General features: G+C 74.6%; 48 protein-coding genes and 1 pseudogene (1 of these 49 cut by a window edge). 32 read left to right on the top strand and 17 right to left on the bottom strand.

The window, feature by feature from the left end; all coding sequences use genetic code 11:
• Positions 1-796, top strand: partial view of a cation:proton antiporter gene (locus ADL08_RS19550; protein ID WP_053644680.1) — the 3' portion only. 479 nt of this gene lie to the left of the window's left edge; the window shows 796 of its 1275 coding nt (coding positions 480-1275); the start codon falls outside the window, past its left edge; its stop codon occupies positions 794-796.
• 93 nt (positions 797-889) lie between these two features.
• Here the strand turns inward: ADL08_RS19550 and ADL08_RS19545 are convergent, their stop codons facing one another.
• Entirely contained in the window at positions 890-2332 is a 1443-nt protein-coding gene (locus ADL08_RS19545) for a flotillin family protein (protein ID WP_053644678.1), read from the bottom strand.
• An 80-nt stretch (positions 2333-2412) separates the two neighbouring features.
• A complete protein-coding gene (locus ADL08_RS19540; RefSeq protein WP_053644704.1) occupies positions 2413-2904 on the bottom strand; it encodes a hypothetical protein in 492 nt (163 codons plus the stop codon).
• 362 nt (positions 2905-3266) lie between these two features.
• Here ADL08_RS19540 and ADL08_RS19535 point away from each other — a divergent pair, with 362 nt between their 5' ends.
• On the top strand, positions 3267-3671 hold the full coding sequence (locus tag ADL08_RS19535; protein WP_053644676.1) for a BlaI/MecI/CopY family transcriptional regulator: 405 nt from the start codon (positions 3267-3269) through the stop codon (positions 3669-3671).
• Positions 3672-3676: 5 nt separating this feature from the next.
• Positions 3677-4615: a M56 family metallopeptidase gene (locus tag ADL08_RS19530; protein ID WP_053644674.1), complete on the top strand. Its 939-nt coding sequence runs from the start codon at positions 3677-3679 to the stop codon at positions 4613-4615.
• Positions 4616-4631: 16 nt separating this feature from the next.
• Here ADL08_RS19530 and ADL08_RS19525 read toward each other — a convergent pair whose 3' ends face one another.
• Together ADL08_RS19525 and ADL08_RS19520 are read right to left on the bottom strand one after the other, a co-directional pair.
• A complete protein-coding gene (locus tag ADL08_RS19525; RefSeq protein ID WP_053644672.1) occupies positions 4632-5087 on the bottom strand; it encodes a tellurite resistance TerB family protein in 456 nt (151 codons plus the stop codon).
• A gap of 87 nt (positions 5088-5174) precedes the next feature.
• Entirely contained in the window at positions 5175-6422 is a 1248-nt protein-coding gene (locus ADL08_RS19520; protein ID WP_053644670.1) for an SLC13 family permease, read from the bottom strand.
• Between the two features lie 310 nt (positions 6423-6732).
• On the opposite strand from ADL08_RS19520, the gene ADL08_RS19515 reads away from it, so the two are divergent.
• The 7 genes from ADL08_RS19515 (at position 6733) to ADL08_RS19485 (ending at position 14987) form a co-directional block, all read left to right on the top strand.
• Positions 6733-9048, top strand: a complete 2316-nt coding sequence (locus tag ADL08_RS19515; protein WP_053644668.1) for a collagenase — start codon at positions 6733-6735, stop codon at positions 9046-9048.
• A 129-nt stretch (positions 9049-9177) separates the two neighbouring features.
• Entirely contained in the window at positions 9178-10365 is a 1188-nt protein-coding gene (locus tag ADL08_RS19510; RefSeq protein WP_053644666.1) for an NAD(P)/FAD-dependent oxidoreductase, read from the top strand.
• Entirely contained in the window at positions 10362-10682 is a 321-nt protein-coding gene (locus ADL08_RS19505) for a (2Fe-2S)-binding protein (protein ID WP_053644663.1), read from the top strand. Before ADL08_RS19510 ends, ADL08_RS19505 begins: the two co-directional genes overlap by 4 nt.
• Positions 10663-12162 carry an NAD(P)/FAD-dependent oxidoreductase gene (locus tag ADL08_RS19500; protein ID WP_053644661.1) on the top strand — a complete coding sequence of 500 codons (1500 nt, stop codon included), beginning with the start codon at positions 10663-10665 and terminating at the stop codon, positions 12160-12162. Before ADL08_RS19505 ends, ADL08_RS19500 begins: the two co-directional genes overlap by 20 nt.
• Before the next feature lie 88 nt (positions 12163-12250).
• Positions 12251-13165, top strand: coding sequence for a dihydrodipicolinate synthase family protein (locus ADL08_RS19495; RefSeq protein ID WP_053644659.1), 915 nt, complete (start codon positions 12251-12253; stop codon positions 13163-13165).
• A gap of 53 nt (positions 13166-13218) precedes the next feature.
• Positions 13219-14223 carry a proline racemase family protein gene (locus ADL08_RS19490; protein ID WP_053644658.1) on the top strand — a complete coding sequence of 335 codons (1005 nt, stop codon included), beginning with the start codon at positions 13219-13221 and terminating at the stop codon, positions 14221-14223.
• Positions 14224-14303: 80 nt separating this feature from the next.
• Entirely contained in the window at positions 14304-14987 is a 684-nt protein-coding gene (locus ADL08_RS19485) for a GntR family transcriptional regulator (protein WP_053644656.1), read from the top strand.
• A 120-nt stretch (positions 14988-15107) separates the two neighbouring features.
• Here ADL08_RS19485 and ADL08_RS19480 read toward each other — a convergent pair whose 3' ends face one another.
• A complete protein-coding gene (locus tag ADL08_RS19480) occupies positions 15108-15386 on the bottom strand; it encodes a GlsB/YeaQ/YmgE family stress response membrane protein (RefSeq protein WP_053644654.1) in 279 nt (92 codons plus the stop codon).
• Positions 15387-15755: 369 nt separating this feature from the next.
• Between ADL08_RS19480 and ADL08_RS19475 the strand changes: the two genes are divergently transcribed.
• A complete protein-coding gene (locus ADL08_RS19475; RefSeq protein ID WP_053644652.1) occupies positions 15756-17495 on the top strand; it encodes a putative Ig domain-containing protein in 1740 nt (579 codons plus the stop codon).
• A gap of 60 nt (positions 17496-17555) precedes the next feature.
• Here the strand turns inward: ADL08_RS19475 and ADL08_RS19470 are convergent, their stop codons facing one another.
• From ADL08_RS19470 to fabI, 3 genes are all read right to left on the bottom strand, one after another.
• Entirely contained in the window at positions 17556-20321 is a 2766-nt protein-coding gene (locus tag ADL08_RS19470; protein ID WP_053644651.1) for a helix-turn-helix transcriptional regulator, read from the bottom strand.
• A 74-nt stretch (positions 20322-20395) separates the two neighbouring features.
• On the bottom strand, positions 20396-21385 hold the full coding sequence (locus ADL08_RS39015) for an AMP-binding enzyme (RefSeq protein WP_324610453.1): 990 nt from the start codon (positions 21383-21385) through the stop codon (positions 20396-20398).
• Between the two features lie 19 nt (positions 21386-21404).
• Entirely contained in the window at positions 21405-22319 is a 915-nt protein-coding gene (fabI, locus tag ADL08_RS19460; RefSeq protein ID WP_078968415.1) for an enoyl-ACP reductase FabI, read from the bottom strand.
• Positions 22320-22824: 505 nt separating this feature from the next.
• Between fabI and ADL08_RS19455 the strand changes: the two genes are divergently transcribed.
• The 12 genes from ADL08_RS19455 to ADL08_RS19400 all read left to right on the top strand — a co-directional run bounded on the left by ADL08_RS19455 (position 22825) and on the right by ADL08_RS19400 (position 38234).
• The gene (locus ADL08_RS19455; protein WP_199837040.1) at positions 22825-24054 is read left to right on the top strand and encodes a PLP-dependent aminotransferase family protein; all 1230 of its coding nucleotides are present in this window, start codon (positions 22825-22827) and stop codon (positions 24052-24054) included.
• A gap of 145 nt (positions 24055-24199) precedes the next feature.
• A complete protein-coding gene (locus ADL08_RS19450) occupies positions 24200-24631 on the top strand; it encodes a cell division protein SepF (RefSeq protein ID WP_053644649.1) in 432 nt (143 codons plus the stop codon).
• Between the two features lie 55 nt (positions 24632-24686).
• The gene (locus ADL08_RS19445; protein WP_420709647.1) at positions 24687-26174 is read left to right on the top strand and encodes an ATP-binding protein; all 1488 of its coding nucleotides are present in this window, start codon (positions 24687-24689) and stop codon (positions 26172-26174) included.
• Between the two features lie 11 nt (positions 26175-26185).
• Positions 26186-26566, top strand: coding sequence for a nucleotide pyrophosphohydrolase (locus tag ADL08_RS19440; protein WP_053644647.1), 381 nt, complete (start codon positions 26186-26188; stop codon positions 26564-26566).
• A 191-nt stretch (positions 26567-26757) separates the two neighbouring features.
• A complete protein-coding gene (locus ADL08_RS19435; RefSeq protein ID WP_053644698.1) occupies positions 26758-27249 on the top strand; it encodes a DUF6099 family protein in 492 nt (163 codons plus the stop codon).
• Between the two features lie 192 nt (positions 27250-27441).
• Positions 27442-28365 carry an LLM class F420-dependent oxidoreductase gene (locus tag ADL08_RS19430; protein WP_053644644.1) on the top strand — a complete coding sequence of 308 codons (924 nt, stop codon included), beginning with the start codon at positions 27442-27444 and terminating at the stop codon, positions 28363-28365.
• A gap of 17 nt (positions 28366-28382) precedes the next feature.
• Positions 28383-29414 (top strand): homocysteine S-methyltransferase, encoded by a 1032-nt coding sequence (gene mmuM / locus ADL08_RS19425; protein ID WP_078968414.1) that lies wholly within the window; start codon positions 28383-28385, stop codon positions 29412-29414.
• A 78-nt stretch (positions 29415-29492) separates the two neighbouring features.
• Positions 29493-30977: a 3' terminal RNA ribose 2'-O-methyltransferase Hen1 gene (locus ADL08_RS19420; protein ID WP_053644642.1), complete on the top strand. Its 1485-nt coding sequence runs from the start codon at positions 29493-29495 to the stop codon at positions 30975-30977.
• Positions 30974-33535, top strand: a complete 2562-nt coding sequence (locus ADL08_RS19415; RefSeq protein ID WP_053644640.1) for a polynucleotide kinase-phosphatase — start codon at positions 30974-30976, stop codon at positions 33533-33535. The genes ADL08_RS19420 and ADL08_RS19415 overlap by 4 nt, the downstream gene beginning before the upstream one ends.
• 626 nt (positions 33536-34161) lie before the next feature.
• A complete protein-coding gene (locus tag ADL08_RS19410; RefSeq protein ID WP_053644638.1) occupies positions 34162-35394 on the top strand; it encodes an arginine deiminase in 1233 nt (410 codons plus the stop codon).
• A 241-nt stretch (positions 35395-35635) separates the two neighbouring features.
• Positions 35636-36700, top strand: a complete 1065-nt coding sequence (gene argF, locus ADL08_RS19405; RefSeq protein ID WP_053644636.1) for an ornithine carbamoyltransferase — start codon at positions 35636-35638, stop codon at positions 36698-36700.
• Between the two features lie 121 nt (positions 36701-36821).
• On the top strand, positions 36822-38234 hold the full coding sequence (locus ADL08_RS19400; RefSeq protein WP_053644634.1) for an amino acid permease: 1413 nt from the start codon (positions 36822-36824) through the stop codon (positions 38232-38234).
• Here ADL08_RS19400 and ADL08_RS19395 read toward each other — a convergent pair.
• The gene (locus tag ADL08_RS19395; protein WP_078968413.1) at positions 38215-38715 is read right to left on the bottom strand and encodes an ATP-binding protein; all 501 of its coding nucleotides are present in this window, start codon (positions 38713-38715) and stop codon (positions 38215-38217) included. The genes ADL08_RS19400 and ADL08_RS19395 overlap by 20 nt on opposite strands.
• A 251-nt stretch (positions 38716-38966) precedes the next feature.
• Between ADL08_RS19395 and ADL08_RS19390 the strand changes: the two genes are divergently transcribed.
• Positions 38967-39794: an enoyl-CoA hydratase family protein gene (locus ADL08_RS19390; RefSeq protein ID WP_053644632.1), complete on the top strand. Its 828-nt coding sequence runs from the start codon at positions 38967-38969 to the stop codon at positions 39792-39794.
• Entirely contained in the window at positions 39779-42088 is a 2310-nt protein-coding gene (locus ADL08_RS19385) for a bifunctional salicylyl-CoA 5-hydroxylase/oxidoreductase (RefSeq protein WP_053644630.1), read from the top strand. Before ADL08_RS19390 ends, ADL08_RS19385 begins: the two co-directional genes overlap by 16 nt.
• A gap of 52 nt (positions 42089-42140) precedes the next feature.
• Here ADL08_RS19385 and ADL08_RS19380 read toward each other — a convergent pair whose 3' ends face one another.
• Positions 42141-42968, bottom strand: coding sequence for a PaaX family transcriptional regulator C-terminal domain-containing protein (locus tag ADL08_RS19380; RefSeq protein ID WP_053644628.1), 828 nt, complete (start codon positions 42966-42968; stop codon positions 42141-42143).
• A gap of 83 nt (positions 42969-43051) precedes the next feature.
• Positions 43052-44674 carry an AMP-binding protein gene (locus tag ADL08_RS19375; protein WP_053644626.1) on the bottom strand — a complete coding sequence of 541 codons (1623 nt, stop codon included), beginning with the start codon at positions 44672-44674 and terminating at the stop codon, positions 43052-43054.
• A 480-nt stretch (positions 44675-45154) separates the two neighbouring features.
• Here ADL08_RS19375 and ADL08_RS19365 point away from each other — a divergent pair, with 480 nt between their 5' ends.
• The 3 genes from ADL08_RS19365 (at position 45155) to ADL08_RS19355 (ending at position 48401) form a co-directional block, all read left to right on the top strand.
• Entirely contained in the window at positions 45155-46336 is a 1182-nt protein-coding gene (locus ADL08_RS19365) for an acyl-CoA dehydrogenase family protein (RefSeq protein WP_053644622.1), read from the top strand.
• On the top strand, positions 46333-46746 hold the full coding sequence (locus ADL08_RS19360; RefSeq protein ID WP_053644619.1) for a RidA family protein: 414 nt from the start codon (positions 46333-46335) through the stop codon (positions 46744-46746). Before ADL08_RS19365 ends, ADL08_RS19360 begins: the two co-directional genes overlap by 4 nt.
• A gap of 98 nt (positions 46747-46844) precedes the next feature.
• Complete coding sequence (locus ADL08_RS19355; RefSeq protein WP_078967963.1) at positions 46845-48401, top strand: MFS transporter; 1557 nt, start codon at positions 46845-46847, stop codon at positions 48399-48401.
• 27 nt (positions 48402-48428) lie between these two features.
• Here ADL08_RS19355 and ADL08_RS37235 read toward each other — a convergent pair whose 3' ends face one another.
• The 5 genes and pseudogenes from ADL08_RS37235 to ADL08_RS19335 form a co-directional block, all read right to left on the bottom strand.
• Complete coding sequence (locus ADL08_RS37235; RefSeq protein ID WP_159042979.1) at positions 48429-48764, bottom strand: hypothetical protein; 336 nt, start codon at positions 48762-48764, stop codon at positions 48429-48431.
• 1 nt (position 48765) lies between these two features.
• A pseudogene (locus tag ADL08_RS35715) lies at positions 48766-49480 on the bottom strand (helix-turn-helix domain-containing protein); the annotation flags it as partial.
• Between the two features lie 24 nt (positions 49481-49504).
• Positions 49505-50275 (bottom strand): hypothetical protein, encoded by a 771-nt coding sequence (locus tag ADL08_RS19345; protein ID WP_159042978.1) that lies wholly within the window; start codon positions 50273-50275, stop codon positions 49505-49507.
• A gap of 49 nt (positions 50276-50324) precedes the next feature.
• Positions 50325-50564 carry a hypothetical protein gene (locus ADL08_RS19340; RefSeq protein ID WP_234352192.1) on the bottom strand — a complete coding sequence of 80 codons (240 nt, stop codon included), beginning with the start codon at positions 50562-50564 and terminating at the stop codon, positions 50325-50327.
• On the bottom strand, positions 50561-50803 hold the full coding sequence (locus ADL08_RS19335; protein ID WP_053644611.1) for a hypothetical protein: 243 nt from the start codon (positions 50801-50803) through the stop codon (positions 50561-50563). The genes ADL08_RS19340 and ADL08_RS19335 overlap by 4 nt, the downstream gene beginning before the upstream one ends.
• Positions 50804-51006: 203 nt before the next feature.
• Here ADL08_RS19335 and ADL08_RS19330 point away from each other — a divergent pair, with 203 nt between their 5' ends.
• Both ADL08_RS19330 and ADL08_RS19325 read left to right on the top strand, forming a co-directional pair.
• Complete coding sequence (locus ADL08_RS19330) at positions 51007-51849, top strand: helix-turn-helix domain-containing protein (protein ID WP_053644609.1); 843 nt, start codon at positions 51007-51009, stop codon at positions 51847-51849.
• Positions 51831-52043 carry a DUF397 domain-containing protein gene (locus ADL08_RS19325; RefSeq protein ID WP_053644608.1) on the top strand — a complete coding sequence of 71 codons (213 nt, stop codon included), beginning with the start codon at positions 51831-51833 and terminating at the stop codon, positions 52041-52043. The genes ADL08_RS19330 and ADL08_RS19325 overlap by 19 nt, the downstream gene beginning before the upstream one ends.
• A gap of 155 nt (positions 52044-52198) precedes the next feature.
• Here ADL08_RS19325 and ADL08_RS19320 read toward each other — a convergent pair whose 3' ends face one another.
• Entirely contained in the window at positions 52199-53557 is a 1359-nt protein-coding gene (locus ADL08_RS19320) for a hydrolytic protein (RefSeq protein WP_078967962.1), read from the bottom strand.
• A 205-nt stretch (positions 53558-53762) separates the two neighbouring features.
• On the opposite strand from ADL08_RS19320, the gene ADL08_RS19315 reads away from it, so the two are divergent.
• Both ADL08_RS19315 and ADL08_RS19310 read left to right on the top strand, forming a co-directional pair.
• On the top strand, positions 53763-54485 hold the full coding sequence (locus ADL08_RS19315) for a LuxR C-terminal-related transcriptional regulator (protein ID WP_078967961.1): 723 nt from the start codon (positions 53763-53765) through the stop codon (positions 54483-54485).
• Between the two features lie 181 nt (positions 54486-54666).
• A partial coding sequence (locus ADL08_RS19310; RefSeq protein ID WP_078970578.1) for a DUF11 domain-containing protein occupies positions 54667-57115 on the top strand: 2449 nt, incomplete at its 3' end.

Raw genomic sequence — 57115 nt, 5'->3', positions numbered from 1 at the left:
GATGGCCGTCTACCTGCCCATCATCACGGCCCTGCTCGCCGGCGTCGGCCTCGCCGCCGGCAGCGTGACGCTCGCCATCGCCCTGGGCGTGGCCGGGCTCGTGCTCTTCCTCGCCCTCCGGTACGGGCGCCTGATCTCCCGGTTCGTCTCCAGCGACGACCCGGAGAAGCTGCTCCTGGTCGTCCTCGGCCTGACCCTGCTCGTCGCCGGTGTCGCCCAGCAGCTCCAGGTCTCCGCCGCCGTCGGCGCGTTCCTCGTCGGCATCGCCCTCTCCGGCGAGGTCGCGGAGGGCGCCCACACCCTGCTGAGCCCGCTGCGCGACCTGTTCGCCGCGGTGTTCTTCGTCTTCTTCGGTCTGCACACCGACCCCGCCAGCATCCCGCCGGTGATCCTGCCGGCGCTCGCCCTGGCGATCGTCACCGCGCTCACCAAGATAGCCACCGGGTACTGGGCCGCGCGCCGGGCCGGGATCGGGGTCAAGGGCCGCTGGCGGGCGGGCGGCACGCTGGTCGCGCGCGGCGAGTTCTCCATCGTCATCGCCGGACTGGCCGTCAGCGCCGGCGTCCAGCCGCAGATGGGGCCCTTCGCCACCGCCTACGTCCTGGTCCTCGTCGTGATCGGGCCGCTCACCGCCCGCTTCACCGAGCCGATCGCCGCCCACGTCGCCCGTCGCCGGGGCACGCCGACGACTCCGGCCGCGGGAGACGGGGCGGTGCCCGTGGAGTCCGCCCCGAGCCTCCCGAAGGCCGACAGCGACGACGTGGAGGCGGGGAGCGGAGCGTCCGGCCGCGTCTGACACCACGTCCCGGGCATCACGCCCCGGAGACGGGAGAAGCCCGAGGGGGCGCGTCCACCGGACGCGCCCCCTCGGGTGTTTCCGTGCCGTTCCTCAGCCGGTGATCTCCACGGCCTCGCCCTGGTTCCCCTGGTTCCCCTGGTTCCCCTGGGGCTTGCGCGGTTCCTTCTGCTTCTGGGTGATGCCCTGGAGGAGCTGCGCCAGGTCGACCCCGGTGGTGGCGGAGAGCAGCTCCACGCCCTGGGCGACGTTGTCCGCGACCGTACGGGACAGCTGGCTCGCCCCGTCGGTCGAGATGACCGTCATCTTGTCGACGGCCGACAGCGGCTCGGACGCCTTGGCGACGACCTGCGGCAGGACCTCGACGAGCATCTGCAGGACGGCCGCGTCCCCGTACTGGGAGAAGGCGTCGGCCTTCTTGCGCATCGCCTCGGCCTCGGCGGAACCCCGCGCGGCGATGGCGGCGGCCTCGGCCTCGCCCTCGATGCGGACGGCGTCGGCGAGCGCGGCGCGGTGCGCCTTCTCGCCCTCACCGGTCAGCCGGGAGCGCTGCGCGTCGGCCTCGGCCTGCTTGACGAGGGCGATCCGGCGGGCCTCCGCCTCCTGCTCGGCCTGGTAGCGGGCGGCGTCGGCGGGCTTGCGGACCTCGGTGTCGAGCTGACGGTCGGTCAGCGCGGCCTGCCGCTCGGCTACCTTCTCCTGCTCGCTGAGGATGTCCTGCTGACGGGCGGCCTCGGCGAGCGGACCGGCGGCGTTCGCCTGGGCGGCGGCCTCGTCGGTCTGCGCCTTGATCTCGGCCTGCTTCAGGTAGAGGGTCCGCTGCGCGATGGCGATCTCCTCCTCCGCCTTCAGCCGGGCCTGCTCGGCGGCGCGGCGGGCGACGGCCTCGGCGATGTCCGCCTCCTGCTTGGCGCGGGCGGCCTCGGGACGGCCGAGGTCCTCCAGGTAGGAGCCCTCGGTGGTGATGTCCTGGATCTGGAAGGCGTCCAGGACCAGGCCCTGGCCGGACAGGCTGGCCTCGGCCTCCTCGGCGACCTGGCCGGCGAACGCGGCGCGGTCCCGGATGATGTCCTCGACCGACATGCGGCCCACGATGGAGCGCAGCGCGCCGGACAGCACCTCCTGCGTGAAGCCGACGATGCCGTTCTGCTGCATCAGGAACCGCTGCGCGGCCGCCCGGATCGAGTCCTCGGTGCCGCCGACCTTGACGATCGCGACGCCCTCCAGGTTCGCCTTCACGCCGCGCAGGGTCACCGCGCCGCGCACCGCGACCGGGATGTGCCGGCTGGAGAGGTCGAGGGTGAACTTCTGCTGCACGAACGGAACGACGAACACGCCGCCGCCGACCACGACCTTCTGGCCGCTGTTGTCGGTGAAGACGCGCCCGGTGGCGGGATCGGTGGCCTTCTTGCCGCGCCGGCCCGTGATGATGAACGCCTCGCTCGGCCCCGCGACCTTGTAGCGGGTGACGACGACGAGGCCGAGCAGAACGACGAGGACGACGATCCCGAGGACCGCTGTCAGTACAGGACTCATGGCGAAATCCCCTTGAGTGGAACGTGAGTGGAATCGAGTGGAACGAAGAAAAAAGGGGGGAGGGGCGGGAGGCGGTGGGGTCAGCGTTCGACGGGGCGGACGGCGACCGACGTCGACGAGAGGACGGACTCCACCCACACCTCGGCGCCCCGCGCCACCGGTGCGGCGGCCTTCGCCGCGTACTTCACCGGCTGTCCGCCCAGATACAGCAGGACCTCGCCGTAGCCGACGGCGGGGATCGCCGTGACGACCGTGCCCGACGTGCCGGTCAGGTCCTCGCCCCGTGGCGCGGGCGCGTCGTCCCGGAGCAGGGCCCGGCTGAACCGCCAGGTCAGCCAGCCCACCAGGGCGCCCGCCACGGCGCCGACGAGGGTCGCGGTGACGGCGCCCGCACCGGCGGCGCCCGTGGCGATCGCCCCGGTGAAGCCGAGGGCCGAGACGAAACCGGCGATCACCGGAAGGGACAGGAATCCGTCCACCCCGATGCCGACGCTTTCCAGGACGCCGTCGAAAACGAGGGAGAGGGCCAGGACGGCCAGTCCGGCGATTCCGAATCCGAGAAACCAAACCATGTGCTGCGCCCCCTCGGCCCCCGTGATCGGCTCGCGCTTTCGCACCCGCGCGTTTCTCGCGTGCGCGTCCTCGCGCCGAGCCGTGAAATCCTGCTCCCGCGTCGCGAAAGTACCCCATTGTCCCATGTCGCAGACCTGCGGAACATGGGTGCCGGTACCCATTGACGCCCACGCCGGTATTCCGGCGGTGAATTTCCCGAGCCCTGCGAGGCTACCCGAATTCCTTTCCGCCGGGGAGGGGCGGAAGCCCCGTGACGGCCTGTGACGTACGGCTTCTCCGACGCCCGCTCAGTACGATGGCCTGCCGACCGGGCGGGCGGTGACGGGGCCGCGGGGCGCGGCAGGAGCGGAAGGGCGGCGGCATGGTGGACCGGAGCGAGGAGGGGGCGGAGGCCCCGGCCCGCAGACGCGGACAGGGCGAGCTGGAGGCCCAGGTGCTCGCCGTCCTGCGCGAGGCGTCCGAACCGGTGCCCGTGGCGTGGGTGCGCGAACGCCTCGGCGGCGGCCTCGCCTACACCACCGTGATCACCATCCTGACCCGCCTGCGGGCGAAGGGCGCCGTCGAACGCGAGCGCGCCGGCCGGTCCTTCCGGTGGACGGCGGTCGCGGACGAGGCGGGGCTCGCCGCCCTGCGGATGCGGAAGGTCCTGGACGCCGAGGCGGACCGCCAGGCGGTCCTGGCCAGTTTCGTGACCGCGCTCTCGCCGAACGACGAGCGACTCCTCCGTGAACTCCTCTCCCCGGAGGCCGGGGAGGAGGAAGGCTGACCGTCATGGGAGTCTTCGTCTTCCTTCCCCTGGTCCTTCCGCTGACCGCGTGGCCGGTCGCCCGCCTCGCCGAACAGCGGCTCCACCCCCGCACCGCGACCCGGCTGCTCGCCGCCGTCGCCGGTGTCTCCGCCGTGTGCAGCACGCTCTGCCTCGGACTGCTGATGATCGTGGGCACCGCGCAACTGCCCGGCAATCCGCTCCCCGACAGCTGGTCGGACCCCGACGTGCGCGCGGCCGTCCCGTACGACGAGGTCGCGGGCCGGACGGCCATCCCCGCGCTCCTCGCCGTCCTCGTCTCCTGCGCCGTCGCCGCGTGGCGGCGGTCGCGGGTGCGCCGCCGGGCGGCGGGCGCGCTCGCGGGGCTGCCGCCGACGTCCGTCGCGGTGCTGCCGGACCGCACTCCGTACGCGTACGCGCTCCCCGGCGGGCGCGGGCGCGACCGCGTGGTGGTCAGCACCGGCATGCTCGCCGGGCTCGGGTCCGCCGAGCGGCGGGCCCTCTTCGCGCACGAGCGGGCCCATCTGAACGGACGTCACCACCGGCACCTGCTCACGGTCCACCTGGCGGCCCGGGCCAACCCGTTCCTGCGCCCGCTGCGCACCGCCGTCGCGTACACCGCCGAGCGCTGGGCCGACGAGGAGGCGGCGGCCGAGGTCGGCAGCCGCCGCGCCGTGGCCCGGGCGATCGGCAAGGCCGCGCTGCTCGCCCCGCGCGCGCCCGCCGCCACGCTCCCCGCCCTGGCGGCGGTGGGCCCGGTGCCCCGCCGGGTGGCGGCCCTGATGCGCCCGGCCCCGGTGGGCCGCGCCTGGCCGCCGGTGCACACGGCGGCCGGTCTGGCCGCCTGGGGCGCCGCCTTCGGCACGACGGTCTCGGCGCTGTCCTCGGCCAACTCGGCCGTCACGCTCTACCTCGTGCTGCACACGGCCACCACGTCGGTGTAGCCGGGCCCCGGCGGGACTAGAGGTCGAACTCGTGCGGCGGCAGGTCGAGGGTGAAGCACGCCTCGCGCACCACGGCCTGCTCCGTCTTGTCGAAGTCGCCGTCGGCGCCGCCGATGACGATGCCGATCTGGACGACGGCGCGGGCCTCGGCCGGCTTCTTCTTCGCCTTGGCGACCTCTTGGAGGACGCTGACCTTGCCGAAGTCGAAGTCGGCGGTGAGCTTGTCCAGGTTGGCGTCGAAGCGGCGCTGGAGGTCGAGCGCGTCGAAGTTCCGCAGCACCTCGTTGGTGGCGATGAGCTGGGCGACCCGGCGGCGCTCGGCGGGGTCGATCGTGCCGTCGGCGGCGGCGACGAGGGCGCACATGGCCATGCTCGCGTCCCGGAACGCGCCGCTCTTCAGGTCGTTCTTCCTCGCCACCAGCTGGGTCTGCATCGTCGATGCGGATTCCTTGACGCGGTCCCACAGGGCCATGAGCACTCCAGACGTCGATTGCCTACTTCTACGTATGTGTAGAACTCGGTGGCGCCGCCGGGAGTTCCCGGGGTCGGCGGACGGCCGTCACCCGCCCAGGACCAGGAGCGAGACCCACAGGGCCGCCGTCGACGCGACGAGGGCGGCGGGGACGGTGAGCAGGCCGAGGCGGGTGAACTCCCCGAGGTCGACCGGATGCCGGTGCTGGTGCGCGATGCGGCGCCAGAGGAGGGTGGCGAGGGAGCCCGCGTACGTGAGGTTGGGGCCGATGTTCACGCCGATCAGGACGGCGAGCACCGCGCCGGGCCCGGAGCCGGCCGCCAGTGGGACCAGGGCCAGGGTCGCGGGCAGGTTGTTGATGAGGTTGGCGAGGACGGCGGCGAGCGCGGCGGTGCCGAGCAGGGCCGGCAGGGAGGTGCCGTCGGGCAGGAGGTGGGCGAGGACGGTCCCGAGGCCGTTGTCGACGACGGCGCGGACGACGACGCCGAGGGCCAGGACGAAGGCGAGGAAGGGCAGCGAGGCCGAGCGGACGAGCGCGCGCGGAGTGGTGTGACGGCGCGCCAGGGCCCGTACGGCCAGGACGGCGGCGCCCGCCGCGGCCGCCCAGGCCGGATCCACGCCGGTGGCCGAGGCGACGGCGAATCCGGCGAGGGTCGCGGCCACGGTGACCAGGGCGAAGAGCGGGAGCGCGACGGGCTCCGGCGGCTCCGTGGAGTCGGCGGGGGCGGCGAGGTCGCGGGCGAAGAAGCGCCGGAAGACCGCGTACTCGACCGCGACGGCGGTCAGCCAGGGGAGCAGCATCAGGAGCGCGAACCGGGTGAAGCCGAGGCCGGTGGCCGTGAAGGCGAGCAGGTTGGTCAGGTTCGAGACGGGCAGCAGCAGCGAGGCCGTGTTCGACAGGTGGGCGCTCGCGTAGACGTGGGGTTCGGGGCGGGCCCCCATCCGGGCGGCCGTCGCGAAGACCACCGGGGTCAGCAGGACGACGGTCGCGTCCAGGCTCAGGACGGCGGTGATCAGCGAGGCGAGTCCGAAGACGGCGCCGAGCAGCCGCTGGGGCCGGCGGCGGGACCAGCGGGCCATCCAGGCGCCGCACGCGTGGAAGAGCCCTTCGTCGTCGCAGAGCTTGGCGAGGACGAGGACGGCCGCGAGGAAGCCGATCACCGGCCCGAGCCGCTCGGCCTCCTCCCGCACGGCGTCGGGCGTGACCGCCCCCACGGCGAGGACGGCACCGGCGGCGGGCAGCGCGAAGACCGCCTCGGGCAGGCGGAAGGGGCGGACGACGGCGCAGAAGAGCACCACGGCCAGGGCGAGCACGGACACGAACGAGACGAGCATGTGCCGATCATCCGGGTCGGCGGGAACGGGGCCGCCCCGGGGGTCCGGCGAGTCTCGCCGGACGCCGGACGCCGGACGCCGGACGCCGGACGCCGGGCCCCGGCCCGTACGCGTCTCGCCCGCCCCCCCCGCCCGGGCCCGCTCCCACCGTGTTTTCCGCGTCCCGACCCCGCCACCCCCTTGTCAGTGCAATTTCACATTACTATGGTACTGCTCGCACCAACCGCTGTAAGCGACGTCAACTCGACGCACAGCAAGGCGAGTTGACTGGGAACCACCCCCACATCCCCCTCCCGACACAGGAGTTCTGGTGTCCCAGCACAGATCCGTGCGCACCACCCTGCTCGCCGCCGTCCTGGCGGCCGGCCTGCTCGTCCCGGTCGGACAGGCCGCCGGTCAGGCGGCCACCGGCGGAGCCTCGCCGCTCGGAGCGCCCGCCGCCGAGGCCCGGCCCCACCCGTACGACGAGGTCGACCGCCTCGCCACCGCGCCCCCGGCCACCGCCGCCCCCGCACCCGCCCCGGGCGGCGCCGTCGCCGGCCGGATCCCCGGGCCCGCCCCCGTCACCGCGCCGCGCGAGGCCGCACGGCGGTCCGCCGCCGCGCCCTGCACCCTCGACGGGGTCACCGGCCTGGCCCCCGAGCGGTTCGCCGACTTCCTCGCCGACCCCGCCGTGACCGCCGACGGCTGTCTGCGCGGCCTCGTCTGGACCTGGGACGCCCGGCTCGCCCCGGTCATGTCCGACGCCCACGTCCAGGCCGTCGCCCGGCGCGCCTCCTCGCTCGCCGCGAGCCACGACGGACGCAACTCCTCCCACCTGGAGGAGCTGTTCACCTACCTCCACGCGGTGGCCTACCACGACTTCTCGCGCGACGAGATCGACACCACCGACGCTCCGACCGTCGACGCCGTGCGCCGCGCCGTCGGCGACTTCGGCACGGCCGTCCGCACCTTCGACGCCACCCCGGCCAACGCCGCCACCCTCCGCGAAGCCCTCTACGCGGCCAGCGCCCCGGGCCTGCGCCAGCACCAACTGCCCCTGATACGCAAGGTCCTGGCGACCATGGGCGCCGACCGCACCGCGACCCGGCTCGACCCGGCCTGGGCGAACGCCGCGCTCGCCGGGCTCTCCGTCAACTACCTCGGCGTCTACCCGGGCAACCAGGACGCCGCCTTCCACGCGGCGGCCGCCGCCGACCCCGCGTACCGCGCCGCCTTCAAGGCCTTCTCCGGCCACGGGCACCTGAAGGGGACCGCCAACGCCTGGGTCGCCCGCGACGCGCTGAGCGAGTACGGCCGCTTCGGCCAGATCAACGGCCTGCGCCAAGGAGTCGTCGCCGACCTCGGCGCCCTCCTCGGCCCGGTCGAGACCACCTTCGGCACCGCGAGCGCGCCGTGGGCCTCGCTCGTCTCCTGGCTCAACTTCTACGACGCCTGCGCCCCCTACGGGGTGTGCAAGGCGGACATCGAGCGCCGGATCTTCCCGTACACCTACACGTACGACAACGGCGCCCTCAAGGTCCGCACCGGTCTCCCGCGCGCGACCGTCGACACGCTCTACCACGCGAGCAAGCGGGTCAAGGCGCACTTCCACCGGGTCCTCGGCACCCAGGAGCCCCTGGCCGGCGACCCCAACACCACCCTGAACATCGTCCTGTACGCCTCGCGCGCCGACTACGAGCAGTACCACCCCATCCTGACCGGGATGGACACGAACAACGGCGGCATCTACATCGAGCGCGGCGCCACCTTCTACACCTACGAGCGGCGCGTCCCGCAGGACTCCACGCTCACCCTCGAAGAGCTCTTCCGGCACGAGTACACGCACTACCTGAACGGCCGGTTCGCGGTGCCGGGCTTCTTCGGCGAGGGCCCCTGGTACCAGAACGACCGCACCACCGCCATGGACGAGGGCACGGCCGAGTTCTTCGCCGGCGCCACCCGTGACGACGGCGTCGCCGTCCGCAAGTCGCTCGTGCGCGGCGTCATCTCCGACACGGCGGGCGGAGGACCGCGCATGACGGTGCGCCAGATCCTCAACGCCACGTACGACGGCGACGGATTCCGCTTCTACTCCTACGCCGGCACCTTCTTCGAGTACCTCTGGACCGAGAAGCCGTCCCTGCTGCGCGAGATGTACCGACACCTGCGCGCCGACGACGTGTCCGCGTACGACGCCTGGCGCGCGCGGCTCGGCTCCGACACGGCGCTCCAGCGCGGCTACGACTCCTTCCTGGACGCCCGGATCCCCGAGGTGGACCGCCTGTACGTGCCGGTCACCACGTTCACGCCGAACGACCGGCTGCGCGACTCCCGGGCCGCCGACGTCGCCGCCTCCTTCGCCGCCGCGACCTCCAACACCCCCGTCTGCGCCGAGACCGGCGCGCCGGGCGGGCGCCGCTTCGTCTGCACCGGCCGGATCACGGCCAACCTCGCGAACGCGGCCAGCACGGACCAGGTCTTCCGGGACATGTCCGAGACCGTCGACTACTTCCTCCTCGACCGGGCGGGCGCCGCCTCGAACAACCTGGCCGACATGAACTGCTCCTTCGGTCCCGTCGACATCTGGACCGGCGGACGCGCGGGAACCTCCGGCTACAGCTGCGAGGGACCCCTGCGCGGCTGAGCCGCGCGCACCGGGACCGGAGGGCGCGCGGTCGGGCGATCCCCGACGCCCTCCGGCCCCGGCCCGCCCCGTTCCCCCTCCGGGGAACCCGCCCTGTTCCTCCGCCAAGGAAGGTGACACCGTACCGCCGTGTCCAAGAGCCAGAGCCCGGACGCCGTGATCATCGGCGCGGGCGTCGTCGGAGCCGCCTGCGCCTACTTCGCCGGCCGCGCCGGACTCTCCGTCGCCGTCGTCGACCGGGGCCCCGTCGCGGGCGGCACCACCGGCGCGGGCGAGGGCAACCTCCTCGTCTCCGACAAGGAACCCGGACCCGAACTCGACCTCGCCCTGCTCTCCGTACGCCTCTGGCGAGACCTCTCCGCCCTGCTCCCGCCCGACATCGAGTACGAGGCCAAGGGCGGCCTCGTCGTGGCGCCCGACCCGACCGCCCTCAAGGCCCTGCGCGCCTTCGCGGAGGGGCAGCGGGCGGCCGGCGTCGAGGCCGCCGAGGTCCCCGGCGACGGGCTGCGCGCCCTCGAACCCCACCTCGCCGACGGCCTCGCGGGCGGCTTCCACTACCCGCAGGACTCCCAGGTCCAGCCCGCCCGCGCGGCGGCCCGCCTCCTCGCCGCCTCCGGCGCCGCCGTCCACCTCGGCGAGGAGGTCACCCACGTCCTGCGCACCCCCTCCGGGGCGGTGCGCGGAGTCCGCACGGCCCGCCGCGAACTCACCGCCCCCGCCGTCGTCAACGCGGCCGGGACCTGGGGCGGCGCGGTCGCCGCACTCGCCGGCACGGAGCTTCCGGTACGGCCCCGGCGCGGCTTCGTCCTCGTCACCGAACCCCTCCCCAGGGTCGTGCGGCACAAGGTGTACGCCGCCGACTACATCGCGGACGTGGCCAGCGGCTCGGCCGCGCTCCAGTCCTCGGCCGTCGTCGAGGGCACCCCCGCCGGGCCCGTGCTCATCGGCGCCACCCGCGAGCGCGTCGGCTTCGACCGCTCGCCGTCCACCGAGGCCCTGCGCCGGCTCGCCGCCCAGGCCGCCGCGCTCTTCCCCGTCCTCGCGGACGTGCGGGTGCTGCGCGCCTACCACGGCTTCCGCCCCTATCTGCCGGACCACCTCCCGGCGATCGGGCCCGACCCGCGCGTCCCCGGGCTGCTGCACGCCTGCGGCCACGAGGGCGCGGGCATCGGCCTCGCCCCGGCCACGGCGCTCCTGATCGCCGCCGCGCTCACGGGGGAGCCGGGGGAGACGGCGCAGGGCCCGGACCCGGCGTCCTTCCGGCCGGAACGCTTCGACCACCCTTCTGGCCCCGGACGACGGGAGAGCACCCCATGAGACGACGCCGTACCCCACGCGCCCTGGTCGGCGGCCGGGCCGAGGCCGCCTTCACCGTCACGTTCGACGGCCGCCCGGTCCCCGCGCTCGACGGCCAGTCCGTCGCCGCCGTCCTGTGGAGCGCGGGCGTCTTGACCTGGCGCACCACGAGGAACGCCGGGGCGCCGCGCGGGGTCTTCTGCGGCATGGGCAGCTGCTTCGACTGCCTCGTCACGGTCAACGGGCGCCCCAACCGGCGCGCCTGCCTCACTCCGGCCCGCCCCGGCGACGCCGTCACGACGCAGGAGGGGACGGGCCGTGCCGGACTCGCCGTCTGAACCGTTCGAGTCGGTCGAGCCGCCCGAGCCGCCGGAGCCGCCGGAGTCGTCCGAGCCGTTCGACCTCGCCGTCGTCGGTGCCGGGCCCGCCGGGCTCGCCGCCGCCGTGGAGGCGGCCCGGCGCGGGCTCCGGGTGGTGCTCGTCGACGCGGGGGAGCGGCCCGGCGGCCAGTACCACCGGCACCCCGCGCCCGGCCTCGGCGCACGGCGGCCGGGGGCGCTCCACCACGGCTGGCGGGAGTTCACCCGCCGCACGGCGGCCCTGGACGGCTTCGTCCGGGCGGGCCGGGTCGCCCACCTGTCCGGACACCACGTCTGGACGGTGGTGCCCGAGGGCCCCGGCTGGAGGCTGCACGCCGTGGCCGTCGGTGACGACGGCGACGCCGCCGCGACCGTCCGGGCCCGGGCGGTGCTCCTGGCCACCGGCTCCCACGAGCGCCAACTTCCCTTCCCCGGCTGGACGCTGCCGGGCGTGGTGGGCGCCGGGGGAGCCCAGGCGATGCTCAAGAGCGGGCTCGTCCTGCCCGGCCGCCGGGTCGTCGTGGCCGGCAGCGGCCCCCTGCTCCTGGCCGTCGCGGGCTCCCTCGCGGCGGCGGGCGCCCGTGTCCCCGCCGTCGTCGAGGCCGGTGCGTACCTCGGCTACTCCGGTTTCCTTCCGGCGCTTCTCCGCACCCCCGGCAAACTCGCCGAAGGGGCCCTGCACGGAGGCGCGTTGCTGCGGTACGGCACCAGACTCCTGGCCCGTCACGCGGTCGTCGAGGCCCACGGCTCCGCGTGCGTCGAGGCGGTGACCGTGGCGCGGCTCGGGTCCGACTGGCGCCCTCTGCCGGGCACCGGCCGCCGGATCCCGTGCGACGCGCTCGCCGTCGGCCACGGCCTCGTACCGCAGCTGGAACTCGCCACGGCCCTCGGCTGCGCGACGCGCACGGCCGCCGACGGGACGGCCGCCCTCGCCCTCGACGCCGAACAGTCGACCTCGGTCCCCGGCGTCTGGGCCGCCGGGGAGACGGGCGGCATCGGCGGCGCCCGACTCGCGGTAGTGGAAGGCGAGTTGGCGGCTATGTCGGTCGCCCGCACCCTCCTCGGCGGCCGGGCGCCGGAGCCCTGCGAGGCCGCGCTCCGGCGCCGCCGCGACCGGCTGCGCGCGTTCGCCGGGGCGATGGGCGCCGTGCACCGGCCCGGTCCCGGCTGGACCGGATGGCTGCGGCCGGACACCGAGGTCTGCCGCTGCGAGGAGGTGCCGGCCGCCCGCGTGACGGAGGCCGTCGACGTCCTGGGCGCGCGGGACGCCCGCACGGTCAAGCTGTTCACCCGCGCCGGCATGGGCTGGTGCCAGGGCCGCATGTGCGGCCCCGCCGTGGCGGCCCTCGCCGGGCACGCCCCCGGGGGAGGGGCGGTCCCGGACCGGCGCCCGCTCTCCTGCCCCGTACCGCTCCGGCACCTGGCGGAACTCCCGGAACGGGACCGTACCGAGAACTGATCTACCGTCAGAAGCAGCCGCCCGTCGGCATCTTGTGGCCTATGGGTTCGTCAGTAAAATGTCACACACCACACAAGGGAGTCCTTTCATGGTCCACGAGCAAGCCCCCGTGCACCGCGACCGCCCCTGGCGCGGGATCATGGTCGCCACCGCCCTCCCCCTGCGCGCCGACGGCTCCGTCGACCACGACGCCTACGCGCGGCACGTGACCCGGCTGATCGCCGAGGGCTGCGACGGAGTCGTCCCCAACGGCTCCCTCGGCGAGTACCAGACGCTCACCGACGACGAGCGCGCCCGCGTCGTGCGCACCGCCGTCGAGGCGGCCGGGGACGGGGCCCGCGTCATGCCGGGCGTCTCCGCGTACGGCGGCGCCGAGGCCCGCCGCTGGGCCGAACAGGCCGCCGAGGCCGGCGCCGGCTCCGTCCTGCTCCTGCCGCCCAACGCCTACCGGGCCGACGAGGCGGCCGTGCGCGACCACTTCGCCGCCGTCGCCGCCGTCGGCCTGCCCGTCGTCGCCTACAACAACCCCCTCGACACCAAGGTCGACCTCACCCCCGCCCTCCTCGCCCGGCTGCACGCCGACGGCAGCGTCGTCGCCGTCAAGGAGTTCAGCGGGGACGTCCGCCGCGCCTACGAGATCGCCGAACTCGCCCCCGGCCTCGACCTGCTCGTCGGCGCCGACGACGTCCTCCTCGAACTCGCCCTCGCCGGCGCGGTCGGCTGGATCGCCGGCTACCCCAACGCCCTCCCGCGCACCTGCGCCGCCCTCTACCGGGCCGCCGTCGCCGGGGACCTCGACACCGCCCTCCCGCTCTACCGGTCCCTCCACCCGCTCCTGCGCTGGGACTCGAAGACCGAGTTCGTCCAGGCGATCAAGCTCTCCATGGACCTCGCGGGACACCACGGCGGCATCACCCGGCCGCCCCGGCTCCCGCTCGCGCCCGAGCAGGAGGCCGCCGTGCGGGCCGCCACGGAGAAGGTCCTCGCGGAGGGCCACGCGTAACCCCGTACGACCGCCCGTCCGTCCGTCCTCACGACACCGACAGAAGGGGACCCATGCGCACCCGCCACGTCTACCACGCGGTGGACTCCCACACCGAAGGCATGCCCACCCGGGTGATCACCGGCGGCCTCGGGGTGATCCCCGGCGCCACGATGGCCGAGCGGCGGCTCCACTTCGCCGAGCACCTCGACCACGTCCGCACCCTCCTCATGTACGAACCGCGCGGCCACGCGGCGATGAGCGGCGCGATCCTCCAGCCGCCCACCCGCCCCGACGCCGACTACGGCGTCCTCTACATCGAGGTGTCCGGCCTCCTTCCGATGTGCGGCCACGGCACCATCGGGGTCGCCACCGTCCTCGTCGAGACGGGCATGGTGCCGGTCGTCGAACCGGTCACCACCGTCCGCCTCGACACCCCGGCGGGGCTCGTGAGCGTCGACGTACGGGTGGAGGACGGCGCGGCGAAGGCGGTCACCCTCACCAACGTGCCCTCGTACTGCGTCGGTCTCGACCTCAAGGCGGACGTGCCCGGGTACGGCACCGTCACCTACGACCTCGCCTACGGCGGCAACTTCTACGCCTTCGTCGACCTCGACGCCCTGGGGCTGCCCTTCGACCGCGCCCACAAGGACGAACTCCTCGCCGCCGGACTCGCCGTCATGGCCGCGGTGAACGCCGGACCCGACCGGCCCGTCCACCCGGAGAACCCCGCCATCGCCGGGGTCAAGCACGTCTACCTGGCCGCGCCCGGCTCCGACGCGACCCGCTCGCGCCACGCCATGGCCATCCACCCCGGCTGGTTCGACCGCTCCCCGTGCGGCACCGGCACCAGCGCCCGCATGGCCCAGCTGCACGCCCGGGGGCTGCTCGCCCCGGGCGCCGACTTCGTCAACGAGTCCTTCATCGGCACCGAGTTCACCGGCCGGATCACCCGCGAGACCACCGTGGGCGGACGGCCCGCCGTCGTCCCGACCGTCACCGGCCGGGCCTGGATCACCGGCACGGCGCAGTACTTCCTCGACCCCGACGACCCGTTCCCCGCCGGTTTCCGGCTCTGAGACCCGTCGGCGGCGGGCGGCCCGAGAGGCGAAACGTGACATTGTACGATGCCCCTCCGTGACTTCTCGGAGGACGCACGATGGGTGACCTGAAGCAGTACGGCCTCGTCAGGGCGCAGGAACGGCTCCGCGACCAGGTCGGACACGCCCTCCGCGCGGCCCTGATCGCCGGGGAGCTGCGCCCCGGCGAGGTCTACTCGGCCCCCGGCCTCGCGAGCGACCTCGGCGTCTCCGCCACCCCGGTCCGCGAGGCCATGCTCGACCTGGCCCGGGAGGGCCTGGTCGAGCCCGTCCGCAACAAGGGCTTCCGCATCACCGAGGTCGGCGAGCGCGACCTCGACCAGTACACCGAACTGCGCACCCTCATCGAGGTCCCCACCGTCGGCCGGGTCACGAAGACGGCCACGCGGGAACAGCTGGAGGAACTCCGCCCGGTCGCCGAGGAGATCGTCGCCCGCGCCCGCGAGCACGACCTCATCGGCTACCTGGAGGCGGACCGCCGCTTCCACCTCGCCCTGCTCGGCCTCTCCGGCAACGAGCGGCTCGTCGAGACCGTCGGCGACCTGCGCAAGCGCTCCCGCCTCTACGGCCTGACGGGCCTGGACGAGGCCGGACTGCTCGTCTCCTCCGCCGAGGAGCACGTCGAACTCCTCGACCTCATGATCGCCGGGGACGCGCGCGGCGCCGAGGCCTGCATGCGCCGCCACCTCGGCCACGTCCGCTCCCTGTGGGCCGAGGGCCGCGACGGGCCGGCGGGCGCCTGACGTCCTCCCGAAGGCCGTCGAGCCGCCGCGGGACCGCCTGACGGGCGGGGAAACGCCGACGGCTCCCGCCCTGCGCACAGGGGTGGGAGCCGTTCGGAACCGACGTGCGGTGCGCGCGGGTCACGCGTGACGGTGCGAGTGCCGGTTGCCGGTGACGAGGCGGTAGAGGGCCAGCAGGATGACGGAGCCGACGATCGCCGCGATCCAGGTGGAGATCTCGAAGAAGCCGTCGACGGAGTCCACGCCGAAGACGACCTTGCCGAGCCAACCGCCGAGCAGGCCGCCGGCGATGCCGATGAGCATGGTGATGATGATGCCGCCGGGGTCCTTGCCCGGCATCAGGGCCTTGGCGACGGCGCCGGCGATCAGGCCGATGAGGATCCACGCGATGATGCCCACGATGCTTCTCCAGTCCGTCACATAAGGAACTTGTCAGTTCTTCGTCTGGACCCATCGGGCTCATGTAAACGCCCCCCGCCGGAAAAACCTCGCGCCGGTGCTCCGGCCGTGCCCGGGCGGCGGCGACGAGGGAGCGCCCCGACGCCCGGCCACCCGCGGATCCGTCCGCCGCGCGAGCGCTGACCGGCCCTCCTCCGCGCCGCGGACACGGCGGAGGGGACTCCCGTGGACACAAGGGAGTTCCCCGCTGTCCACGACGGCCGACGACCCCCGAGGCTGTGCCCAGTCCCGAGCGGCGGGGCGCCGGACGGAATCCCCCCGGTGCCCGTCCGCGCGGCCCCCTCCCCTTCCGCGAAAGGGAACGCCCCCATGCGTCCAGTACGACACCGCCACCTCCTCACCGGACTCGCGACGGTCACCGCCGTCGTCGGGCTCGGCGTCCTCCCCGCCCACGCCGGTCCTCCGGCTCCGTCCCCCGCCGTCCCGGTGCCCGCCGACGTGCGCGCGGCGATGGGCCGCGACCTCGGTCTGTCCGCCGACGGCGTGCGCGACCGGATAGCCGCCGAACAGGCCGCGGAACGGGTCGCGACCGCCGTGCGCGCCACGGTGGGGGACCGCGTCCCGGGACTGTGGTTCGACGCCTCCGACGGGCGCCTGCACGCCGCCGTCACCACCGGTGCCGACGCCGACGCGGTCCGCCGGGCGGGAGCCGTCGCCCAGCGGGTCCGGCACTCCGCCGCCGCGCTCGACGCCGCCGCCCGACAGGTCGGCCGGTGGGCCGAGAACGTCCCCGGCCTGCTCTCCTGGGGACCCGACGTGCGCGGCAACCGGGTCGAGGTCGTCCTCGACCCCGCCGGAAGCACCGCCGCCACCGACGCGCTGAGGACCCGTCTCGCCGGCCTCGGCGACCTGGTGGCGATCACCGAGTCCGAGGACGCGCCCCGGCAGCAGGGCGGGAACGTGGTCGGCGGGGAGAAGTGGGTGCCGGGCGCGGAGAGCCCGTGCTCCATCGGCTTCTCCGTCACCCGCTCCGGCGGGGCGAAGGCCTTCCTGACGGCCGGTCACTGCACCAACGACGCCGACCAGGCCGCCTACGGCAAGGACGGCACCCGCGTCGGCACCTCCAACAAGAACGGCACCGGCAGCGTCAACGCCGCGGAAGGCGACTTCGGGATCGTCGACGTCGACCAGGCGGGCTGGCAGACGGCCCCGACGGTCTCCGGATGGGGCAAGGGCGACGTCACCCTCACCGGCAGCGCCGAAGCCGTCGTCGGCACCGCGATCTGCCGTTCCGGCCAGACCACCGGACTCCAGTGCGGCGAGGTCACCAAGGTGAACCAGAGCGTCGACTACGGCAACGTCGTCATCAACGGCCTGTCCTACTCCAGCGCCTGCTCGGCCGGCGGCGACTCCGGCGGCTCCTACGTCACCGCGACCGGAGGAAAGGCCGTGGGCCTGCACTCCGGAGGCGGCAGCGCCACCTGCTCCTCGGGCAGCGGCGAGAAGTTCACCATCTTCCAGCCCGTGAACGAGGCCCTCGCCAAGTTCGGCGCCTCCCTGGTCACCTCGACCCCGCAGCCCGGCGAGGTCACCGTCGCCGCCGTCGCCGCCAGAACCAGCCCCACCGGCACCCCCGTCGAACTGAGGAACGGCGCCGAGGGCGGCACCGCCCCCTACACCTGGTCCGCCACCGGCCTCCCGGCCGGCCTGTCCATCGCCCCGGCCACCGGGACGATATCCGGCACCCCGACCACGGCCGGCACCTCCTCCGTCACCGTCACGGCCACCGACACCACCGGCCGCAAGGGCTCCACCTCCTTCACCTGGACCGTCACCGCCCCCGGCACGGGCGGCCCGGTCCTGGCCGCCCCCGGCAACCAGAACCTCTCCGTCGGACGCCCCTTCAGCCTCGCCCTCCGGGCGAGCGGCGGCACCGCGCCGTACGCGTTCTCCGCGACCGGCCTGCCCGCCGGCCTCGGGATCGACGCGGCGAGCGGAGTCGTCTCCGGCACCCCCACCGCCTGGGGCTTCCGCAACGTCACCCTGACCGTCACCGACGCCACCGGGAAGAAGGCGTCCGCCACGGTCACCTTCACCGTCTGGTCCTGACCCCCTCCGGATCCCGCACCCCGGACCCCGGTTCCCGACCGGGGCCCGGGGCGCGGCCGTTCACACGCCCTCGCCGGGCCCCACGAGCGCGGCGAGTTCGGTGCGGTTGCGCACCCCGACCTTGCGGTAGACGCGGCTGAGCATCGCCTCCACGGTCTTGCGGGAGACGAACAGCCGGTGGGCGGCCTCGGGATTGCTCCTCCCCTCGGCGACCAGGCGGACGAGGAGCCGCTCGCGGTCGGTCAGCCGGTACGCCTCCCCGCCGTCCGGACCGGCGGTCCCGGCCGAGGCGCCCGCGAGGCGGGCGAGGTGGCCTTCCACGAGCGCCGACCACGGGTGCGCGCCCGCCGCGGCGCACACCGTACGGGCCCGCTCCCACACGGCCTTGGCCGCGGCGACCCGCCGGCGCCGGCGCTCGACCCGCCCCCACGCCAGCAACGTGCGCCCCTGCTCGACGGGCCGGCCGAGGACGGCGAACGCGGCGGCGGCCTCCTCGAAGGCGCCGGCCGCCCGGTCGAGGTCCCCGGCCCGCGCGAGGCACAGGGCGCGGGCCCGGGAGACGGTGGCGCGCGCGAAGGCGTGCGAGGCGTGGGCGGCGGTCACCTCGTCCAGCCGGTCCAGCATCCCGTGCGCCCGCTCCAGGAGCCCGGCGGCCGCGAACGCCTCCACGGCGTCGGCCTGCCACCGCAGGGCGCCGGGGTCGTCCGGCCGCGACGACCCCCCGCCGGCGGCCAGCTCCTCGAAGGCGGCGAGGGCCTGCCCGATCCGTCCGCAGTGCAGGTGCGCCGCCCCCGCGATCCACAGGTTCCGCGTGGTGTGGAGCCGGTCCCCCTCCGACCGCGAGGCCCGCAGGCCCCGCAGGGCGTAGTCCACGGCCTCCTCGAACGAACCGCCGTGACAGTGCACGAGGGCGGAGGTGTACCAGACGGGGCCGGGGGAGAGGTTCGCCTCCCGGGTGTACGACCGGGCCCGCGCCGCCCACGCCAGGGCGTCCGCGCAGGCACCGAGCCCGGCGTCGACCTCGGCCAGGCTGCGGCACAGGTCGGTGAGGTCCTCCGCGCCCCCGGCGGCCTGCGCCACGGGAAGCAGGGCCAGCAGCGAGGCGCGTGCCTGCGGCAGGTGCCCGTCGAAGACGGCGAGGCGGGCCCCGAGGTACTCGGGACTGTTGGCGACCCCGAGGGCGTGGGGCGGCACCGCGAGGGCCAGCGCCGACCGCAGGGTGGCACGTGCGTCGTCCGGCCGCCCCAGCACGCGCTCCATGCGCGCGGCCATCGTCAGCGCGGCCGCGTGCAGGGCGTCGTCGCCGGCACCGCGGGCCAGCGCGGCGGCGGTGCGGGCATGGGCGAGGGACCCGTCGAAGTCCTCCGCGGCGACATTGGCCCGGATGGCCGCCCGCAGCTCGACGGCGGCCAGCAGCCGCGGGTCGTCACGGGCGGCGCCACGGGCCGCGGCGAACAGCGTCTCCGTGGTGGTCAGGTCCTGCCCGCAGACGTCGACGACCGCGAGCAGCGCCTTCACCCGCTGCTCGGGAGCGCCGTGCTCGCGCACGAGGCACTCGGCCGCGTGGTGGGCGCCCCCGACGTCCCCCGCCGCCGCCGCGTCCAGGGCGGCCTCGGCGAGCCGCTCGGACCGCAGCCCCGGCAGCTGGGGCGGGGTCAGACGCGCGGCGAGCAGCATGAGTCCGGAGGCCAGGTCCCGGTCCCCCGCGGCCCGCGCGGTCACCGCGGTCCGCGCGGCGTCCTCGGCGGTCGGCCGGTCGGTCCCCTCCGCGGCCGTCGCCCGGTGCCACACGGCGCGCACCGGATCGGAGACCGCCGCGGCCAGGGCCCTGTGGTCCCGGCGGCGGTCGGCGGCGGTGCCGGTCCCGGCGGCGGCCCGCGCCAGGGCCCGGGCGGAGAACCGGACGGCGGTCGGGCCGGTGCCGTCCGGGCCGTCCAGGGCGGTCAGCAGACCGGCGCGCACCGCGTGGGCGACGTGGTCGTGGGCCTCCCGGTGGCCCGCCCGGTACAGCAGGTCGGTGTCGGGCCGGTGCGCCAGGGCCGCCGTGCGCAGCGTCCGGCGCACCTCCTCCGGCACCGTGCGCAACCACGCGTCGGCGAGCGCGTCGGCCCGCTCCAGACCGTCGAGGGGCAGGGGCCCGAGGGGCCCGCCCCGCGCGGGCGGCCACCGTGCCAGCCCTTCGCAGCAGGCCGCGAGGAGGGCGCGGTTGCCACCGCAGTGACGCAGGACGGCCGCGCTCCAGCGCGCCGGGAGACCGAGCGCCTCCAACCGGTCGGCGACCTCCCCGTGTCCCGCCGCGGGAACCGGGACGACCGGCGGATGGCCGCCCAGCAACTCCGCGGCCCGGTGCGGCGGCCCCACGGTCCGCTCCGCCGCGACCACCGCGAGGCGGTCGCGCCCCACCGCTCCGGCCGCGTGGCCCAGGACGTCGGCGCTGACCGGATCGAGCCACTGGACGTCGTCCACCACCACCAGCGGACGCGGCGTCTCCCGCAGCGTCCGCGCGGCGAGGACGCGCAGCCGCAGCCTGGTCGCGGCGTCGACCTCCCCGCCCGCGTACGGCAGGAACTCCTCGGAGAGCTGCACCAGACCCGAACAGGGCAGCAGTTCGTCCCCCGGCCGGTTGCGGACGTGCCGCACCCCGCCGCTCCACCGTTGACACACGGCCTCCAGGAGGGTGCTCTTCCCGGCGCCCCACGGACCGTGGACGACGACCCCGCCGTGGCGGGCGAGCAGTTCCGTCACCTCGCCGACGACGGCGTCGGGGGTGTCGCGGACGGGGCGGCGACGGCCGATCCCGCCGCCGTCGGCGACGTCTGTGGTCATGGACGCACGCTAGGCGCCCCCCGGCTCCCCGGCCAGAGCACCGGCCCCTCCCGGGAGGGAACGAGGGATCTCCCCTACGCCGGTGGGGAGGACGGGGCCGCGGAGCGGCCGGGCTCCCCGCCCGGCGGGACGATCGAGCGCTTGAGGACCTCGCCCGTCGGCCCCTCCGGCAGGCGGTCGGCGAGCCAGATCCGGCGCGGATGCTTGTGGGGGGCGACCCGCTCCCGCACGTGGGCCCGCAGCTCGGCGGGGGAGACGCGCCGGCCGGGGCGCAGGACCACGGCGGCCGCGACCTCCTGGCCGTGCACCGGGTGCGGGACCCCGAGGACCGCCGCCTCCGCCACGTCCGGGTGGAGGTGCGGGACCTCCTCCACCTCCCTCGGGTAGACGTTGAACCCGCCCCTGATCACCACGTCCTCCAGCCGGTCCACCCCCCCCGGAAGTCGCCGGCCGCACCCCGCGCGAGCGGAGCAGTGCGGCGGTCCGGTGGGCGTGGAGCAGCGGGACCAGGTTCCCGTCCGAACCGAGCCGGAACGCCGGCGCGGGCGCGGAACCCGTGTCCACGTCCGCCAGGAGCACCGCCCCGTCCCGTCGCCGAGCGGCACCGCCGTCGACCGGTCCTCGTGGTCGGTGATCCGGGTCAGCGCCTCCGCGCCGCAGACCAGGACGGTCCCGGCCCGGCCGGACTCGATCAGGGCGACGGCGTGGTCCAGGCCGTACACGAACCCGGCGCAGGCCGCGTGCGGGTCGAACGCGGCCGCTTGGTCCGCGCCGAGCCGGGCGGCCACCTCCACGGCCAGGCCGGGCGTGGTCCGGTCGGGGGTCGTGGTCGCGACGACGACGTGCCCCACGTCGGCCGCCGTGCGCCCCGACCCGGCGAGCGCCTGCCGCGCGGTGGCCAGGGCGAGGTCGGCCAGGTGCCCGTCCTCGGGCAGGAAGCGGCGCTCCCGGATGCCGGTCCGCTTCACGATCCACACGTCGGAGGACCCGATCGCCTCGAAGTGGCTGTTGGGCACGGTCCGTTCGGGCAGCGCGGAACCGGTGCCGACGATCGCCGCGGTCACGGGCGCTCCTCCCGGGCGCTCAGGGGCGCGGCGGTCGGCGGGACGGTACGGGGCTGACCTCCGGCGCCGGTACGGGCCGGGGCCCCGGGGGCTCGCCGACGGCCCGGGCGCCCATGCGGACGGCGTGCATCCCGCCGTCGGCGTGCACGGTCTCGCCGGTGACGGCCGCCGCCAGGTCCGACAGCAGGAACAGGACGGGGCCGACGAGCCGGGCCGGGTCGGCGCGGTTCCAGCCGAGCGGCGCCTCCTGCTCCCAGCGGTCCGCGATCCGGTCGAAGGTGCCGACCGCCCGCCCGGCCACCGTCTCCACCGGCCCGGCCGCCACCAGGTTGACGCGGATGCCGGAGTGCCCGAGGTAGAGAGCGAGGTAGCGGCAGACCGCGCCGAGCGCGGCCTTGCCGACCCCCGTCCAGTCGTACCCCGGCCACGCCCCCGACGCGTCGAAGTCGAGCCCGACCACACTGCCCCGGGCCGGGCCGCCGCCCCCGCCCTCCCGCAGCAGCGGGGCGAGCGCGGTGGTCAGCGAGTGCAGCGAGAACGCCGCCGTGCGCAGGGCGAGCGTCGCGTCCTCGACGGAGGTCGTGAGGAAGTTGCCGCCGAGGGCGGACCCGGGCGCGGCGGCGATCGCGTGCAGCACGCCGTCCACCGCGCCCCAGCGCCGCTCCAGCTCCTCCGTGAGGCCGCCCAGGTCCTCGGGGCGCGTCACGTCGAGTTCGAGGACGTCGGCCGGGTACGGAAGGCCCGAGGCCGCCGCCTCCGTGATCCGCCGGGTGCGCCCGAAGCCCGTCAACAGGACCTCCGCGCCCGCCTCCTGGAGCGCGCGGGCGGTGTGCCAGGCGATCGAGTCGTCGTTGAGGACCCCGGTCACCAGATAGCGGCGCCCCGACAGGCCGAGCAGGTCGGGGACGTGGTGGGAGTCGCGGGAGGCGCGCATCGGGACCGTCCTTCCACGGCCGGGACCAGGGCCGCGTCGTGTACGCCGGAACCGGACGAGGCGGAGGATCCGACGCGTCGCATCGCTCGTTCGGCTCCGGCCGGGAGGCCGCGGACGACGCGGACGACGCGGACACCGCGGTCGTGGAGCGGGGGAACGGTACCCACGACGCGGTCGCCCATCAACGGGGTCCCGGACCGGAATGGCCGGTTTCCCGAAGGCGGTCGCCCCGACGGAAGCAAGGGACCGGGGACGGACCGCGGCGCGTCGGACAGCGCCGGAGGAGATCGCCGCGTTCCCTCCCTCCGGGGCGACCAGCGGAAAGGAGAGGGGGAGGGAAATCCTCCGCGCACGGCCCGCGCGGCCTGATTCCCACGGCCCGCAGTGTGGCCGGAACGGTCCGGTCGACCCCCTCGGGAAACGGCCCCGAAGCGCGTCAACTCGGCCGTGGAGAAAGGGAAACGCACGATCTGGACACCGTCTTGAACCTCTATATGCTGACGCCATGCTCTCCGCCGCCGCCACGCCCGAGAACGCAGGATCCGCCACCCCCTCCGCGCCCGTGCCGGCCCCCGCCTCCCGGCTGGCCGGCGTCGGCGCGTCGCCGGTACGCGAGATCCTGGCGCTCACGGCGCGGCCCGAGGTGATCTCCTTCGCCGGCGGCCTGCCCGCCCCCGAGCTGTTCGACGTCGCCGGGATGCGGGCCGCGTACGACCGGGTCTTCGCGGAGAACCCGGGGCAAGCGCTCCAGTACTCCACGACCGAGGGCGACCCGGAGCTGCGCACCGCCGTCGCCGGCCGGCTCACCGAGCGCGGACTGCCCACGGACGCCGACGACCTGCTCGTCACCACCGGCTCGCAGCAGGCCCTCACCCTGCTCACCACCGCCCTCGTCGACCCCGGCGCCGTGGTCCTCGTCGAGGACCCCTGCTACCTCGCCGCCCTCCAGACCTTCGGCTTCGCCGGCGCCCGCGTCGTCCCCGTGCCCACCGACGACCAGGGCGTCGTCCCGGCCGCCCTGGAGGAGATCGCGGCCCGCGAGAAGCCGACCCTGCTCTACCTCGTCCCCACCTTCCAGAACCCCACCGGCCGCACCCTGCCGGCCGGGCGCCGCACCGCCGTCGCCGAGGCCGCGGCCCGCCACGGCTTCTGGATCGTCGAGGACGACCCGTACGGCGAACTGCGCTACGACGGCGAGCGCGTCCCCTGGATCGCCGCCGCCCCCGAGGCGGCCGACCGCACCGTCCTGCTCGGCTCCTTCTCCAAGGTGATGGCCCCCGGACTGCGGCTCGGCTACCTGCGCGCCCCCGCCGGGCTGCGCCGCTCCTGCGTCATCGCCAAGCAGGCCGCCGACCTGCACACCTCGACCGTCGACCAGGCCGCGGCCGCGCGCTACCTGCGCGACAGCGACCTCGACGCGCACGTGGCGGTGATCCGCGCCGCCTACCGGGAGCGCAGGGACGCGATGCTCGAAGGCCTGCCGGCCGCGCTGCCCGAGGGCAGCCGGTGGAACAGGCCGGAGGGCGGCATGTTCGTCTGGGCGACCCTGCCCGAGGGGTACGACGCCACGGCGCTCCTGACGACCGCCGTCGGCCACGAGGTGGCGTACGTGCCGGGGGCGCCGTTCTTCTGCGGCGAGCCGGACCCGGGCGCCCTGCGCCTTTCGTTCACGACGCACTCGGCCGACGAGATCGGGGAAGGCCTCCGCAGGCTCGCCAAGAGCTTCGCCCGATGACGGGAATGAGGACGGGGAGGACGGGTACGGGGGCGGGGGCCGGGACTGGGCCGACCGGGTGAGCTTCCGGCCCGGCGGGCCGCCACGCCGTCATCACGTCGTGTCGTTGTTGGGCCGAACGGGTGAGGAGCGGGAGGATGGACCCATGAGTAGGTACGAGAGGTACGACGTCACCGACGAGCAGTGGGAGGGCCTCGCGCAGGTCGTGCCCCTGCGCGGCCGTGACGAATGGCCGTCCAGGGTCGACCACCGCACGGTCCCCGAGCAGTACGAATCCGCCGAGCAGCGCCGCATGGTCGTGCTCCGCGTGCAGGTCTTCGCCGACGCCCGCGAGGTCGCCGAGTACCTCATCGCCCAGATCCCGGTGCTCCTCGATCTGACCGGCGCCGACACCGAGGTCGCCAAGCGGATCCTCGACTTCAGCAGCGGCGTCGTCTTCGGGCTCGGCAGCGGGATGCACCGCGTCGACCGGAACGTCTTCCTCCTCGCCCCGGCGGGCACGGAGGTCGAGGGCGCGGAGGGCGCGGACGAGGAGGAGGCCGTGGGCGGCCGGACCGCCGGCGTCCCCCGATCGTAGGAAGGTCCTCACGACGTAACGGTTCGTCAGCGAAAGGGCTGCGTACGGTCCGGACATGGACCTCACCGGCGGCTCCGCGCTCGCCCTCACGTCGAAGAACCGCCCCTCCGACCCCGCTTCCGCTTCCGACCCCGTTCCCCTGCCCGGCGCCGTCCCCGTTTCCGGCGCCACCCCCTCCTCCGGCGCCGTCCCCCCGGCCGGGCCGCGCGTCCCGGAGGCCCGTACCTCCGCCGCGCCCGTCTCCACTTCGGCTTCGGTCTCCGCTTCCACTTCCGTTTCCGGGGCGGGCGTCTCCCTTCCGCGCACCTCCCGGCCCCGTGCCTCCGTCCCCGGGGCACGGGGCCCGGTCGTGCCGGAGGCCCGGGAGGGACGGCCCGGGACCCCGTCCGGCGCCCGGTCCGACACCCCGTCCGGCAACCGGCCCGACGCCCGGCCCGCCGTCACCGAGCTGCGCCTCTCCGCGTTCGCCGGCCACCGCTCCGCCACGCACGCGCTCGGACCCGTGACCCTCTTCGCCGGCCCCAGCGGCAGCGGCAAGACCACCACCCTGCGGGCGTACGAGGCGCTGGCCCGGCTCTGCGCGGGCGACCCGCTCGACGAGGTGTTCCCGGACGCTGCCGACCTCGTCCCCGAGCGCGCCCGGCCCGACGCCCAGGGCAGGCGCGGATTCCGCATCGGGTGCACCGTCGACGGACCGCGGGGGCCCGTCCACCTCGACCTCGCCGTCCAGGCCGAGCCCCGGCTCCGCATCGTCGGCGAACGGCTCACCGCCCGGGGCCGCGTCCTGCTCGCCACCGCCCTGCGCGACCCCGGCCGCAGCACCGTCCAGGCCGAGTGGCACACGGCGGGCGCCACCCCCGTGACCAGGGCCCCGCTCCCCGACGGCCTCCTCGGCACGGCCCTGCTGCCGCTGCGGGTCGCCGGCAAGACGCCCGGACAGCTGGAGGTCCTGGCCGCCGCCGAACAGGTGGTCGTCGGGCTGCGGTCCGCCTTCGCCTGCGACCCCCGGCCCGAGCGGATGCGGGCCCCCGTGCCGCCGGGCGAGGGGCGGCTGCGGCGCGACTGCCGGAACCTCGCCGAGGTCCTGCACCGCACCCACACGGACTGCCCGCGCCGCCACCACCGCCTCGCGACCGTGGCGGGAGCGGGCTGCGCGGGGACCGTCACGGGACTCGGGGTGCGGGAACTCCCGGAGGGAACCGTCCGGGCGGTCCTCGAACGGGGCGGCCGGCCCGAGACCCCGCTCGGCCGCCTCGGCGACGGCGAACTGCGCTATCTGGCGCTCGCGCTCACCCTGCTCACCGGCCCCGGGGTCCTGGAGATGGACCGCGTCGCGGAGGTGCCCGACGCCATGCAGAGCCTGACGCTGCTCGCCGACGGCCTCGACCGGGGCCTCGACGGGCGCCAGGCGGGCGAACTGCTCCGCCTCGCCGTGGACATCGCCGGGGACGGGCACATCCGGCTGGCGGGCACGGTGGGCGACCGGACGGCGGCGGAAGCGCGCCGGACGCCCGGGGTGACGGTGGTAGACCTGAGCGCGTGACGGACGAAGACATGAAGGACCGGGGCGTGGCGGACGACGGCGTGGCGGAGCTCCGGCGCAGACTGGTCGCGTTCGCGGCCGCCCGCGACTGGCAGCCGTACCACACGCCCAAGAACCTGGCGGCGGCCCTCAGCGTGGAGGCGGCCGAACTCCTGGAGATCTTCCAGTGGTCGACCCCCGAGCAGGCCGAGCGGGTGATGGAGGACCCGGAGTCGGCCCACCGGGTCGCCGACGAGGTGGCGGACGTGCTCGCCTACCTCCTCCAGTTCTGCGAGGTGCTCGGGATCGACCCACTGGCGGCGCTCGCGGCCAAGATCGACCGCAACGAGCTCCGGTTCCCCGCCAGGCGGCGGGGCGGAGAAAGCGGAGAGAGCGAGGAGGGAGGGGGGTGAGGGGAAAGGAGCTGAGGAAGCGGTGAGAAAGACCCCGTGAACGAAGATCGTCACTCTTCGGAGTGATCGACTTCTCCCCGCCAGGCTTCCTGTCCACAGATTTCCGAATTCCTCTGGTGTTCGGGCTCAGGTCGCCTCACTCTGGGTAATGACTCAGTGGGTGGTAAGTCGTGGGAACGGGGGCGGTGTTGATGGAAGCGGAGCGATTGATCGCGCTCGGCCGGCACGCGCTGGCGGAGAGCGGGACGGCGCAGGACATCGTGGCGGAGGCCTGGCAGGCCCAGGCCCTCGCGCAGGCGACAGGGAGCCGTCTCGCGGTCTGCGGGCCGCAGGAGCTGCGCGGCGAGGCGCGGGGGCTGGGCGAGATCGGGGAGTATCCGGCGGTGTGGGGCGCGGCCGGGCCCCGAGCGGCCCGGCTGACCGAGATCGCGGACCCCCACCGGACGCTGACCGCGCTGGGGGAGCTGCTCGGGGAGGTGGGGATCGCGCTGGTGGGAGTGGCCTGCGCCACCGACGAGGAGGGCCTCTACTGGCAGTGCATAGAGGCGATCGACGCCACCGACGAGTCGAGCGACCGGGTGCGCGGGATGTTACGGCGCCTCGCCGTCCGCGACGGCGAGCGGGCCCGCCCTCCCGACCCCGCCCGGGACCGCGGGGCCCCGCGCAGGGAGCCGTCGTGCTGACGCCCCCCGACCCGACCGGTCCGCCCGGTCTCTTCGGGTGGCGCCGGCGGAGGGAGGGCACGGCCTGCCGGGGCCGCCGGACGCCCACCCGCCGGAGTGCCGGGCGCGCGCCTCTCGGGTGACATGGCCGGGGCGGGTGGCTCGGGCACCGGCCGGGAGGTTGGCCCGCGTCCGACGGTGCAGGATGGAGACATGGATCTTCGCATCTTCACCGAACCCCAGCAGGGGGCCGACTACGACACCCTCCTCACCGTGGCCCGCGCCACCGAGGAGCTCGGGTTCGACGCCTTCTTCCGCTCCGACCACTATCTCCGCATGGGGTCCGCCGACGGCCTGCCCGGCCCGACGGACGCCTGGATCACCCTGGCCGGCTTGGCCCGGGAGACGAAGAGGATCCGTCTGGGCACGCTGATGACGGCCGGCACCTTCCGGCTCCCGGGCGTCCTCGCCATTCAGGTCGCCCAGGTCGACCGGATGTCCGGCGGCCGGGTCGAACTGGGCCTGGGCGCCGGCTGGTTCGAGGAGGAGCACAAGGCCTACGGCATCCCCTTCCCGAAGGAGAAGTTCGGCCGCCTCGAAGAGCAGCTGGCGATCGTCACCGGCCTGTGGGAGACCGAGGTCGGCAAGACGTTCACCCACGAGGGGGAGTTCTACCGGCTCACCGACTCCCCGGCGCTGCCCAAGCCCCTCCAGGACAGGATCCCGGTGCTGATCGGCGGACACGGCGCGACCCGCACGCCGCGGCTCGCCGCGCGGTACGCGGACGAGTTCAACATCCCGTTCGCCTCTCTGGAGGACAGCGAGAAGCAGTTCGGGCGGGTGCGGGCCGCCGCCGAGGCGATCGGCCGGCCGGCCGACGACCTGGTGTACTCCAACGCGCTGGTCGTCTGCGTCGGCCGGGACGACGCCGAGGTGGCCCGCCGGGCCGCCGCCATCGGGCGGGACGTGGACGAGCTCAAGGCGAACGGCCTGGCCGGTTCGCCCGCCGAGGTCGTCGACAAGCTCGGCCGGTACGCGGCCATCGGCTCCTCCCGGGTCTACCTCCAGGTCCTGGACCTGGACGACCTGGACCACCTGGAGCTGATCTCCGCCCAGGTCCAGTCCCAGCTGGCCTGAGCGGGAGGAGCGAGCCGATGAGACCGGTCCGTACGCTCGCCGACGCCCTCCGGGCGGAGGTCCTCGTCCTCGACGGCGGACTCTCCAACCAGCTGGAGGCGCAGGGCTGCGACCTCTCGGACCCGCTCTGGTCCGCGCGGCTCCTCGCCGACGGCCCCGAGCGGATCGAGGAGGCGCACACGGCGTACGTACGGGCCGGGGCGCGGGTGCTCATCACCTCCGGCTACCAGGCCACCTTCGAGGGCTTCGCCCGGCGGGGCGTGGGCCGGGCGGAGGCGGCCCGGCTGCTCGCCCGGAGCGTGGAGCTCGCGCGGTCGGCGGCGGGGAGCACGGAGGAGGAGGTCTGGGTGGCCGCGTCGGTCGGGCCGTACGGCGCGATGCTGGCGGACGGCAGCGAGTACCGGGGGCGGTACGGGCTCTCCGTGCGGGAGCTCGAAGCGTTCCACCGGCCCAGGATCGAGGTGTTCGCGGCGGCCGGGCCCGACGTCCTGGCCCTGGAGACGGTCCCGGACGCGGAGGAGGCGGAGGCGCTGCTGAGGGCGGCCGAGGGGTGCGGGGTGCCCGTGTGGCTGTCGTACACGGTCGAGGGCGGACGGACCCGGGCCGGGCAGGACCTGGCGGAGGCGTTCGCGGTCGCCGCCGGGAACGACCGGGTGGTGGCGGTCGGGGTCAACTGCTGCGACCCGGCCGACGCCGGGCCCGCCGTGGAGACGGCCGTCGCCGTGACCGGGAAGCCGGCCGTGGTCTACCCCAACAGCGGGGAGCGCTGGGACGCCCGCGCGCGGGGCTGGCGCGGCGGCGCCGCCTTCGACCCGGAGCGGGCCACCGCCTGGGTCCGCTCGGGGGCCCGGCTCGTCGGCGGCTGCTGCCGGGTCGGCCCGTCCACGATCACCGCCCTCGCCGAGACCCTGGCAGACGCAGACGCAGACGCAGACGCAGACGCAGACGCAGACGCAGACGCAGACGCAGACGCAGACGCAGACGGCACTGACGGCACTGACGGCACTGACGGCATGGACGGCACCGACGGCATGGGCGGCGCCGGCTGAGTCCGGAGGTCCCCGCGCGTCCGGGCCGCGCGGAAAATGCCTGGTGGGACCGGGAAGGGCCGCACCATACTCGAAGACGTGTTCCTGACGATCAGTACGACCGGCAACCCGGAGCGACCCGCGACCGACCTCGGCTTCCTGCTGCACAAGCATCCCGAGCGGGCGCAGTCGTTCTCGACCTCGCACGGCACCGCGCACGTCCTCTACCCCGAGGCGAGCGCCGAGCGGTGCACGGCGGCGCTCCTCCTGGAGGTGGACCCCGTGGCGCTGGTGCGCCGCGGCAAGGGCAAGGGCCGGGGCGGCGCCCCGGACTCCGCGCTCGCGCAGTACGTGAACGACCGGCCCTACGCGGCGTCCTCGCTGCTCGCCGTCGCGCTCGCCAAGGTCTTCAAGTCCGCCCTGCACGGCGACTGCAAGGCGATGCCCGAGCGGGCCGCCGCGCCGCTGCCGCTGCGGGTCGAGGTCCCCGCGCTCCCCGCCCGGGGCGGCGCCGAGCTGGTGCGCGCGCTGTTCGGCCCGCTGGGCTGGTCCACGGTGGAGGCCGAGCCGGTCGCGCTGGACGCCGAGTTCCCCGAGTGGGGCGACTCGCGGTACGTGCGCCTCGTCCTGGAGGGCGAGCTGCGGCTCGCGGACGCCCTCAACCACCTGTACGTCCTGCTGCCCGTCCTCGACGACGCCAAGCACTACTGGGTCGCGCCCGACGAGGTCGACAAGCTGCTGCGCGCCGGTGACGGCTGGCTCGCCGGGCACCCCGAGTGGAAGCTGATCACGGCCCGCTACCTGTCCCGCCGCCGGGGCCTGGCCCAGGAGGCGACGGAGCGGCTCGAACTGGTCCGGCTCGCCGAGTCCGAGGGACTGGACGTCGAGGACGTCGACAACGCCGTCGACGAGACGACCGACACCGAGGAACGCCCGGTGCCGCTCGCCCAGCAGCGGCGGGACGCGATCCTGGCCGCGCTGGCGGAGGCCGGGGCGGCGCGCGTGCTCGACCTGGGCTGCGGACAGGGCCAGTTGGTGCAGGCCCTGCTCAAGGACCCGCGCTTCACCGAGGTCGTGGGCGTCGACGTGTCCGTCCGGGCCCTGACCGTCGCCGCGCGCCGGCTGCGGCTCGACCGCATGGGGGAGCGGCAGGCCGCCCGCGTCAGACTGGTGCAGGGCTCCCTCGCGTACACCGACAAGCGGCTGTCCGGCTACGACGCGGCCGTGCTCAGCGAGGTGATCGAGCACCTGGACCTGCCGAGGCTGCCGGCCCTGGAGTACGCGGTGTTCGGCTCGGCCCGGCCCCGCACGGTCCTCGTGACCACGCCGAACGTCGAGTACAACGTGCGCTGGGAGACCCTGCCCGCCGGACACGTCCGGCACAGCGACCACCGCTTCGAGTGGACCCGCGAGGAGTTCCGGGCCTGGGCGGCCCGGGTGGCGGGGGAGTACGGATACGAGGTCGGGTTCACCCCCGTCGGCCCCGACGACCCCGAGGTCGGACCGCCCACCCAGATGGCCGTCCTCACCCGCGCCGACACGGACACGACCACCGAGAAGAACGAGAAGGAGGGACGGGCATGACCGCCACCACGGACACCACGACCACCACCGGGCGCCGGACCCTGCCCGTCACCGACCTCTCCCTCGTCGTGCTCGTCGGCGCCACCGGCTCCGGCAAGTCCACCTTCGCCCGGCGCCACTTCAAGCCGACCGAGGTCCTCTCCTCCGACTTCTGCCGGGGGCTCGTCGCCGACGACGAGAACGACCAGTCCGCCAGCCGGGACGCCTTCGACGTCCTCCACTACGTCGCCGGCAAGCGCCTGGCCGCCGGGCGGCTCACCGTCGTCGACGCCACCAACGTGCAGCAGGACGCCCGGCGGCAGCTCGTGCAGCTCGCCAGGACGTACGACGTGCTGCCGATCGCGATCGTCCTCGACCTGCCCGAGCAGGTGTGCCGCGAACGGAACGCGGCCCGCCCCGACCGGGCCGACATGCCCGCGCACGTCATCCAGCGCCACCGCCGCGAGCTCCGGCGCTCGCTGCGCGGCCTGGAGCGCGAGGGCTTCCGCAAGGTCCACGTGCTGCGCTCCGTCGAGGAGGTCGAGGCCGCCGAGATCGTCCTGGAGCGCCGCTTCAACGACCTGCGCCACCTCACCGGCCCCTTCGACGTCGTCGGTGACGTCCACGGGTGCAGCTCCGAGCTGGAGACCCTGCTCGGCAAGCTCGGCTACGTCGACGGACACCACCCCGAGGGGCGCACGGCGGTCTTCGTCGGCGACCTCGTCGACCGGGGACCCGACTCCCCGGGCGTCCTGCGCCGCGTGATGTCCATGGTCGCCTCCGGCGACGCCCTGTGCGTCCCCGGCAACCACGAGAACAAGCTCGGCCGCTGGCTGAAGGGCCGCAAGGTCCAGCGGACCCACGGACTCGCCGAGACCATCGAGCAGTTGGAGGGCGAGAGCGAGGAATTCCGGGCCGAGGTGGAGAAGTTCGTCGACGGACTCGTCAGCCACTACGTCCTCGACGGCGGCGACCTCGTCGTCTGCCACGCCGGACTGCCGGAGAAGTACCACGGCCGCACCTCCGGCCGGGTGCGCTCGCACGCGCTGTACGGGGACACCACCGGCGAGACCGACGAGTTCGGGCTGCCCGTGCGCTACCCGTGGGCGGAGGAGTACCGGGGACGGGCCACCGTCGTCTACGGGCACACCCCCGTGCCGAACACCTCCTGGATCAACAACACCATCTGCCTCGACACCGGGGCCGTCTTCGGCGGGAAGATGACCGCGCTGCGCTGGCCGGAGCGCGAACTCGTCGACGTAGCGGCCGAGCGGGTCTGGTACGAGCCGGCCCGGCCGCTCGCGACCGACGCGCCCGGCGGGCACCAGGGACGGCCCCTGGACCTGGCCGACGTGCACGGGCGGCGGACCGTCGAGACCCGGCACCACGGCAACGTCGCGGTGCGCGAGGAGAACGCGGCGGCGGCCCTGGAGGTCATGAGCCGGTTCGCGGTCGACCCGTGCCTGCTCGCCTACCTGCCGCCGACGATGGCGCCGACCGCCACCTCGAAGGAGGAGGGCTACCTGGAGCACCCGGCCGAGGCCTTCGCCCACTACCGGGCCGACGGCGTCGAGCGGGTCGTGTGCGAGGAGAAGCACATGGGCTCCCGGGCCGTGGCCCTGGTCTGCCGGGACGCCGGCGCGGCCCGCGAGCGCTTCGGCGCCGACGGGGTGACGGGCGCCCTGCACACCCGTACCGGACGCCCCTTCTTCGACGACCCCGCCGTCACCGAGGAGGTCCTCGGACGGCTGCGGACCGCGATCGGCGCCGCCGGGCTCTGGGAGGAGCTGGACACGGACTGGCTGCTGCTCGACGGCGAGCTGATGCCGTGGTCGCTCAAGTCGGCCGGTCTGCTCCGCGCGCAGTACGCGGCGGTCGGCGCCGCCTCGGGCGCCGTGCTGCCCGGCGCGGTCGACGCCCTGCGACGGGCGTCGGCGCGCGGCGTCGAGGGGCTCGACGGGCTGCTCGACCGGCAGCGGGAGCGGGTGGTGGACGCGGCGGCCTTCACGGCGGCCTACCGCAGGTACTGCTGGCCGACCGAGGGCCTGGAGGGCGTGCGGTTCGCGCCCTTCCAGCTCCTGGGGGCGCGCGGGCGCTCGCTCGCGGCCGTGCCGCACGACGAGCAGCTCGCGTGGCTCGACCGGCTCGTGGAGCACGACCCCACCGGGCTGCTCCAGGTCACCCGCCGGCTCGTCGTCGACACGGGCGACGAGGCCTCGGTCCGCGCGGGCACCGACTGGTGGCTGGAGCTGACCGGCGTCGGCGGCGAGGGCATGGTCGTCAAGCCGCTGGCGGCGCTCGTCCGCGACGCCAAGGGGCGGCTCGTCCAGCCGGGCGTGAAGGTCCGGGGCCGGGAGTACCTGCGGATCATCTACGGCCCCGAGTACACCCGTCCGGAGAACCTGGAGCGGCTGCGGCAGCGCTTCCTCGGCCACAAGCGCTCCCTCGCCCTGCGCGAGTACGCGCTCGGCCTGGAGGCGCTCGACCGGCTCGCGGACGGCGAACCGCTCTGGCGGGTCCACGAGGCCGTCTTCGCGGTCCTCGCCCTGGAGTCGGAGCCGGTCGACCCGAGGCTCTGACCCGGGGGCCGGGGCCCCGCGCTGCGGCCGGTCGGGGCCTCGCGCTCCCACCGGCCGGGCCCCGCGCTCCCGGCGGTCGCAGCCCCGCGTCCCCGCCGGTCGGGAGCCTTCCGTCCCCGCCGGCCGCCGTCCTCCCGCGCCCCCGCCGGAACGTTCCGGCGGGGGCGCAGAGGCGTTCTGAGTGGCGCTCCCCTGCGCCCCTCGTGCTCGTTGACGCGTTTCTTCCGCACCCCCTAGCGTTCTTCACCCCGTCACGTGACGGGACGTCGGCGGCGTCGCCGTGCCCGGGGCACGAGGCGGGAACGGGCACGCGCGAGCGCCGGTCGCGGAAGGCGGCCGGTCCGAGACGCGCACGACCACGGCATCGACGGCCCCACGGCATCGACGGCCCCACGGCGCTGACGGCCCCACGGCGCCGACGGCCCCGGGACCCGGACACGGCCGGAGGGCCACGGACCGGTGTTGGGCCGTCGCGGGGGGACGGCCCAACGCCCCGGACCGGAGGAAGGAGCCGTACGCACCGCGCCGCCGCGCGCTCCGCCCGGGTGAGAGCCCCGCGTACGGCCCCCACCCCGCCCTGTGCCGAAACACGGGCCGCGAAGGCCCCCCTCCGTCAGGATGGACCCATGGGATTCCATGTCGATTCCGAGACCGGGCGGCTGCGCCGCGTCATCCTCCACCGGCCCGATCTGGAGCTGAAGCGGCTCACCCCGACCAACAAGGACGCCCTCCTCTTCGACGACGTGCTCTGGGTGCGGCGGGCCCGGCAGGAGCACGACGGCTTCGCCGACGTGCTGCGCGACCGGGGGGTGGAGGTGCACCTCTTCGCGGACCTCCTGAGCGAGTCGCTCAAGGTGCCGGCCGCCCGCGCGCTCGTCCTGGACCGGGTCTTCGACGAGAAGGCGTACGGCCCGCTCGCCGCCGACCACCTCCGGGCGGCCTTCGACTCCCTCGACGCCGTCGCGCTCGGCGAGGTGCTCGTCGGCGGGATGACGAAGCGGGAGTTCCTGGCGGCGCACCGGGAGCCGACCTCGGTCCGCTTCCACGCCCTCGACCTGGACGACTTCCTCCTCGGCCCGCTGCCCAACCACCTCTTCACCCGGGACACCTCGGCCTGGATCTACGACGGCGTCTCCATCAACGCCATGCGCTGGCCGGCCCGGCAGCGCGAGACGGTCCACTTCGAGGCGATCTACAAGCACCACCCGCTCTTCACCGGGCCCGAGGCGGGCCCCTTCCACCACTGGTCGGAGGGGCAGGCGGACTATCCGTCGACGATCGAGGGCGGGGACGTCCTGGTCATCGGCAACGGCGCCGTGCTCATCGGGATGAGCGAGCGCACCACCCCGCAGGCGGTGGAGATGCTGGCCCGGGGCATGTTCGCGGCCGGTTCGGCGCGCACGATCGTCGCGCTCGACATGCCGAAGCGGCGCGCGTTCATGCACCTGGACACGGTGATGACGATGGTGGACCAGGACACGTTCACCCAGTACGCGGGGCTCGGCATGCTCCGCTCGTACACGATCGAGCCGGGGGACGCGGGGCAGCCCCTGCGGGTGACCGACCACCCGCCGGAGCGGATGCACGACGCGATCGCGGCGGCCCTGGGGCTCCCTGAGGTCCGGGTCCTCACGGCGACCCAGGACGTGCACGCGGCCGAGCGCGAGCAGTGGGACGACGGGTGCAACGTGCTCGCGGTGGAGCCGGGGGTGGTCGTCGCGTACGAGCGGAACGTCACCACGAACACGCACCTGCGCAAGCAGGGCATCGAGGTGATCGAGATCCCCGGCAGCGAGCTGGGCCGGGGGAGGGGCGGCCCGCGCTGCATGAGCTGTCCGGTGGAGCGGGACGCCGTCTGAGTAACGGAGGGATCGCGGCCGACCCCGGGGAAGCGGAGGGATCACGGCCGGCCCCGGGGAAGCGGAGGGATCGCGGCCGACCCCGGGGAAGCGGAGGGACTGCTGTCGGCCCCTGAGGAATGCCGGGACCGCGGCCGGCCCGGCCCCTGCGGGAGGGGGCTGTATATAAATGTTGAAGTGCGTATAGACTTCCAGGGTCTCGATCGCCGTCCCCCGACCGTACCCAACAGGAGCGCGACCCATGGCCACAGACCTCATCGGCCGCCACTTCCTCAAGGAGCTGGACTTCACCGCCGAGGAGTTCCGCGGGCTGGTCGCGCTCGCCGCCGAGCTCAAGGCCGCCAAGAAGGCGGGCGCCGAGGTGCAGCGGCTGCGCGGCCGGAACATCGCCCTGATCTTCGAGAAGACCTCGACCCGCACCCGCTGCGCCTTCGAGGTCGCCGCCGCCGACCAGGGCGCCTCCACGACCTACCTGGACCCCTCGGGCTCCCAGATGGGCCACAAGGAGTCCGTCAAGGACACGGCCCGTGTCCTCGGCCGGATGTTCGACGGGATCGAGTACCGGGGGGACAGCCAGGCCGCCGTCGAGGAGCTCGCCGCCTTCGCGGGCGTGCCCGTCTTCAACGGCCTCACCGACGACTGGCACCCCACCCAGATGCTCGCCGACGTGCTCACCGTGACCGAGCACACCGACAAGCCGCTGGACCGGGTCGCCTTCGCCTACCTCGGCGACGCCCGCTTCAACATGGGCAACTCCTACCTGGTCACCGGCGCCCTGCTCGGCATGGACGTCCGGATCGTCGCCCCGGAGGCGTACTGGCCGTCCGGGGACGTCGTCGAGCGGGCCCGGAAGCTCGCCGAGGCCAGCGGCGCCACCGTCACCCTCACCGAGGACGTGGCGGAGGGGGTCCGGGGAGCCGACTTCGTGGCCACCGACGTCTGGGTCTCCATGGGCGAGCCCAAGGAGGTCTGGGACGAGCGGATCGCCGCCCTCGCCCCGTACTCCGTGACCATGGACGTGCTGCGGGCCACCGGGAACCCGGACGTCGGGTTCCTGCACTGCCTGCCCGCCTTCCACGACCTGGGCACCGCCGTCGGCCGCGACATCCACGCCCGGCACGGCCTGACCGAGCTGGAGGTCTCCGACGAGGTCTTCGAGTCGGCCCACTCGATCGTCTTCGACCAGGCCGAGAACCGGATGCACACCATCAAGGCGGTCCTGGTCGCCACCATGGCGGGTCCGGGCACGGGCACGGGTCCGGGCACGGGCACGGGCACGGGGGCCGACGCCGGCATCGGGGCATAGCGTTGCGCCCGATTGGGTGAAGATGCGGGGTGCGGTTTACGATCGCACGGTTCAGGGGGGTTCGGGCAGGTAAGCCCGAACCCCCCTCACGCGTGCACGCACCAGAAACGAGAACCCCCGCATGACCCCGTCCGCCGCGCGGATCAAGACACCGCAGCAGCTCCTCGCCGAATCCGGCGCCGACCTCGAAGGCCACGGCCTCAAGCGCACCATGGGCCTCTTCCAGCTCATCTGCTTCGGCGTCGGCGCGATCGTGGGCACCGGCATCTTCGTCGGCCTCTCCGACAGCGTCGCGGAGGCCGGCCCCGCGGTCGTGGTCTCCTTCGTGCTCGCCGCGATCACCTGCGTCTTCACCGCCTTCTCCTTCGCGGAGCTGGGCGGCGCGATCCCGGTCTCGGGCTCCTCGTACTCCTTCGCCTACGCGAGCCTCGGCGAGCGGGCCGCCTTCCTCGTCGGCTGGTGCCTGCTCCTGGAGTACGGCGTGTCCGTCTCCGCCGTCGCGGTCGGCTGGAGCCAGTACCTCAACGAGCTCCTGAACAGCCTGACCGGATGGCAGCTGCCCGCCGCGCTCTCCGCCGGACCGGGCGAGGGCGGCGCGGTCAACCTGCCCGCCGTGGTCGTGATCCTGCTCGCGGCCACCCTCCTCGTGCGCGGGGTCCGGGAGAGCGCCCGGGCGACCGCCGCCATGGCCGTCCTCAAGATCGGCATCCTGGTCGTCTTCTGCGCCGTCGGCTTCACCGCCTTCCAGGACGGGCACCTCTCGCCGTTCACGGGCAGCGGCGCCGCCGGCATCACCGCCGGCGCCTCCGTGGCCTTCTTCTCGTACATCGGCTTCGACGCGATCACCACGGCCGGCGAGGAGGTGAAGAACCCGCGCCGCGACATCCCGATCGCCATCCTCGTCTGCATCGGGCTCGTCACCCTGCTCTACTGCGCGGTCGCGCTCTCCGCGATCGGGGCGATCGGCCCCGACGCCGTCGCGAACAGCCCGGCCGCGCTCTCGGTCGTCGTGGACGAGGTCACCGGTTCGTCCGTCGGCGGCGGGATCGTCGCCTTCGGCGCGGTCGTCGCCATCGCGTCCGTCGTCCTCGCGGTGATGTACGGCCAGACCCGCATCCTGATGTCGATGTCCCGCGACGGGCTCGTCCCCCGGGTCTTCGAGCGGGTCTCCCCGAAGACCTCGACCCCCGTCGCCAACACCTGGATCGTCGCCGCCGTCTTCGCCGTGCCGGCCGCCTTCGCCCCGCTCGACGTGGTCGTCGACCTGACCACCATCGGCACCCTCGCCGTCATGGCGGTCGTCAACCTCGCGGTGATGGTGCTGCGCCGCCGCGCCCCCGAGCTGCCGCGCTCCTTCCGGGTGCCGCTCTTCCCGCTGAGCCCGGTGCTCGGCATCGGCTTCTGCCTGTACCTGATCTGGGGCACGGGCTGGTCGACCTGGCTGCAGTTCGCGGTGTTCCTGCTCGTGGGCGGGCTGCTCTACGCGGTCTACGGGCGCCGCAACTCGCGGCTCGTCACACCGCCGGGAGCGTGAACCAGGCCGCCTTGCCGCCCGCGGTCGGGCGGTGACCGCAGGCGCTGCTGAGCGCCCGGACCAGGAGGAGGCCGCGGCCGTGCTCCTGCCAGGGGTCGACCTCGGTGTCCGGGTCGGGGTGGACGATCCGGCCGGGCGCCGGGTCGTGGACCTCGACCCGGCAGTCGCCGGACGCCGTGCGCGGCTCGACGACCAGCTCGATGGGCCCCCGGCCCGCGGTGTGCCGGACGGCGTTCGCGACGAGCTCGGCGGTGAGCAGCTCCGCCGTGTCGGCCTCGCCGGGCGCGGTACGGGCGAGGGCGTCGCGGACGAGCGTGCGGGCGATCGGGACGGCGGCGGTCGTGTGCGGCAGCCGGACGCGCCAGGAGGCCGGCGATCCGGCGCCGGCGGGCCCGGCGGAGCCGGAGCCGGAGCCGGAGTCAGCGGCGTCAGCGGCTTCGGTGGCGTCGGCGGCTTCGGTGGAGTCGATGGTTTCGGGCATGGGAGGCAGGTTCCCTTCGCCGGGCGGGCGGATGGGGGAGGAGGGGGCGGGGGCGGGGCCCCGAGACGTCCTGCCTCCGACGCTACGGAGGGGACGGCTCCTTCCCCAGGGCACCCCCTCCCCTCCCGGTGAGGACTTCCGTACCCATTTCGCGGGGTCCTGTGGGCTCCCGACCCCCCTTTGTCGCGTACTCGTGACGATGGTCACACAACGGTGATACGCTCCGGTGCGGAGAAAGGAGGCCGTTCCGGATGAGCCCTTTCACCGGTTCCGCGTCCCGCACCGCCCGCTGGCGCCACCTGCGCCTGGACATCGACGGGGGCGTCGCCACCGTCACCCTCGCCCGGCCCGCGAAACTCAACGCCCTCACCTTCGGCGCCTACGCCGACCTGCGCGACCTCCTCGCCGAACTCTCCCGCGAGCGGGCCGTCCGCGCCCTCGTCCTCGGCGGCGAGGGCCGCGGCTTCTGCTCCGGCGGCGACGTGGACGAGATCATCGGCGCCACCCTCTCCCTCGACACCGCCCGGCTCCTCGACTTCAACCGGATGACCGGCCAGGTCGTCCGCGCCCTGCGCGAATGCCCCTTCCCCGTCGTCGCGGCCCTCCACGGCGTCGCCGCGGGCGCCGGGGCCGTCCTGGCCCTCGCCGCCGACTTCCGGATCGCCGACCCCACCACCCGCTTCGCCTTCCTCTTCACCCGGGTCGGCCTCTCCGGCGGCGACATGGGCGCCGCCTACCTGCTGCCCCGGGTCGTCGGCCTCGGCCACGCCACCCGGCTCCTCATGCTGGGCGAGCCCGTCCACGCCGCCGAGGCCGAGCGCATCGGCCTCCTCAGCGAACTCACCGAGGAGGGCGCCGCCGACGCCCGCGCCGACGCCCTCGCCCGCCGCCTCGCGGACGGCCCCGCGCTCGCCCTCGCCCAGACCAAGGCCCTGCTCACCGCCGAACTCGACATGCCCCTCGCCGCCTCGGTCGAACTGGACGCGGCCACCCAGGCCCTCCTGATGCACGGCGAGGACTACGCGGAGTTCCACACCGCCTTCACGGAGAAGCGCCCCCCGACATGGCGGAGCCGGTAACCGCGCCGGGGCCCCCGGACCCCCACCGGCCCCGGACCGCGCCCCCGTCCCCGTCCCGCATCGCCGTCGTCGGCGGCGGCCCCGGCGGGCTCTACGCCGCCGCCCTGCTCAAACGGCGCGACCCCCGGCGCGAGGTCACCGTCTGGGAGCGCAACGCGCCCACCGACACCTTCGGGTTCGGCGTCGTCCTCTCCGACGAGACCCTCGGCGGGATCCGGGACGCCGACCCCGTCGTGTACGCGGCGCTCGACCGCGAACTCGTCCGCTGGGACGACATCGACGTCGTCCACCGGGGCCACCGCACCACCTCCACCGGCCACGCCTTCGCCGCCCTCGGCCGCCGCCGGCTCCTGGAGCTCCTGCACGCCCGCTGCGCCGACCTCGGCGTCCGCCTCCGCTTCCGCGCCGAGGCGCCGCCCGCCGCCGAACTCGCCGCCGGACACGACCTGGTCGTCGCCGCCGACGGCGTCCACAGCCGCACCCGCGAGACGTACGCCGCGCACTTCCGCCCCCGGATCACCACCCACCGCTGCCGCTACATCTGGCTCGCCGCCGACTTCGCCCTCGACGCCTTCCGCTTCGAGACCGCCGAGACCGGACACGGCGTGGCCCAGCTCCACGCCTACCCCTACGCGGCGGGCTCCTCCACCGTCATCGTCGAGATGCGCGAGGAGGTCTGGCGCGCCGCCGGCCTCCACGCCCTGGACGAGGCCGGGTCCGCCGCCCGCTGCGCCGAGATCTTCGCCGGGGCGCTCGGCGGCCGGAGGCTGCGCGCCAACAACTCCGCCTGGACCGCCTTCCGCACGGTCGTCAACGACCGCTGGTCGTACGGCAACACCGTCCTCGTCGGCGACGCCGCCCACACCGCGCACTTCTCCATCGGCTCCGGCACCAAACTGGCCGTCGAGGACGCCCTCGCCCTCGCCGACAGCCTCGACGGACACCGCGCCCCGGACGAGGCCCTGGCCGCCTACGAGACCGGCCGCCGCCCCGTCGTCGCGTCCATCCAGCGCGCGGCCGCCGCCAGCCTGCACTGGTTCGAGGAGATCGCGCGCCACGTCGACCGGCCGCCCCGCCGCTTCGCCTTCGACCTGCTCACCCGCAGCCGCCGCGTCACCCACGCCAACCTGCGCCTGCGCGACCCCGCCTTCACCGCCACCGTCGAGGACGACTTCGGCTGCCCGCCCGGCACCCCGCCCATGTTCACCCCCTTCCGGCTGCGCGGACTGACCCTGCGCAACCGGATCGTGGTCTCCCCCATGGACATGTACGTCGCGGAGGACGGCGTCCCGGGCGACTTCCACCTCGTCCACCTGGGCTCCAGGGCCCTCGGCGGCGCCGGACTCGTCATGACCGAGATGGTCTGCGTCAGCCCCGGCGGCCGCATCACCCCCGGCTGCACCGGTCTCTGGACCGACGGACAGGCCGCCGCCTGGCGCCGGATCACCGACTTCGTCCACACGGGCGCGCCCGGCACCGCGATCGGCGTCCAGCTCGGCCACGCCGGCCGCAAGGGCTCCACCCGGCGCATGTGGGAGGGGATCGACCAGCCGCTGCCCGAGGGCAACTGGCCGCTCGTCGCCGCCTCGCCCCTCCCGTACCGGCCCGGCGTCAACCAGACCCCGGCCGCCCTCGACCGCGCCGGACTCGCCGCCGTGCGCGAGGAGTTCGCGGCCGCCGCCCGGCGCGCCGCCCGCGGCGGCTTCGACCTCCTCGAACTGCACGCCGCCCACGGCTATCTGCTCTCCGGCTTCCTCTCCCCCCTCACCAACCACCGCACCGACGCCTACGGCGGCGACCTCCGGGGACGCCTCCGCTTCCCCCTCGAAGTCCTCGACGCGGTACGGGAGGCGTGGCCCGACGACCGGCCCCTGACCGTCCGGATCTCGGCCACCGACTGGGCCGGGGGCGGCACCAGCGCCGAGGACGCCGTCGCGACCGCCCGCGCCCTCGCCGCGCACGGCGCCGACGCGATCGACGTCTCCACCGGCCAGGTCGTCCCCCACGAGACCCCCGCGTACGGCCGCTCGTACCAGACCCCGTACGCCCACCGCATCCGCAACGAGACCGGGATCCCCGTGATCGCGGTCGGCGCGATCTCCTCCTGGGACGACGTCAACTCCCTCCTCCTGGCCGGCCGCGCCGACCTCTGCGCCCTCGCCCGCCCCCACCTCTACGACCCCCACTGGACCCTCCACGCGGCGGCCGAACAGGGCTACGAGGGCCCGGCGGCCCCCTGGCCCGCCCCGTACCGCGCGGGCAGCCGCCGCCCGCCCACCGGCCGCCGCGACTAGGACCCGCCGGACGGATCCCGCTGGACGGATCCCGCCGGACGACCCGCGCGCCCTACTCCCCGTCCCCGGCCAGGAAGGGTCGTACGAACTCCGCGCCCCGGTCCCGCAGCAGCTCGTGCAGGGCCGTGAAGGCCTCCGCCGAGCGGCGGCCCGGCCAGTCGTCCGGGAGGAGTTCGGCCGGGAGGACCGGGTCCGCGTACGGCAGGCGGCGCCAGGAGTCGAGGGCGAGCAGGTAGGCGCGGTAGGCGTCCCCGGGATCGCCCGGATCCTTCCGCCACGCCCGCAGGACCGGCTCGTGGACCTTCAGGAACTCCTCGTGCAGGGCGGCGATCGCCGGCAGGTCCCACCAGCGGGCCGCCGCCTCGGCCGTCGCCGCGTACCCCAGGTGGTCGCCCCGGAAGAGGTCGACGTACGGGGAGAGTTCCAGCCGTTCCAGGGTGTTGCGGGTCTCCTCGTACAGACGGGCGGGCGCGATCCAGACGCCCGGCGCGGCCGTCCCGAAGCCGAGGCGGGCGAGCCGGGAGCGCAGCAGGTGCCGCTTGTGCCGCTCGGCCTCGGGCACCGAGAAGACGGCCAGGACCCACCCCTCGGACAGCTTCGGCTCGCTCCGGGCGTAGATCCGGCGGTCGCCGTCGTCCAGGAGCCGGCGGGCGTCGTCCGAGAGGGCGTACCCGGCGGCCCCGTCCGCCGTGCGGCGCGGCAGCAGCAGCCCGCGCCGCTTGAGCCGCGACACCGAGGAGCGCACCGAGGGCGCGTCCACGCCGACGACGGCGAGCAGCCGGACGAGCCCGGCCACCGGCACCGGCGAGCCGTCGGGGGTGCGCCCGTACGCGCCGTAGAGGGAGACGATCAGGGATCGGGGGGTGTGCTGCTCGGCCACGTGATCACTTTAGGCGGTGGGTGCGGGGGATGTGCACACGTCAGACGAGGTCGCGCCGGGCGCGGGCGCCCCCGCGCGCCGGGTCACACCGGCTCCCGCAGCCGGAAGCGCTGGAGCTTGCCCGTCGCCGTGCGCGGCAGCGCGTCCAGGAAGACGATCTCGCGGGGCGACTTGTACGGGGCGAGGCGGGCCCGCACGAAGGCGCGCAGCGCGGCGGCCGTGCTGGAGTCGCGCGACACCCCGTCCCGTACGACGGCGTAGGCCACGACGACCTGGCCGCGCAGGTCGTCCGGGCGGCCCACCACCGCCGTCTCCACCACGTCGGGGTGGTCGAGGAGGACCTCCTCGACCTGGGGCCCCGCGATGTTGTACCCGGCCGAGATGATCATGTCGTCGGCCCGGGAGACGTAACGGAACCAGCCGTCGGGTTCGCGGACGTACGTGTCGCCCGTGACGTTCCAGCCGTCCCGCACGTACTCGGCCTGGCGCGGATCGTCCAGGTAGCGGCAGCCGACCGGGCCGCACACGGCGAGCAGCCCCTCCTCGCCGTCCGGGACCTCCCGGCCCTCCCGGTCGACGACCCTGGCCCGCCAGCCGGGGACCGGGCGGCCGGTGGTGCCGGGGCGGATGTCGCCGTCGGCGGCCGAGAGGAAGATGTGCAGCAGCTCGGTCGCGCCGATGCCGTTGATCAGGCGCAGACCCGTACGGGCGTACCAGGACCGCCAGGTCGCCTCCGGCAGGTTCTCCCCGGCCGAGACGCAGCGGCGCAGCGAGCCGGTCTCCGGGGCGATGCCCCGGGTCAGCTCGTCGAGCATGACCCGGTAGGCGGTCGGGGCGGTGAAGAGCACCGAGACCCGGTGCCGCGCGATCGCGGCGAGGAGCTGTTTCGGGCCGGCCTGTTCGAGGAGGACCGCGCTCGCCCCGGCCCGCAGGGGGAAGACGACGAGCCCGCCGAGGCCGAAGGTGAAGGCGAGCGGCGGCGAACCGGCGAAGACGTCGTCGGGCAGCGGGCGCAGGACGTGCGCGGAGAAGGTGTCGGCGACGGCCAGGACGTCCCGGTGGAAGTGGACGCAGCCCTTGGGACGTCCGGTGGTGCCGGAGGTGAAGGCGACGAGGGCCACGTCGTCGGCGGCGGTCGGCACCGCCTCGTACGGGCCGGGGCGGCGGTCGGCGAGGACGAGCAGGTCGTCCGGTCCCCCTCCGCCGAACGGGGTGATCCGGAGGCCGGGGATCCGGGCCGCGCGGAGCTCGTCGAGGAAGTGGGCGTCGCAGAGCGCGTGGGTGCAGCGGGCCGCGTCCGCCATGACGGCCAGTTCGGGGGCGCGCTGCTGGGCCAGAACGGTGACGGCGACCCCGCCCGCCTTCATCACGGCGAGCCAGCAGGCGGCCAGCCAGGGGGTGGTCGGTCCGCGCAGGAGCACCCGGTTGCCGGGCACGAGCCGCAGGTCGGCGGTGAGGACGTGGGCTATCCGGTCGACCCGGTCGAGCAGCTCCCCGTAGCTCCAGACCCCGCCCTCGCCGTCGTGGAAGGCGGGCCGGTCGGGGCCGAACCGCTCCACCGTGCGGTCGAGGAGTTCGGCTCCGCAGTTGAGCCGGTCGGGGTACGCGAGCCCGGGGAGGTCGAAGAGGAGCCGCGGCCACCGCTCCGGCGGCGGCAGCCGGTCGCGGGCGAAGGTGTCGAGGTGCGCCGAGGGTGTCAGCTCCATGGGTCCGTCCCCCTGTCGTGGTGGGGTCGCCCGTCGCTCCACGAGCGTATCGTGACGGTGACGACAGTCAATGGTTCGCGACAAGGGCGATCGGGGCCGCCGGACCGGGGGCGCCGAAAGGCGCCGGGACCGGGATCGGGACCGGAGCCGGGATCGGAGCCGGGCCGCCGGGGCGCGTCGGCGGGAGGGCGCGGGAAGGCGTGGGTACGGGAGTGCTGGAGGCCACCGGTACGAAGGCGTCCGGGGGCGCCGGGACGAGGGCGTCCGGGGCGTCCGGGGTGACCGGGGTGACCAGGACGGGGGCGCGGGGGCGCGCCCCGGCCGGGACGCCGCGGCACGCGGGGACGGAGGCGCCGCAAGGCGCCGCTACGAGGGCGCCGGGAAGCGGCGCCGCGACGGAGGCGCCCGAGGGTGCCGCGACGGAGGCGCCGTAAGGCGGCGCTGTGACGAGGGCGCCCGAGGGCGCCGGAGAGGGCCCGCATGCCCGCATTCTCGCTCGATCCGGAACAGACCACCTGGTGTGCGGAGCTCCGCGCCCTCACCGCCGAACGCCTGAAGCCCCTCGCCGACCGGGGCGAACCCGGCCGGGTCAACCGCCCCCTCGTCGCCGCCCTCGGCGACCTCGGCCTCCTCTCCCGCCTCTTCGGGGCCGGCGCCCTCGACCTCTGCCTCCTGCGCGAGTCCCTCGCCCGGGTCTGCACCGAGGCCGAGACCGCCCTCGCCCTCCAGGGCCTCGGCACCCACCCCGTCGCCGCCTTCGGCACCCCCGCCCAGCGCGCCCGCTGGCTCCCCGGGGCCACCGCGGGACGGGCCGTCGCCGCCTTCGCGCTCTCCGAACCGGACGCCGGCTCCGACGCCGCCGCCCTCGCCCTCGACGCCGTCCCCGACGGCCGCGGCGGCTGGCGCCTGCACGGCGAGAAGCGCTGGATCTCCAACGCCCCCGAGGCCGACTTCGCCACCGTCTTCGCCCGCACCACCCCCGGGGCCGGCGCCCGGGGCGTCACCGCCTTCCTCGTCCCCGCCGACCGCCCCGGCCTCGGCGGCGAACCGCTCGACATGCTCGCCCCGCACGCCCTGGGCACCCTCACCTTCGACGGCGTCCCCGTCGGCCCCGACGACCTCCTCGGCGCCCCGGACGAGGGCTTCCGGGTCGCCATGCGCACCCTGAACCTCTTCCGCCCCAGCGTCGGCGCCTTCGCCGTCGGCATGGCCCAGGCCGCCCTCGACGCGGCCCTCGCCCACACCGCCGCCCGCCCCGCCTTCGGCGGCGTCCTCGCCGACCTCCAGGCCGTCTCCCACCGGATCGCCGAGATGGCCACCCGTACCGAGGCCGCCCGCCTCCTCGTCCACGCGGCGGCGAGCGCGTACGACCGGGGCGACCCGGACGTGCCCCGGCGCTCCGCCATGGCCAAGCTCCTCGCCACCGAGACGGCCCAGTACGTCGTCGACTCCGCCGTCCAGCTGCACGGCGCCGCCGCCCTCCAGCGCGGCCACCTCCTGGAGCACCTCTACCGCGAGGTCCGCGCGCCCCGGATCTACGAGGGGGCCACCGAGGTCCAGCGCACGATCATCGCCAAGGACCTGTACGCGCGCCACCACGAGGAAGCCCGTCACCCTGGGGAACGGGGACACGCCTCCCCCCGGAAGGAGCCGGCCCCATGAGCCTGCACCGCCACAACCCCGCCGACCTCGCCCCGCCCACCGGCTTCAGCCACGCCGTCACCGCCACCGGCACCCGCTTCGTCTTCCTCGCCGGACAGACCGCGCTCGACTCTGACGGCGCGGTCGTGGGGGAGACCCTCACCGAGCAGTTCACCACCGCCCTCGCCAACCTCCTCACCGCCCTGCGCCACGCCGGCGGCACCCCCGCCGACCTCGCCCGGGTCACCGTCTACGCCACCGACGTCGAGGACTACCGCGCCCACGCCCACGAACTGGGCCTCGTCTGGCGGAGGCTGGCGGGCCGTGACTACCCGGCGATGGCCGTCATCGGGGTCGTACGCCTCTGGGACGAACAGGCCCTGGTGGAGCTGGACGGCTTCGCCGTCCTGGACGAACCCGCGCACGCTTGATCAACTGGTCGGCCTCCCGGGCCGGGCTTAGTGTCGAAAAGGTGGGCCGACCGGCCCACGGCTCCCTCCCGTGAGGGCGTTACGCGCCATGACCGCTCATGTCTAGCACCCCGAAGCCGACGACTCCCGCGGCGACCGCGCCCCGCGGAAGCGGAGGAGACGGCAAGGGCATCGCCCTGTTCGTGATCGCCTCCTGCCAGCTGATGGTCGTCCTCGACATCACGATCGTGAACATCGCGCTCCCGCACATCCAGAGCGCCCTCGACTTCTCGACCACCAGCCTGGCCTGGGTCGTCAACGCCTACACGCTCACCTTCGGCGGCCTCCTGCTCCTCGGCGGGCGCTTCGGCGACATCCTGGGCCGCCGCCGGGTCTTCATGTTCGGCGTGCTCCTCTTCGGACTGGCCTCGCTCTTCTGCGGGTTAGCCCAGAGCGAGTGGCAACTCCTCGCCGCCCGCGCCCTCCAGGGCGTCGGCGGCGCCATCGCCTCGCCGACCTCGCTCTCCCTCATCACCACGACCTTCGACGAGGGCCCCGAACGCAACCGCGCCTTCGGGGTGTTCGCCGCCGTCTCGGCCGGCGGCAGCGCGATCGGCCTGGTGGCCGGCGGCATGCTCGTCCAGTGGCTCGACTGGCGCTGGATCTTCTTCGTCAACGTGCCCATCGCCCTGATCATCGCCTTCCTGACGCCCCGGCACGTCAAGGAGTCGGAGCCGAGCCCCGGCCACTTCGACCTCACCGGCGCGCTCACCTCGACGATCGGCATGGTGGCCCTGGTGTACGGGTTCATCCGCGCCGCGGACAAGGGCTGGCGCGATCCGTACACGATCGGCTCGTTCGTCGCGGCGGTCGTCTTCCTGGCCGCGTTCATCCTGGTCGAACGGCGCTCCCAGCAGCCGATCACCCCGCTGCGCATGTTCGCCGACCGCAACCGCTCGGGCACCTACGCCATCATGCTGTGCCTGGCGGCGGCGATCTTCGGCATGTTCTTCTTCCTCACCCTCTTCGTGCAGCAGGTGCTCGGCTTCAGCCCGCTGCGGGCGGGCCTCGCGTTCCTGCCGGTCAGCGCGATCATCGCGGTCGGCGCCGGACTCACCTCCAACCTGCTGCCCCGGTACGGCCCGAAGCCCTTCATGGTGACGGGCTCGGTCCTGGCCGCCGCGGGCCTCGCCTGGCTGACCCTGACGGACGTGCGCTCCACCTACCTGGGGAGCATCCTCGGCCCGATTCTGGTCTTCGGCCTGGGCATGGGCCTGATGTTCGTCTCGCTGACCATCATGGCCCTCTCCAACGTCGAACCGCGCGACTCGGGCGCCGCGTCCGGCCTGCTCAACGCCATGCAGCAGGTCGGCGGCTCGCTCGGCCTGTCGATCCTGGTCACGGTCTTCGGCACGGCCAGCCGCAACGAGGCGGAGAAGCAGGTCCCGGCCTTCCTCTCCCAGGCGGGCCCCCTGGAGAAGGCCCGGTTCGCCGAGACCGGCCAGCTCCCGCCGCCCTGGAGCGACCAGGTACTGGCCTCCGGCGTCTCGGCGGGCTTCGTCACGGCGGCGATCTTCGCCGCGGTGGCCGCCCTGATCGCCCTCGTCGTCATCCAGGTCCGCGCCTCGGACATCGAACGCCTCAAGGGCGGCGCGGGCATGATGCCGGGCGGCTAGTGCTCCGACCGCATTGGTTCGCCGGGTTCAGTCCGGTGGACGAGGGCCCACGCCGGCGACCGTGCCGGTCCAGCAGCCCGGTTGGCCGGATTCGCTCCAGAGGACCTTGAGCTGTCTGCGGGTGAGTTCTTCCGCTTTCTGGAGGAGGGCCGTCTGTGCGAGATCCGGCTCGGACGAGGACGGAGGATCGACGAGTGCGCCGTCGGCAACGCCGGCTGGTCCGGTGAAGTAGACGGCGTACCGCCACTTGCCCGGCGTTCGGTACAGGACCAGGGTCGTCGGTTTCCCGAGAGTGCGCCGGTACGGCTGTCGCTTGCTTGGCATGCCGGCACGGTACTGCTCTTGGTCGGACTCGCCGCTCATGCGGCGTTGGACAGAGGCCGACCGCCGCAGCGGAGGCCCTTCTCGCCCGGCGCCGGATCGTCTCGCCCTCGTGGGTGGACAGGTTGTCCAGGATGACGTGGATCGGGACGCCGTCCGGGCGGGCCACGCGAATCGACCGGAGGACGGCCGGGGTGTTCACGGCTCCTTTCTCGCGGCGGTTGACGCCTCACAAGGTGTCGTCGCCGACGGAGCAACAGCTGTGGAAGTACCGGACGCCGTGGGTGCGGTGGTAGGTCGCGGGGTGCCGTTCGGGGTGACCCGCCGATGCCCAGCCGGAGCCGCCGGTTAGGGCGGATCCCGAGCGGCCCGAACTCGTCGAACGCAAACACCCGGTCGGGGAACCGCTCCAGAACGTGCTCGATGCGGTTGAGCTTGATGTCTCGGCCGGGGTCCGGCGACTCCTTCCAGGCCTTGGTGCGCTGGAAGGTGATGCCTCGGCGGGCGAGGGCCGTCTGGACGACGAAGTTCTCGTCGTCAGGGCTGAACAGGTGAGGGCGGCCTCCCGCCCACCGGGCGCCCAGACAGGCCAGGCCGATCTGGTCGAACCGGTGGATCACGTCACGGATGGCGTCCCCGTCGACCTGCACCAGCTGGGTGATCACCGGGACCCGGTTCCCGCCGACCGAGGCCAGCAGCATCATCGCGCGCCGGTAGCGCACCGAACTGGTACCGCCCCGGCGCACGATCTGCTGCAGCTTCTGCCCTTCCCGGTCAGAGCACTAGGACGTCGGTTCGGGCTTCGACCGGGCGTACGGCGCGTCCGGGCAGGCGGCGTCCGGCGGGGCGAGCTTCAGGTAGGCGGTCGCGTACTGCGGGTTCTCGATCCGCCTGCCCGGCGCGGGCTCCTGGAAGCAGACCCGCCAGGCGCTCGGGTCGGCGGGCAGCGTGACGTCCGTGTAGACGCTCTCGGGCCGGACCTTGCGGACCCCGACCGCCTCCAGCATCTCCTCGGCCCCGAAGAGGTCCGCCCCGGCGACGCCCGGCATCGACGGCCAGGGAATCTCCTCGCCGTCCGCGCCGGGACAGGGCGCTTCGACCCGCACCACCCCGAGGTCGAGCACGGGCCGCCCTCCGCCCCGCTGTCCGCCCGCCGCCTGGAAGCACACCTTCCACCCGTCCGCGTCCCACTGCCCGTCGTCCCGGTCCGAGGCGTCGTGCGTCACGACGCCGTACCCGGCCCCGTCCGCGATCTCCCGCGCCTCCTTGAGCACCTTCCCCACGAGTTGCGGGGGCCCGGTGGGCGTCGGGGACGCGGAGGGAGCACCCGTGGCCGTGACGGAGGAGGGGGAGGTGGACACCTCCGGCCGGCCGCCGCCCTTCGCCTCGCCGACGCCCGCTCCCGGCCCCCCGGACGGATCGCCGAACAGCAGAAGCCCGCCCCCGAGCGCCACCAGCACGCCCATGACGACGAACCCCGGCCGCCGCCACCAGGGGCGCGCGACGGGCGGAGGGGACGGAGTCGGCGGGGGCACGGGCGCGTAGGGATCCACGCCGGGATCGTAGGCCCGCTCCCCGGGCCACCGCCGACTTATGCCCGTATCAACGACCGCACCGGCCGCGCCGACTGCGCGCGTTGGCCTCGGCGACGAGGGCGCTCAGCAGGTCCGCGCCGGTGAGGGGGTGGAGGTCCGCCGGTGCGACGTCCCACTCGACGCCGCCCCCGAGCGGACGGAGGTGGAGGCACGGACCGTCCGTGCCCGTGACACGGCCCACTAGGTTGCGGGTGGTGTCGAGGACGACCGCGCCCACGCGGGGGAGGCCGTGGTCCTCACCGGTCACCGCGTGAGCCCGTTCAGGATCACCTCGGCGAGCGCGTGGGCGACGGGTGCGGAGCAGACGCCGAGGTGGACGAGGGCGTAGGAGGCCTCGCCCTCGCGCTCGTCCGGCCACGGGCTGCGGATGTCCATGGCGGGGAGCTGCACGCCGGCCCGGGAGAGGGCGGCGGCGAGGGCGTCCCGTGCGTCCAGGGCCTCCTGGATCTTGGGCGTGGTGCTCGGTTCGCGCGGGGTGGGTGGCATGGGTTCACTCCTCGTGGGCCGGTTCCGCCGTTTCACGGACCCGTTGACGTGCGCTGGATTACGCTGCGTAGTCCAGGTGTGACGAGGATGTGCCCGGACGCGGGTGGGCCGGATGTGGACGGGGGAGTACTTCCGCGGCGTACGGCGCCGGTTCCACATCTTCCACGCCGCCCATCGGTACGAACCGTTCGGAGGGGAGCCCCATGCCGCAGCGACGAGTGGTCAGCGGCCGGAGCCAGGAGCCGCGCCAGCGGTTCGCGGAGGAGCTGCACAGACTCCGGACGGCTCGGAAGCTGAGCCTGCGGCAGCTCGGCGAACGGGTGGGCTGGGACTGGTCCCTGTTCGGGAAGATGGAGAAGGGCGAGACGTTGGGCAGCCCGGACGTCGTCCAGGCGCTGGACACGTTCTACGAGGCGCCGGGACTGCTGCTGGCGTTGTGGGAGTTGGCGGCAGGGGACAAGTCGCAGTTCAAGGAGCGGTACCGGCGGTACATGACGCTGGAGTCCGAGGCGGTGTGCCTGTGGCACTTCGGAGTGAGCGCGCTGCCGGGACTGTTGCAGACACCGGAGTACGCGCGGGAAGTGCTGGCCGCGGGCGGTTACAAGGGCAAGGAGCTGGAGCAGCAGATCGAGGCGCGGATGGGTCGGAAGGCGCTGCTGGAGGGAGAGGACGCGCCACCGTTCCGGACCATCCTGTCGGAGGCGGCTTTGCGTACACCGGTGCAAGACGGGCAGGGGTGGCGTGCGCAGTTGGATTACCTGCTGGAGATGTCCGAGCAGCAGAACATCACTGTGCACGTCCTTCTGCAAAGCGCGGGAGTACACGGACTGGTCGGCACGGAGACGTGGTTTCTGCGTCTCATGAACGGTCGTCCGGTGGCTTATACGGAGAACGCCTATAGCGGTGAGCTCATCGAAGAAAGCACGATGATCGAGCGCATGCAGCGTGCCTATGATGTGGTGCGCGACATGGCCCTGTCCCCCGCTGAGTCGCGGAAGTTCATCCTGCGCATGTTGGAGGAAGTGCCGTGCGACCCATCGATCTGAGCGACGTAGCCTGGCGCAAGAGCAGCTACAGCAACCCGGACGGCGGTGCGTGCGTCGAGGTCTCCGACGACTTCGCCCCCCTCGTCGTCCCCGTACGCGACAGCAAGACCCCGCACGGCCCGGCCCTCGTGTTCCCGGCAGGGGGCTGGGCCTCCTTCGTCGCGGCGGTCAGGGGCGGGCGGCTGGACGGCTGAGCGCACACGCACACCGGCCCCCACGAACCTTCGGGTGCGTGGGGGCCGGTGCTCGTTTCTAGACCTGGTCTGACGATTTCAGGCCGAAAGGAAAGTCAACCTTTACATCTGCGATCGACGGCGATCGATAATGAACCGGACAGGTAACGTCCGATTCACTCGGTGCTGCTGAGCGCGCCGCTCACGTTGACGACCTCGTGGCACTCCCGCGCCTGCTGTCCCGTCGCGGGCGTACCGGGCTTCGCGCAGGTCACGTCGATGGTCACGGTGTCCTTCGCGCCGATCCTGATGGGGGTCACCCAGTGGTAGTCCTGGTTGCGGAAGGTCTCCAGCGCGATCGTGGTGATCTTCCGGTCGCCGAAGGTGATGGTCATCACCCCTTCGTCGCCCTGGAAGTTCGCGACCACAATGTCCGTGATCCCGAAGACGGTCTTCTCGGGCACGGTGTACGTCCCGGTCCTGGTCTGCCCGCCGCCCGTCTTCAGGTCGATGGTGGCCGAGCTCTGCTGGCCGGCGCCGGTCGCGGTGCCGCCGGTCGAACCGCCGCCGCCGGTCGAGCCGCCGTCCCCGCCGCCCGGTCCGGCACCCGTCCCCGGCTTCTGGCTGCTGCCGCCGGACGGCCGACCGGTCTCGCCGGTGCCGGAGGACGCCCCGTCCGCACCGCCCTCCGACGGGACGGGACGGGGCTGCACCGCCGCGGTGGCCGCCTCCTTGGCGGCGCTGCGCACGGCCGGACGGACCAGGGTGAACCAGGCGATCAGCAGCGCGAGCAGCGCGGCGAGCAGGATGAGCAGCCACTTCGGGAAGATCGGTATCTGGACGAACTCCGCGTCCAGCGAGGCCCCGGCGAAGGGCTCCTCGGGACGGTCCTCCGCCTCCGCCCGTTCGCCGGTCTCGCGGGTGTCCACGGTGAACGGCCACACCACGGGGTCGCCGAACCACACCGGGCTGGAGGTGCGGACCCGCAGCCGGAGCTGCTTCGACTCCCCGGGCTCCAGGGCCGGTTCCGCGGGGGTGAAGGCGAACCCGAGCTCCTCGCCGGCCTGGCCGGGCGTGAAGCCCACCCGTACCGGGGTGTTGCCCTGGTTGCGGACGGCCAGCAGATAGCGGCCGCGGAGCCAGCCGCGCCGGCGGCGCGGCGACAGCTCGGTCCGCAGCTCGTGGAACTCCCCGATCCGTACGACGGTTTCGAGGACCTTGACCGACTCGGGGTGCTCGGTCGGCAGGATCCGCACGCCGAGCGGCATCTCGCCCGCCCTGACCTCCGGCGAGCGCGGCGGCGCCAGACGGAGCGTCACCGTCTCGGAGGTGCCGGGATAGAGGGAGACCCGCTCGGGCTCCACGGTGGTCCATTCGGCACCGTCACCGACGACCTTCAGGTCGTACGCCTCGACGATGTCGCTGTCGTTGCGGACGGTCAGGGTGGTGGTGGCGATGTCACCCGGCGTCACCGACACGGCCGGGATGTCGAGGCCGGGCGAACCGGGACCGGAGGAGGCTGTGGAAGGCGTCACACGCCCCACCGTAGGAGGCGTGCGGGGCCTGCAGGAGGCACGGGAGGGCAATGTGCGGGCAGCGTCGCTGCACGGCAAGCACAAGTCAACTCTCCGGTAACAATAGATTTCTAGTCTGGAGAGCCGCCTTTCGCGCGCTGTCGACGCGTGGTCGTCTCGCGCTGTGTCTCCCTACCCCCCACCGACTCACGAAAACAGGTGTTCCATGCTCCGCACAGAGGAGAAAGGCCCGGTCACGACCGGCGGTACGGCACACGACGCCGTCCGTGGTCACCCGGTCCACCACCCCTCCGGTTCCGGCCGCCCGCCCCGGATTACCGTGGCCGTCTACGCCGCCGATCCGGTGCTGCGGGTGGGTGTCGTCCAGCAGCTGCGCCAGCGTCCCGAGGCCGAACTGGTCGACGACGCGGACGCGGAGAACGCCCAGGTCTCCCTGGTCGTCGTGGACGGCCTCGACGACGACGTGACCGCCCTGCTGACCCGGCTGCGGTACAACGGCGCCACCCGCGCGGGGCTCGTCATAGGCACCCTCGGCGTCGGCGGCCTCGAACGCGTCATCGAGTGCGGGGTGTCGGCGGTGCTGCGCCGTTCCGAGGCCGACCAGGACCAGCTCGTCCACCTGGTCCTCGCGGTGGCCAACGGCGAGGGAGTGCTCCCCGGCGACCTGCTCGGCGAATTACTCGGTCACGTCGGCAGCCTCCGCCGCTCGGCCCTCGACCCCGGGGCCCTGTCCCTCTCCACCCTCACCGCCCGGGAGGCGGAGATGCTGCGCCTGGTCTCGGAGGGCCTGGACACCTCGGAGATCGCCCGCAAGACCTCGTACTCCGAGCGGACCGTGAAGAACGTCCTGCACGAGATCACCACGCGCCTCCAACTGCGCAACCGCGCCCACGCCGTGGGCTACGCCCTGCGCAACGGGCTCATATGACCCTCCCGCCCGGCACGCCCTCCGGCGGCGGGCGGGAAGGCCGGGGGAAGGCGGCGCTGCCCCAAAGCGCACCCCGCGCTTCCCCCGGGTGCGGCCCCCGGGCCCTGCCCCCGCCCGCGCCGCCGGTGCAGGGTGGCGGGGGCACCTCCCGGTGCCGCACCGGACTGCGAAGGGGACCGTGATGGAAACCGCTGGCCCCGGCGGACGGCACCGCCTCGGGAGACTCGGCTCGTCGCTCCTGCTGCTCGTCCCCCTGCTCGGGGCGACGGGCGCGGCCGGGCCGGGCGGCACCGGGACCGGCCCGGCGGCGGCGGACGCCGCGGACACCACCCGCATCGCCTACGCCGGCACCGGCCACCGCAGCCTCGGCGAGCCCGCCTCCACCACCTCCAGCACCCCGCTGTTCGGTCCCGGCCCCGCCCACTACGACACCGACCCCTCCGCCCTCGGCGACCGGCTGGTCTTCGCGAGCCGCCGCGACGAGAAGCACCCGCAGATCTACCTGCGGGGCGCCGACGGCTCGGTCCTGCGGCTCACCAGCGGCATGGACGCGGCCCACCCCCGGCTCACCCCGGACGGCGGGTCGGTGCTCTTCGACGCGGCCGAGCCGGCCGGCGGCCCCCGGCGCGACCTGTGGCTGGTGCGCACCGACGGCACCGGCCTGACCCGGCTGACGGACACGCCCGCCGCCAGCGAGGAGGACCCGACGGTCTCCCCCGACGGGAGCCGGATCGCCTACAGCAGCGACGCCGACCCCCTCGCCGGTCGGCAGGTCTACGTCCGGGACCTCGCGGGCGGCGCCGCCACCCGGCTCACCGACCCCGCGAACGGCACCGCCTCCGAGCCCGCCTGGAACCCCGTCGACGACGACGTCAACCGCCGGTGGATCGCGTACACGTCGACCACGACCGAGGACGGGCGGACCACCCGGCGGCTGCGGATCGCCGACGGGACCACCGACGAACCGCTGTTCGCCGGCGCCTACGCGAACTGGCGCGGCCACGGGGCGGCGTGGCTGCCCGACGGGGACGGCCTGGTCTTCCTCAGCCCCGAGACCACCTGCGCCTGCAAGGGCGACTACGACCACGTCTTCAGGTCGGTCGTCCACTCCGACCGGGAACCCTCCCTGGTGCTCGACGAGGAGCGCGACGTCCTCTCGCCCACCTGGCTCGGCACCGCCGACGGCGGCCACGCGGTCGTGGAACGCACCTCGGCGGCGACCTCGCACACGGTGACCCTCCAGGACATCCGCTCGGACGGTTCCGACCCGCGCGACCTGGTCCGGAAGATCCTCCGCGAGGACCCCGCGGCCGACACGAACACCGACCCCGCCAAGGACCCGCTCTTCCGGCCCGCGGCCCCGTACGACCCGTGGACCGAACGGCAGAACTACACCCCCGACGGGCGCCGCATCGTCCTCACCCGCTTCGAGGGCCCCGACGACGCGCGGATCGAGCGGATCTGGACGGCCGACGCGGACGGCACGAACGAGGCGCCGATGCCGCTCGCCGGGCGGGGCGAGCGGGACTGGGACACCGACCCGACGTTCTCCCCGGACGGCGCGCACCTCGCCTTCACCCGCACCTCGCCCGGCGGGGTCGGCGAGGCCGCCGGGGACAGCCGCATCCTCGTCGCGGAGGTCGCCACCGGCCGGATCACCGGCGAGATCGTGCCCCCGGCAGGTCAGCTCCGGGGGCAGGACGCCCAGCCGACCTGGTCCTCCGACGGCACCACCCTGGCCTTCACCCGCAACGCGGAGATCGACGGGGGCGGCGGCAACAAGCACGTGTGGACCGCGTCCGTCACCGACCTGACCCGGCAGCGCGACCTCAGCGCCGCGAACTGCCCCGGGGCCTGCGCGGTCATCGACGACAGCCCGGCCTTCTCGCCCGACGGACGTACCGTCGCCTTCAACCGCAAGAACGGCGGCGGCCGGATCGACGAGCAGAACGGCCTCCTCCTCACGTCCGTGTCCGGCGACACCTGCCGGGTCCTGCTGCCCGCCGCCGCCCGCGACCGGGCCGGCGCCTGCGGCCGGGACCTGCCGGACACCACGGCCACCGGACCGCACCAGCCGCGCGACGCGGCCTGGACCGCCGACGGCAGGCGCCTGGTGTTCAGCTCCCGGGCCGGGGCCGCGGTCAACAGCCCCGAGAAGCTGAACGTCCTGGACGTCGGCTCCGGCACCGTCACCCCGCTCACCGCCGGACTCGCGGGACGCCAGAAGGAACCCGCCGTCCAGCAGTCCGTGGACCTCGCCGTCCGGGCGCCCGGCACCACGCCGGAGGTCACCGTCGGCGACTTCGCCACGGTCACCGTCGACGTGGTCAACAACGGTCCCGCCGCCTCGCCCGGCACCCGGCTGACCGTCGCCCCGCCCGCCGGCGTGCGGATCACCGGGATCACCCGGCCCGGCGGCACCTGCGACGCCGCCTCCCTCCAGTGCGACCTCGGAGTCGTCGAGCCCGGCGCCACCGTCCCGGTGGACGTCACGCTCACCGGCGTCACCACCGGCGACGCGCCCGTCGACTGGTCGGTCACCGGTACGGTCCTCGACCCGCTGCCCGGCGACAACGCGGGCCGGACCGTGATCCCCGTACGCGAGGCACCCCCGACCCCGACACCCACCC

Source organism: Streptomyces sp. NRRL F-6492, from assembly GCF_001280125.1.
GTDB lineage: Bacteria > Actinomycetota > Actinomycetes > Streptomycetales > Streptomycetaceae > Streptomyces.
Note: the sequence above shows the minus strand (reverse complement) of the source record. Positions and strands in the feature narration are given on the sequence as shown.

What these genes read in the sequence shown, in the direction of transcription:
- ADL08_RS19545 (WP_053644678.1), bottom strand. Translation starts at nt 2,332, where the DNA reads ATGAGTCCTGTACTGACAGCGGTCCTCGGGATCGTCGTCCTCGTCGTT.
- ADL08_RS19540 (WP_053644704.1), bottom strand. Translation starts at nt 2,904, where the DNA reads ATGGTTTGGTTTCTCGGATTCGGAATCGCCGGACTGGCCGTCCTGGCC.
- ADL08_RS19535 (WP_053644676.1), top strand. Translation starts at nt 3,267, where the DNA reads ATGGTGGACCGGAGCGAGGAGGGGGCGGAGGCCCCGGCCCGCAGACGC.
- ADL08_RS19530 (WP_053644674.1), top strand. Translation starts at nt 3,677, where the DNA reads ATGGGAGTCTTCGTCTTCCTTCCCCTGGTCCTTCCGCTGACCGCGTGG.
- ADL08_RS19525 (WP_053644672.1), bottom strand. Translation starts at nt 5,087, where the DNA reads ATGGCCCTGTGGGACCGCGTCAAGGAATCCGCATCGACGATGCAGACC.
- ADL08_RS19520 (WP_053644670.1), bottom strand. Translation starts at nt 6,422, where the DNA reads ATGCTCGTCTCGTTCGTGTCCGTGCTCGCCCTGGCCGTGGTGCTCTTC.
- ADL08_RS19505 (WP_053644663.1), top strand. Translation starts at nt 10,362, where the DNA reads ATGAGACGACGCCGTACCCCACGCGCCCTGGTCGGCGGCCGGGCCGAG.
- ADL08_RS19495 (WP_053644659.1), top strand. Translation starts at nt 12,251, where the DNA reads ATGGTCCACGAGCAAGCCCCCGTGCACCGCGACCGCCCCTGGCGCGGG.
- ADL08_RS19490 (WP_053644658.1), top strand. Translation starts at nt 13,219, where the DNA reads ATGCGCACCCGCCACGTCTACCACGCGGTGGACTCCCACACCGAAGGC.
- ADL08_RS19485 (WP_053644656.1), top strand. Translation starts at nt 14,304, where the DNA reads ATGGGTGACCTGAAGCAGTACGGCCTCGTCAGGGCGCAGGAACGGCTC.
- ADL08_RS19475 (WP_053644652.1), top strand. Translation starts at nt 15,756, where the DNA reads ATGCGTCCAGTACGACACCGCCACCTCCTCACCGGACTCGCGACGGTC.
- ADL08_RS19470 (WP_053644651.1), bottom strand. Translation starts at nt 20,321, where the DNA reads ATGACCACAGACGTCGCCGACGGCGGCGGGATCGGCCGTCGCCGCCCC.
- fabI (WP_078968415.1), bottom strand. Translation starts at nt 22,319, where the DNA reads ATGCGCGCCTCCCGCGACTCCCACCACGTCCCCGACCTGCTCGGCCTG.
- ADL08_RS19455 (WP_199837040.1), top strand. Translation starts at nt 22,825, where the DNA reads ATGCTCTCCGCCGCCGCCACGCCCGAGAACGCAGGATCCGCCACCCCC.
- ADL08_RS19450 (WP_053644649.1), top strand. Translation starts at nt 24,200, where the DNA reads ATGAGTAGGTACGAGAGGTACGACGTCACCGACGAGCAGTGGGAGGGC.
- ADL08_RS19445 (WP_420709647.1), top strand. Translation starts at nt 24,687, where the DNA reads ATGGACCTCACCGGCGGCTCCGCGCTCGCCCTCACGTCGAAGAACCGC.
- ADL08_RS19440 (WP_053644647.1), top strand. Translation starts at nt 26,186, where the DNA reads ATGAAGGACCGGGGCGTGGCGGACGACGGCGTGGCGGAGCTCCGGCGC.
- ADL08_RS19435 (WP_053644698.1), top strand. Translation starts at nt 26,758, where the DNA reads ATGGAAGCGGAGCGATTGATCGCGCTCGGCCGGCACGCGCTGGCGGAG.
- ADL08_RS19430 (WP_053644644.1), top strand. Translation starts at nt 27,442, where the DNA reads ATGGATCTTCGCATCTTCACCGAACCCCAGCAGGGGGCCGACTACGAC.
- mmuM (WP_078968414.1), top strand. Translation starts at nt 28,383, where the DNA reads ATGAGACCGGTCCGTACGCTCGCCGACGCCCTCCGGGCGGAGGTCCTC.
- ADL08_RS19415 (WP_053644640.1), top strand. Translation starts at nt 30,974, where the DNA reads ATGACCGCCACCACGGACACCACGACCACCACCGGGCGCCGGACCCTG.
- ADL08_RS19410 (WP_053644638.1), top strand. Translation starts at nt 34,162, where the DNA reads ATGGGATTCCATGTCGATTCCGAGACCGGGCGGCTGCGCCGCGTCATC.
- argF (WP_053644636.1), top strand. Translation starts at nt 35,636, where the DNA reads ATGGCCACAGACCTCATCGGCCGCCACTTCCTCAAGGAGCTGGACTTC.
- ADL08_RS19400 (WP_053644634.1), top strand. Translation starts at nt 36,822, where the DNA reads ATGACCCCGTCCGCCGCGCGGATCAAGACACCGCAGCAGCTCCTCGCC.
- ADL08_RS19395 (WP_078968413.1), bottom strand. Translation starts at nt 38,715, where the DNA reads ATGCCCGAAACCATCGACTCCACCGAAGCCGCCGACGCCACCGAAGCC.
- ADL08_RS19390 (WP_053644632.1), top strand. Translation starts at nt 38,967, where the DNA reads ATGAGCCCTTTCACCGGTTCCGCGTCCCGCACCGCCCGCTGGCGCCAC.
- ADL08_RS19385 (WP_053644630.1), top strand. Translation starts at nt 39,779, where the DNA reads ATGGCGGAGCCGGTAACCGCGCCGGGGCCCCCGGACCCCCACCGGCCC.
- ADL08_RS19375 (WP_053644626.1), bottom strand. Translation starts at nt 44,674, where the DNA reads ATGGAGCTGACACCCTCGGCGCACCTCGACACCTTCGCCCGCGACCGG.
- ADL08_RS19365 (WP_053644622.1), top strand. Translation starts at nt 45,155, where the DNA reads ATGCCCGCATTCTCGCTCGATCCGGAACAGACCACCTGGTGTGCGGAG.
- ADL08_RS19360 (WP_053644619.1), top strand. Translation starts at nt 46,333, where the DNA reads ATGAGCCTGCACCGCCACAACCCCGCCGACCTCGCCCCGCCCACCGGC.
- ADL08_RS19355 (WP_078967963.1), top strand. Translation starts at nt 46,845, where the DNA reads ATGTCTAGCACCCCGAAGCCGACGACTCCCGCGGCGACCGCGCCCCGC.
- ADL08_RS37235 (WP_159042979.1), bottom strand. Translation starts at nt 48,764, where the DNA reads ATGAGCGGCGAGTCCGACCAAGAGCAGTACCGTGCCGGCATGCCAAGC.
- ADL08_RS19335 (WP_053644611.1), bottom strand. Translation starts at nt 50,803, where the DNA reads ATGCCACCCACCCCGCGCGAACCGAGCACCACGCCCAAGATCCAGGAG.
- ADL08_RS19330 (WP_053644609.1), top strand. Translation starts at nt 51,007, where the DNA reads ATGCCGCAGCGACGAGTGGTCAGCGGCCGGAGCCAGGAGCCGCGCCAG.
- ADL08_RS19315 (WP_078967961.1), top strand. Translation starts at nt 53,763, where the DNA reads ATGCTCCGCACAGAGGAGAAAGGCCCGGTCACGACCGGCGGTACGGCA.